We start from the raw sequence: 46,674 nt of genomic DNA, 5'->3' as shown, positions 1-46,674 counted from the left end.
AAGACGGAGAGCAAGCAGCAGGCGGAGCAGGAGAAGGCGCAGGCGAAGGCGGAGCAGGAGGCCGCCAAGCAGGAAACGCAGAAGGAGAAGACGGAGAGCAAGCAGCAGGCGGAGCAGGAGAAGGCGCAGGCGAAGGCGGAGCAGGAGGCCGCCAAGCAGGAGGCGCAGAAGGAGAAGACGGAGGCCAAGCAGCAGGCGGAGCAGGAGAAGGCGCACGCGAAGGAGCAGCAGGAGCAGGCCCGGCAGGAGGCTGTAAAGGAGAAGCAGCAGGCCCGGCTGGACGCCGAACATGCCAAGGCCGATGCGCAGGCGGACTACGAGCAGCAGAAGGCCGAGGCCAGGGACGAACGCGCCCATGCGGAGCAGCAAGCCGACAGCCATGAGGCGGCGGCGAAGCAGGAGTACGAGCACCAGAAGGCCGAGGCCCAGTCAGAACGGGACCAGGCTCAGCAGCATGCCGAGCAGGAGCGGGCGGAAGCAAAGCGGGACTACAACCGCGAGGTGGCCGGCGGTGCCAATGAGCAGACGGCTCGTGAGAAGTACGACCATCGGATCGCCGAGATCAACGGGGCCGAGCGGGACGCCGTTCGGGAGGCCGACGCCCATGAGGCCCAGGCCAAGCACGAATACCAGGAGCAGAAGGCTGCCGCCCAGGAGGAGCGACAGCACGCACGCACGGACGCGGAGCAGGCACGGCGGGACGCCAAGGCCGAGTACGACAAGCGGATGGGTGACATCCAGTCCAAGTACGACCGGATCGGGGCCGGCGACAAGGACATTGAGGACCAGATCCGCCAACGCATCGCCGATCTCCCACAGCCGCCCGACCTGACCTCTTACAACCCGTCGGGTGCTGGCTCGGAGCATTCCTCCGTGTTCAACGACAACCTCTACAACTCGGACGATCTGGCATCAGCGCTGGGTCGCCCGCAGGGCAACGATGCCCTTGTCGGCTCGTCCGCCGGTTCACCCGGGGGCCCCGGGGCGCCGATGATGCCGCAGATGATGCGCGGTGGCGGAGGTGAGGGGGGTTCGTCCGGCGAGCGGGTGCGCAATGTCATCGATCCCGGTACCGGCCGCTCCGGCAGAGTGGCCACCCCCGGATCGACCGTCGAGGACGAAGAGCACCGGGTGATCCCGAGTGCCACGCAGACAAGCAGCAGTTCGCAGCCCTTCATGCCACCGATGGGGGGCATGCCCGGGGCCGGCGGAGGGCCCGGCCAGCAGACGGAGAGCAGCGACCGGGAGCGGACCACGTGGCTGGCGGAGGACGAGGACGTCTGGGGCACCGATGAGGGCGGCGTCCCCCAGGCCCTGGGGCGATGAACTCATGCCGCCGGCAAGCAGTCTTGGTTGGGCGCGTAGTGGTTGGCAGCCCAAATACGCAGTGAGGAGACCAGATTGAGTGAGTCGATCAACGACCGCGTGGCCGAGGCGATGGCCCATCTCAAGGCCACGCAAGAAGCCGTGGCCAAGGCTCAGAGCGAGCTGAACGCCGCGTCGATGACCGCACACTCGGCGGACAGAGCGGTCCGGGTGACCGTCGGAGGGAAGGGCGAGCTGACGGGCCTGGAGTTCCTCGACGGCAAGTACCGCTCCATGGCCGCCTCGCAGCTCTCCGCGTCGGTGCTCGAAGCCGTGAACCAGGCTCGCGCCGCCATGGCGCGCCGGGTCGTCGACACGATCGACCCCCTCACCAGGCTGACCCCCCGAGGTATGACCCCGGAACGCATAGGGGTCGACTGGAGCTCGATTTTCGGATCGTTGCTCAGTGAGAACTCGGTGGAGAAGGGGTCGAGGGCGATGGACCGGCTCCGTGACGAGATTCATGAGGACGAAGAGGAACCCGCCACCGCGGCCGACCGTGGCACGGAGAACAAGCGACAGAGGAGTGAATAGCGATGGCAGAGTATTCGGGGGACCTGGAAGGAATCCTGAGGGGTTCGAAGGACATCGCCGCGGCCTTTGAGGGCTCCCAGGAGATGCTCCCCCGGTTCGAGGACAGCTGCCAAAATTCCGATGGTTGGTGGGGCGAGGAGGAGGAGGGTGACGACCTCGCCGACCAGCTCGGCTTGAAGTACCGGGGTAGAAGGGAATCGGTGGCTGAGACGGTCAAAGGTTTCACGGAAGCCATTCAGGGACTGGTCAAAGCGGTCGCCGAACAGGCCCCTCTGGTCGGGCGTCCGCAGGAGTATGCGATGGAAGACATCGACAACCTGAAATCGGAAAGCGAGGGCCGGCGGTAAAATGGCGATCGACTTCCCACCCGATTTTCGAGAGTTCCTCAAGTGGTACGTGGGTGGGAACGTCGCGTCCGGAAACGAGGACAGGGGCTACGACGCACGACTTGCCTACAGCCGGTTGGCGGACGATGTGGAGTCGCTCTCGAGGTCGTTGCAGGGAGCGGTGAGCACAGCCGGGAACGCAATGCCGCCGGCGATGGCCAAGGAATTTGTCGCCGCTGTGAAGCAATTCGTCGACGACTCCGGGACGGGCTACCTGACAAAGTTCTCCACCGAGCTCCGGAAAATATCCGAGGAGCATGTCCCCGACACGATGAAGCTCGTGGAATCAAAGATCCAGATGCTCCTCGAGTTCATTTCGATGACCATCGAAATCGCGTTGATTCTCGCACTCGCCGTCTTCACCGGCGGTACTTCGCTGTCCGAGATCGCCCTGGCGAAGGCGCGCACCGCGCTCTCCATCATCTTGCTTCTCCAGAGGTTTGCACGGGCTGTCCCGACTCCGATCTCGGCGGTGCTCGAAGCGATTCAGGAGGCCTTCATCACCTTCGCGGCGCAGATAATCACGATGACCGCGCCGGACGAGGATCGTCGGCGGAAGGGGTTCGATTGGTCGGAAATCGGACAGTCGGCCGTCGCGGGAGCGCTCGCGGGACTCTTCGGTGACGCTTTTGGCCACTTCGCCCAGCCGTTCATCAAAAAATTCCTCAAGGACAGTCCGCTGTGGAAGGAGGTGTCCGAACTCCCTCTTTCTTTCGTCAACGAGGGCCAGGCCGAACTGTTCGCGGAGGCATTTACAAAGCTCATCTTCACCGGTAGTTTCTCGCTCAACCCGCAGACGCTCCTGATGGCCGGGGTCAGCGGGGTAATTTTTGAGGCCTCTTCCGACGTTCTCGGGTCCGGTGGAAAATGGCTGCACAATAAATTCTCCCTGAATCTCAACTTCGGCAAGAATAAGGTCAATCAGCTCCCGCACGGCGGGGGCGGGGGCGGCGCGGGGGCGCCCGAAACGGATCACAGTCTCGACGAGTGGGAGCCGATGCCGAGCGGCGGTTCTCCGTACTCTCCTTCCCCTCTTGACGCCTCCGATGCAAAGGCTGTATTGGAAACTCCCGTCGGTGAGGACTACCTTCCTCCGTACAGCGAGAGTTATGTCCCTCCGTACGGCGTGAAGGATGTTCCTCCGTACGGCGTGAAGGATGCGCCTCCGTACGGCGTGAACGATTTGCCTCCGTACAGCGCGAGTTATGTGCCTCCGTACGGCGTGAACGATGTGCCTCCGTACAGCGAGGGCGAACTTCCAACGTCCAGCACGAACGATGTGTCTCCGTACAGCGGGAGCAATGTTCCTCCGTACGGCGCGAAGGATGTGCCTCCGTACAGCGAGGGCGATGTTCCTCCGTACGGCGAGAGCAATCTGCCGTACGAGGTTGCGCGCAGTGAGTCGGTCTTCTCCACGCTCAATCCCACGGACCACACGGACACCACGAACCTCGCGCCCGGGACCGTCCCCTCCCCCCAAGTGCTGACGAACCTCCCGGGCACCGTGGGCTCTGCCGCCCCCACGCCCTCCCACACTTCGGCCACCGGGCAGTCGGCCGTCAACTCCGCGTACGAGGACCCCGCCAACCTCCCCATCGACGAGGAACTCGTCGCTCCGGAGGAGGGGATGCCCGTTGCGGAGGGCGCTCCGCTCACCGCGGGACAGACTCCGCTGAGTTCGGACGTCGCCAACTCGAGCACCGGCCATGCAGTCGGTGCCGGTACCGGCACCGGGACTGGCACGGGCACCGGGACTGGCACCGGAACCGGCCAGGAGGTGTCCGTACGAGAGCGGACGGCGGACGACGACTCACGCGCACCGATCGCCGAAGACGCCGGAGATACGGTGCCGGACGAAGCGGACGCTGACGGGGTCAGCGAGAGCCCCGTCGTCGCGGAGGTCACCGCGGAAGCGAGCCCCGTCGTCGCGGAGGTCGCCGCGGACCCGGGAACGAGGGTGCCCGTATCCAACGCCGGTACTCCGGTCACCGAGAGCACGGATCTACCGTCGACGGTGGGGCTTGACAGCCTTCCTTCCGACGACGCCGATGCCGAGAACGCCAGCCTGGGCCCGGCGGCCCAGCAGTCCCCGGACCTCACCGCGTCCCCCCGGGGGCACCAGACCCCCGTCGGCACGGCCCCCGTCGCGGACAGCGCGGAGGACCAGGCCGGCGTGGCCGAGTCGGACCTGGTGTCGGATACGACGACCCCGGACGACACCGCCGTGGCGCAGCCGGCCCTCGTGGCGACACCGGACCTCCCGCCTCCCCCCGCGGCTTCCCGCCCCGAAGCGGGCACGCAGCAGCCGGGCCAGACTCAGGGCACCACACCCGAGGGCCTTCCCCTCCTGGACGAAGCCCTGCCGGCACCCCTGGACCAGGAACTGTCTGCCCCGGCGACACAGCTGCCGTCCGCGGTCGGTATACCCGTCGCCGGTGCGCGCCTCGGCGATGCGCAGGCGGCCACACCCGAGCAACGTACCCAGACCTCGTCCGACGCGACCGCCGGTCCCGCCGACTCCGTCGCGCCGCCGCTCTCGGACACCGCCGCCGACGCCGACATGGACGCGCTGCCGGAGCCCGCCGTACCGCCGGACTTCCTTCAGACGGCCGAGAACCTGACCGACAACGGCCCGGAGCTCTCCACCGACGATCCGGCCGCCGCGCCGTACCGGCCCGTCAATACGACGTCGAGTGCGTTGTTCGAGGACTTCGCACCTCCGCCGGCCGCCGGAGAGAAGGACACCGGGGTGGGTGCGCGACTGAGGCCGGGGCCGGGACATCCTGTCGAGGTGCGCCAGGCGCCGCGGGTGGAGGAGCACTCCGTCGACGTGCCCGAGGAATCGCTCACCTCGGGCTGGGGCGTGTCCCGCGACAACCACCTTCTGTTCCGGGCCCTCGCCGATCAGGGCGAGCTGGTCATCGACGTGCGGCCGCGCAACGTGGACTCCGTGAAGTGGTTGACGCTGGGCGCGCTTCCGAAGCCCGAGGAGATCAAGGCGAAGACGGTCAACGCCTTGGACGTGCGTCTCGGCGCGCCGGAGGACAAGCGCGGACTGGTCGGCTTCTTCGAGCCGCGGCTGCCCGAGGGCGTGTCCGCCGACGACCCGGTCCACACCCGTTACCAGCAGCGTCTGAAGGAGTACCAGTCGCTGCGGAACCAGATGGACGAGCTGGCGGAGGAGGGTCGGTACCGCACGGTCGACGGTGTGGTCCACGCGGTCCTCGAGGACGGCACACTGAGGCCGCTCACCGGGGATCTCGACATTTTCAGGATCACCAGGCTCGATGGTTCCCCCCTGCAGGCGGAGCAGTACGGGGAGCTCGTCGAGAACATGAAGAACTCCGCCATGGACGTCATGCACGGGGCGCATCTGCACTGGAATCCGCAGGACTCGTTCGGCCGGGACATCTACCGCGCCATCAACGAGGCGCACCGGCTGGACGGCGGTGCGGAGCCGTTGCTCAGGTTCGTGGCCCATCGTGGGTCTTCGACCGTCGCCTACACGGATTCGGCGTCCGACACGACGCCGGACGCGTCGCGCACGGGGTCGACGGACGAGAACCTCGCAACACCCCACGGAGACGAGCGGACGCTGGACGGCACATCCGGCAAGGGCAAGGCGCGGGCCCTGGACGGCGCGCTGAGCCGCGATCCGAGCAGCGATCCGAGCAGCGTTCCGGAGGCCGACATCGCGCTGGCGGGTGAGGACTGGGCGAACGCCCTGAGCGACTACACCGATGCCGTCCACCAGGTCACGACACCCGCGGCCGAAGGCGCCCCGATCGCGACACCCGGCGCCGAAGGCACGCCGACCGATGCGCCCGCGGTTCCGGTCGAGCCTGGGTCGTCCAGGCGCGTAAACCCGCTGCTCGCGGACGAGTTGACTCTCAAGCAACTCCACGACCTGCGGAACGAGGTCAACTCCGCACTGACGTCTTTGAAGTGGCCCGGCGTCGCCGATCTGAAGACGGTGCGGACTCTGCATCGCGAGTTGGACGCGGCGTGGAAGACGGGGACCAGGGCGACCGGCGAGGCGATCGCGCGGATCATCGCCTTCGGCAAGGTCGGCCCACTCGTCGGCGGGGCATCGGACGAGGGGCCCGGCAGCGACTCCGGGTACGGCTCTTCCGAGGAGTTGCTGGACGACTTGGTCAGTTCCGTGCGCGTTCCGGATGTCCGCGAGGTCAGTCCGGATCGCACTTTGGGTGTTGACGTATTCGGGCTGTTGGACCCGCCGGAAGTTCCTGACTTTCTGCGGGATCCGGCCACCGGGCAGCCCTACGACTACACCGGGCTCAGCGTCGACCACGGCATGCACTTCATGTACCTCATGGACATGCTGGAGACTCGGCCTGACCCCGGCATGATGGATCCGGCCACCTGGGACGTCGACGAGGGCGCCTACAGCCACCAGGGAACGCATCACCGGGTGCCGCTGGCGGTGCACGCCATCTGGCAGGGTGATCCGCTGAGTGACACCGGCCCGTCCGCCGGGTTCTGGCAACGGTTCTCCGCGGCGGCCAAGGAGTTCGATGGCCAAGTCCTCTTCGCCGTGTGGACCGATGTACCGCGCTCCGAGATGGAGGCGGTGCTTGCCCTGACCGACTGGTCCGACGATCCCCGTCTGCTGGAAGTGCAGCGGATGGCGGCCTGGGCGCAGGATGCGGGAATCAGGCTGATCAACATCGACGAGGTGGCCAATTCCGCCCGGCCGATGGGGCTGCAGGCGGAGTACCTCACTGAGATGGCCAAGCAGACGGGGCCCGGCTGGGCGGCTGCCAGTGACGCCCTGCGGTGGGAGATCGTGGACCGCTTCGGCGGCCTCTACAGCGATGGGGACAACACGATCACGAGTCTGGAGGACTTCCGGAGCGTCGCGGACAGTCCGGCGGGCTTCGCCGTCCATCGTGAGGGCGCGGGGGTCGCGAACTCGGCATTCCTGATGCCGCCAGGACATCCGGCGATCGATGAGATCCGCGCATTGATACATGGTCAATACGCCAGGACCCAGCAGGACTTGTACTCCTCCGCCGGCACGCTGCGCGATTTCTTCTGGCAGACCGAGGTGGGCAGGGCCCGGCGGAACTCCGTGCTCGAGCGGACCTTCCCCCCATCGGTGCTCGACGTGTTGATGCGGCACGGCGATTTCAGCCAGGCAACCGATCTGCCACGGCTTCAGGGAGTCGGGATAGGGACCGACGGGAGCTGGAAGACGCCTGCCGTGCAGTCGCCCTTGGTCGGGGGCCGGGCGCAGACCCTGACGTTCACCCAGCGTGTGGTGCACAGCCTGGTGCGGGACATCTACAACCGCAACGGAGACTTGCGGATGACGGCGGCGGCCCAGGCCATCGCCCGGCATACGCAGCCGCAGCTGGTGTGGGAGGCCGTGTTGCGGTTCCTCGCCTCCCGCGAGGACATGCGCGACCTCGTCCGTGGTGTGACGATGCGCCGCGTGCTGGGGGCGGACGACGAGTTCGTGGCCGAGGTGCCCGAAAGCGTGCGGGGTCTGGTGCGGCATCCGGTGGGCGAACGGTCGCCGCTGGACCCGTCGCAGGGGGACGAGGCCGGGGAATTCTGGTTCGGCCAGGAGCACGGCGGCGGTTGGTGGCTCGGCGAGCAGTCCGTGGCCGCCCGTCTGGAGCCGTACACCATCTCGTACGCTTCGGGCAGTCGCCCCGCGAACCCGCTGCTCGCGGACGAGTTGACGACGAAGCAGCTCAGCGACCTCCGGAACGAGGTCAACAGCGCACTGGCGTCTTTCAAGTGGCCCGGCGTCGCCGATCCGGAGACGGTGCGGACTCTGCATCGCAGGTTGGATGCGGCGTGGAAGTACGGGAACACGAAGGCGACCGGCGAGGCGATCGCGCGGATCATCGCCTTCGGCAAGATCGGCCCACTCGTCGGCGGGGCGCCGCAGATCCGCCACAACTCGCTCACCGGCAAGTGGACGCTCGGCATGGAGGTGAAGGTAGGCCCGCCGCGGACCCGCGATCTGATGAGGGTGCCGGCGGACCAGGCGCCCAAGCGCACGGGTGTGGGCGGGGCCGCGGGCACCGACGAGACCGCCGCGGTCACGGACGCTCCTGCGCCGGCCCCGGCGGCTCCGCCGAACGACCCGTCGATGTCCAGCGACGCGTACCCGCCCCCGCCGCCGCCCGGCGCTGAGCCGTCCGCACCACAGCAGGCCGACGACAGCCCCGAGTCCTCCCTCGTCGACCCTCCGCGAACCCTGGAAGGCCAACTGGCCCTCCGCCGCCCCGTCAGAGTGGACCGTGCCCTGGTGCACCCCGGTCCCCGGGCCCGCGACGTGCTCTTCTCCGACGGGACGCGTCGTCTGGCCCTCGGTCCTGTGGTACGTCGCCTGCTGGCACAGCGAGTCGGTGAGGCCCCCGTTCACGACAGCGGGCCCGGCCCGGTGGGCCAGGCGGACAGCCTCCTGGGTCTGGGGCTGCAGCTGAGCTCCATACGCGCCGTGCCCCTGCTCGTCAAAGAGATCCTGACGTTCGTGCAGTCGGACTCGTCGATGCGGCCCCGGGTCTCCAAGCGCAAGGGCGATGAAGCGGTCAGGCTGCGAGGTGCCTTGGAGCGCGTCCTCACTCAGGACACGGACGGCGTCCTGACCGAGGGCCGCGACGTCACATACATGGCGGAAGGCAAGGTGCCGCTGCGGCTGCGGCTGCGGCTGCGGCCGTACGGGCAGGGCGAGAAGTTCACCGGCCAGTCCAGCACGGTCGACCGGACCGCGGTCGCCTGGAAGGGCACCGAGACAGTCGGCTCGGTGGCGACCGTCAACACCGCACGGGCCGGCAACCTGCTGTTCCCGCTTGCTGCGCTGGCCCTGCCGGTCTGGATGTTCGCCCGGGTCGGCCTGCGGTTCGGCCAGGCCAGGGCCATGAGGTACCGGCTGACCAACCAGGTGGCCGGGATGTCGGAGAGCAAGACGCACCAGGAGCCTGCCGTACACCTCGACCACGCCTGGGTGGAGGTGCAGGTCCTGGACGCCTCCGGCGGCGAAGTAGGCGGGGACAACTTCGCCCTGCGCCACGGTCTGCTGACGCGGTTCGAAAACGACGCCAAGCCCGAGGAGACCCGGAGCCGGATCCCGAAGCAGCTGACGTTCACCTCACGTCCGCACACACGCCTCGCCGCCACCGAGGAGTTCGGCCCGCTGGCCGAGGTACGTGACTGGGCCATCGCCGACACGGGGGCCGCCGAGGGAACCGCGCTGCACGAGTACCTTGCCGCCTACTTCACCTCCGAGAACTTCGAGCGACTCGGTGACCGCCTGGGCGCGGGCCGCGTCATGACCGAGCCTCTTTTCGCCGGGAAGAAGAAGGACAAGCCCCTGGGTGTATTGACCGTGTCCGTGGTCTCGCAGCAGGGTCTGTTCCTGTCGGACTCGGTGGTTCACCGAATCAGGCAGGGCGCGGCACTGGCGGCCTCCGGCAGCTCCCGGCAGCTGACGAAAACCAACCTGCAGCAGCTTCAGCTCGCTCTCGGGCCCGCCTTCCAGTTCCTGGACCAGCTCTCGGGGTCCCTCGATTTCCGCTTGGTGCTCGCCGCCGTGCTGCGCGTCACCCACTCGAGCGCCCGCGCGACGTCCATGGGCGGCAGCGCCAGTGTGCAGACCATCGGTGACCACTACCCGCGCCAAGGGGGCGCAGCCCGGTATCTCATGCTGAAGAGCGTGACCGTCCAGCGCAGCGGACGGGACCGGTCGCGTCCGGTGGGACCGGACGGGCTGCACCCGCCGTACGAGCCGAAGACGTTCCTCACCTGGGCGGTGGACCGGCTGTCCCATGCCGAGGCCCGACGCCTGGCCGGCTGGGACGACGGGAGCAGGCTCAGGCTGCAGTCGGGTGCCGGGGAGCCGTTCGCCCCGCCGTACCTCACACCGGACCATCCGCCCACGCTGGGACTGTCCCGGGTGGAGAAGTTCTCCTTCGGCGACGGCGACTACAGCAAGCCGGCGCCCGACGGGACGGAGCGTACCTGGCTCGAGCAGCTGACCGACGAGGTGCTCGAAGCTGCGGCCAAGGTGTACCCGCAGCTGGTGGCGCCCCTGAGGGATCTGGATCCGAAGAGCAAGCGGTGGCGCAACAGGACGCACTTCGAGCTCGTCGTGGCGAACACGATGGAGGTCATGCGCTCCCTCAGCGAGGCGAGCATGGCCATGTCCCTTGAAACGACGATGTCCACAGGCCTGCGCATCGCGCTGCGTGAGCACGGCCGGGCCAAGCGCGGCTATCGCTACCTGTGGCTCGACGCCGAGCTGACGGGGCGGCGCTACGAGGGCACGCAGAACGAGTTCGCCGTCGAGACCAGCATCGACGGCGACGAACTGCTCGGCTCGGCGCACACGGTGACGCACACCGTCGAGGGCGGCCTGGAGGGCCAGGCCGCGCTTTCGGGCACCGCCGGGAAGACACCCTCGGGCCGTGCCCGTCAGGCCGGTGGCGCAACGGGTGGTCTGACGGGGGGCTCCGTGCGGCAGCGCCGCAACGTGATAGGGCCGGCGGCGACCTTCTCCCAACTGGCGGCGTCGGCAGGCCTGCCGCCGCACTTGCACAGCTACCAACTCAGGCTCACTGTCAGCCGTGGCGGCTACTGGCGGCTGCCGGCGCTGCTGCGCGGCATGCTCACCGGAGGCGTGCTCGGCACGCAGCCGTTCGTCTTCAAGGAAGCGCGCAGCGGGCTCGCGCTGCCGGAACCTGCCAGTGGGCCCTTGCAGGACGCCGCTGACGACGCGACCAGCACGGACGCTGCCGACCTGGACCAGGACGCGGACCTTGAAGCCGGATCCGGCTCTGCTGCCGTGTCGGGCTCCGTCGGGCGCGTACTGCTGAGCACGGCCGCCAGCAACGAATCGCTCACGAATCCCGATGGTCCCGACAACCCGTACGTGGACAGCGACAGCCAGGTCACCACCCGGCGGCTCGACGCGTCCGACCCCTTCCTGCAGTCCGCCGCGCGCCCCGGCCAGGCGCACAAGCGGCCTGCGGCAACGGACTTCAGCCGCCACTTCATCCCCACCATCACGGTGACGGCACACCAGGAGCTGACCGGCGCGGCCCAGCGGGCACTGTCGGAGGCCTCGCACGGCTCATGGCACCTCACGCTCGAGGGGGCACCCGGCCACGACTCGGCGCTCTCCCTGTTCAAGGCCCCCTACATCACGGCCAACCTCGACCAGACCATGAGCCCCGTCGGATACCGCACCGGAGTCCTGTGGGCGGCGGGCCCCTATCTGAACCGGTCCGGCGTCCTGGTGCATCGCATGACGCTGGCCGACATGCAGGTCATGTCGGCGGCGCACGGTTCGGAGGTGCTGCAGGGACACATCGCCTCGATGCAGTTCGGCGGACTGCGCGCCACCGGCTACCACGTCGTGACCGGCTTGCAGTTCTTCGGCTCGCCGGCGAACAGCGTGGGCACGGGCGGGACCGGGGCGTACGGCCTGGCCGCCGTTCCCTGGCAGTTCGCCAAGAGCAAGGCCCAGGTCACCTCGATGATGGCTGCCGCCGGAGTACTCCGCGTCCACATCGGCCGCGGGATGCTGGTTTCCGCGACCGCCCACCACGAACTGGCCGCGGCATCGTCGTTGCTGGGCACCATGTCCGCCGTGAACAAGCCCTACATCCCGGACACCTTCGCGGATGCCGCCGGCTACGGGGTGACGATCCCCGGCGGCTGGACGGGCGTCGTTCCGGAGAAATCCGCCTTCGAACTGGGCCTGCAGCGCGACGGGTTCGGCCCCGTGCCGCGCTACTCCCGGTTCGTGTGGATGCCGCAACCCTGGATGGAGGGACGCCGGTTCGGCACCTACGCGGTCAACACGCTGGACGCGGCGGGGGTCCTCGCCCGCTTCGAGGCGAAACTCGGCGGTCTGTTCACCCGCGAGTCGGACCGTGAGGCGATACGCAAGCTGGTGTCCGCGCGTGTTACGCGCACCCTGCGCGGTGAGATGACCGCGGGCGGCGGAGCCACGGTGCCGGCCAGGGTCGGACGCTGGGGCTGGGACGTCCTGCGCGTCGGCGGCCGCACGGTCCGGGTGAAGGCCGAACTCATCCCGGGCGAGAAGAAGTTCAACGGACTTGACCACAGCTCGTGGATCCTCGATGCCGTGACGGCGGGCGAGACCCGGGCCCACGGCACCATCACGACCTCTGGCAGCCAGCTGGGCACCACCGTGACCCAGCGCGGCCAGTTCGACGAGATGCGCACCAGCGACCTTGGCGCTTCCTACGCGACCACCGGAGTCAGCAGCACCCGACGCAGCGACGCCGAGGGCGAGACGGACCGGGACGAGTGGACGGTCGCCCTGACCGGTGCATACGCGGAACACACCACCGCGTACCGACTGAAGCTCTCCATGGAGATCGACAACGCGGACCCCGGCACCGGGCCCGAACTCGTCGACGAGGGTGTTCCGGCATCGGGGCACGATGAGCGGACACCGGCCTCGTTCACGGGTCCCCGTCCGTTCCATGTCGAGGGCGAGGTGGGCGAGTTGGTGACGCACACCAACCTGGGCCTGACCCTGCCGTCGCGGCCTTCTGCCGCAGTCGATCTGCCCGGCGTCGGACCGGTCCGGCCCGCCCCGCTGCCGTCCTTCACGTCCGGCAAGGACTGGCGCGAGGTCCGTCTCGGCGACGGAAGCCTCGGTACGTTCCAGGTACCGGACTCGGGATTCGTCATCATCGATGTGCTGGGCGCTCCGCAGGTGCAGGACAGTGCTCGCCGCGCGCTCGCGAAGGCGTACGACATCCGCTTCCGGGACGACGGTGGGTCCGGGGTGCCGAAGTGGGTCGACAAGAGCGGTCTCACCGCTGCCGCCTCGCCGAGCGACAACACCTTGCGATCGGCGACGGCGGACGTTTCGCTCGCCGCCTTCGCCCCACGGGCGCTGTCCCGCACGGGGTACCAACCGCCGAACCTGATCGAAGACAATGTCATCGGCGGCGCTCAAGGCGCCCTCACCCTCCATGCCCGGCCGCATCTGCAGCAGGCGGTGCTGCTCACCGTCGTGAACGAGGCCCATCAGACCGGACCCACGGTCAAGCGGCAGCAATGGGAGCACGCCGACATCGGGCATGCGCAGGGCACCAACACGAACGTCGGCGTCACCGGCGCCACCCCAACGGCGGCAGGCACGCCGGCCCCGGGGCTCCCCGTGACCGGCCCCAACGCCGGAGGGTTCGACACCCTGCCCTCCGGTGCGGACGTCCTTGGCTGGAACGGCACCGACATCACCGACGTACCCCCCGGACGCAACTTCCTGTTCGCCATTCCCACCGACTGGCTGGCGGTGGCACAGGTCCACCGCAGCTTCAAGGACAGCAAGTTCGGCCGTGCCCTGCTCTCGCCGCTGCAGGCACTGGGCTCCAAGCGCGTCGTCAACGCGGGGCAGAAGGCGTACGAGACCAATGCCCCGCTGCTGGTCTGGGTCACCGAGCCCGTGGCACGCGACCTCGGCCTCATCACGGAGGAGAACTACCCCGCGAACGTCGCGGCCGCCTGGGACGCGGTCAAGGACGCCGAGAAGGCCTGGGTCAAGGCCGACAAGGCGTACTGGGACGCGCGCCGGGGCTTCGGCACCGAACCCCTCGCCCGCTACGAAGCAGCCGTGGCCCGTGTCGAGGCGGCCGTAACGAACCGCGACCGGCTCGAACCGCAGGTGACCGAGCCGGCCCCCGACGCCGAACTGCCCATGGTGCAGTGGAACGCCGGGTTCGCGAAGGCGCAGCGGGAACTCGCCGCAGCTCAGGAGGAGTTGGAGCAGGCAACAGCCGTACTGGAGGGACACCGGCAGCCCCTGAAGCCGCTGCTCGATCTCGCCGAGCAGATCGCCGGGGAACACCAGCGGGTGCGCCTGGGCGCCGAGCGCCTGACGCGCTGGCACCGGCTGAACGCCACCCCCGAGGGGCGGGCCCGCCTCGTGGGGACCGAGGCGCCCGAGGACGTCAAGTTCACGGACCCGACGCCGCGCGCCGACATCCCGGTGTTCACCAAGCAGACCGCGCCGGACGGCCGGACGACGCTCAGCTCGCCCGAAGGCGTCGACTACACGGTCTTCGACGTGCCCGGCGACGGCAACGGCTTCTACCACTCCCTCCGGGCGGCTGTGGAGACCATCGCACCCTGGCTCGCGGACGCCCTCCCGCCCGCGGACCAGATGCGCTACCTGCTCGCCGACAGCCTCGCCGATCCCTCCAACGACGACCTGCTCGACTTCTTCACCCCGGACGCGAAAGACAGGTTCTCGCCGGACGAAATCATGGCGGCCGGCGTCGAGTTCGGCGACGACCCGCAGCACCAGCGTGAGCTCGACGCAATCGGCTCCGTGCCCCACTCGGCCGAACTCAGTCGTGCCCAGAGACTCGATCTCGCGCTCGAACAGCTCCTGCGTCCCGCGTCCGCCGAAGACGACGGCGGCTGGGACACCGCCGCGGCGGACCTGCGCGCAGTCCTCGCCGCACGCGTCCTCGGCATCCAGGTGACAGTCGTCGACAGCGACGGCCGCTTCCAGACCTTCGCGCCGACCGACGGGCCGGTGCCGCCGGACGCCTCTGTCGTCCTGTTCCTGGACCGTGAAGAGCGCCGCTTCCGCCCGGCGCTGCCGGGTGAGGCGGATGCCTTCGTAGCTGACTTGGGCAGTTGGCTGCCGCAGGAGGCGGCTGGGGAGAACAAGGGCAAGGGCAAGGCGCGTGCCGGTGACGAGGCAGCCCCCGCGGCGGGGCATGGTGCCGACGAGACGGCTCAGCCCGCGCCGGGGACGCTTCCCGCCCACTCCGCGCTTCCCTGGAAGGGCGACAAGGCCAAGGCGGCGGACCGGTACGACGCGTCGGGCGATCACCGGACACTGACTGGGCCGAATGGTGAGACGTACGACCTCATTGAGCTGCAAGGCGACGGCAACCGCTACTACGCGGCGCTGGTCGCTGCCCATGCTGCAGCGGAGAAGGCGAAGGCCGACGTACCCTCCACCGCCGACGCGTCCAGCGCGCAGGGCTTCGGCATCTTGGACACCTCGGGCTCGGACGCGTCCGGCGCCCAGGGCTCAGAGGTCGTGAACACTCCCGTTCCCGAGGCCCCCGGCACGCCGGGCGAGATAGCTCTGGAACTGCCCGCGGACGCCAAGCTCGACAGCGACGCACGGTTCCGCGCCGACGAGATCGAAGAACTCGGCCTGGAACTGGCCGACATGACGCCCGAGGAGCTCTCCGCGGAGTTGATCCGCTCCGGCGGACGTGTCCCGCCGTCGGTCTACGCCGACAACCGGTCCAACGAGGAAGCACTACTGCGCAAGCAACTCAGCACCGCCCGCCTGTGGAACCATGACACAGCCAAGATCGCGGCCCAACTCATCGCCACCGCAAGCGACATCAACATCGTGCTCGTCGCCGAGGACGGCACCTACACCGTCCACGCACCAAAGGCCACGAGTCCGCACCACACCGTTGTCCTCTACATGCGAGGCGGCGAGTTCCTGGCCGCGATCCCGCGACCCACCGATGACTCCACGGTGACGGTGCAGGCCGAACGGACCAGCGCCGCGCCTTCCCACGGCGCGGATACGCCGTTCGTCGAGTCCAGTGCGGATGCTGAGCCGGGTGAGGAGGCGGTTCCGCCGTCGCTTGATTCGTCCAAGGCGGAGTTGCCGCCCGCGCACGGTGCTGCCGATCAGCAGGCGGCGCACCCGGACGGGCCGGCCGTGAACCCGGAGGCGGTTGGCGATCCGTTGATGCATACGGTCCCCAGTTCGGTGGAGGGTGTGTGGATCCGGACCTCGTTCCCGGAGGGCGGGCAGCCCGGCGACTGGGCACAACGGAGCGCGGCTTACTCCCGGCTTCCTGAGCTCACCTCGTTCAAGCAGTTCGCGACGGATCCGGCCACCGGGCAGACGGTCAGCGCCTCGTTCCCGCTGCCGTGGATCTCCGAGCAGGCCGAGGGGGATACGGCCGGGGCACCGAAGGTGCACTTCTTCGGCTCGCACGCCGGCGTCAAGGGGATCGACCTGGCCGACTCCCGTGGCGGTACCCGCCGTGTCGGTGGCACCGAGGTCGGCGGTGTTCTCAAGCGGCGGGCCAGCTTTGCCGCGCTGCCGCCCACCGACACCCTGGCGCTGCTGTGGTGCGAGGACCCCGGCGACGCGCAGCGGGTGGCGGACGAGACCGGGCTGCGGGTCTTCGCCCCGCTGGGCTCGTTGTATGTGGTGCCCCCGGGCGAGGCCGGCGGGCTGCCCGAGTTGGTGCTGGCGCCTGATTCGCAGGGCCGGCCGGCCGGCTGGCGGGAGTTCTTCCCGCGACCGGTCACCGCTCCCCGCCGCGAGCAGGAGCAGACACCCGCCGAGTCCGCCCCGAAGACCGCGCTGCCGCCCGGTGAGTGGACTCCGGCATCGCAATCCGACCTCCCGGGGCTGGAGTACCGCCACGGCCCGGAGGCGGAGGATGCGGCTCGGGAGAACAAGGGCAAGGGCAAGGCGCGTGCCGGTGACGAGGCAGCCCCCGCGGCGGGGCATGGTGCCGACGAGACGGATCAGCCCGCGCCGGGGCTGGACGTCCCACTGCTGGCTCTCGAAGGTCCTGTCCCGGGTCTCAATGACTCGCTCCCGGATCTTGATGCCGAGCTCCCGGGCGTCGACAGTCCGCTTCCGGGTCTTGATGTCGTGTCGTCGGGGTCTGTCGGGGTGCCGGCTGTTGTGGTGACTTCTGCGGAGGGGCTGGAGTCCGCGGTGGATGGGGATCCGGATCCGGGTCCGGATCCCGGTGGGGATCCTGGTGGGGCGCCGGGCGGGGTTGCGTCGTCGGTTCCGGTTGCGGGGTCGGGTGATCCTTCTCCGTGGTATTTCGCTCATGGTGCGATGGGGCAGGCTGTTGTCGCTGATTCGGTGCAGTCCATCGAGTTCCGGCGGGAACAGGCGGATTTCTGGGCGGGGCAGATCAGTTCGCGTCTGGACTTGCCTGGTCCTGGTCCGCACACCGAGTTGCGTTCGGGTATCAGGTCCGCGGTCAGCGAGTTGCTGCTCACTTCGAAGCCGAAGGAGTGGGACGACATTCTCGCGGCGGGCCGCACGTTGGTCGTGGGTGGCCGGCTGGTGTGGCTGCGTCCGGTGATGCGGGATCTGACGCCTGTACCCCGGACGAAGGGGGAGGTCAGGGAGTATCTCGTCGGTTTCGGTTCCACCGCGACCGGTGGCCGGAGCGGGCATGAGGTCACGCAGGGGGTGGAGTCGACGCTGCTGACGCTTGTGAATCTGGGGACGGGCGTCGCCGCGTCCGCGGCTGCGGTGCCCGCTCCCCAGCTTCACGTGGGTTCTTCGAAGTCCAAGGACCGCGGCTGGGAGCGTACCGTTCTGTCGGGCCGTAAGCCTTTCATCAATGATCTGACGCGTTTCAGTGCCGGTCTGCAGATGAAGGTGTTCGTCGATGGGGAGGAGGCCACTCCCACGGTCTTCCACCAGGTCACGGTGAAGGACCGGATCCACGTCGACGTTCCCACACAGTACGTGGGCGCTGACGGGCTTCGCCCTGACTATCGTGCTCCTGAGGCTGAGCGCCCGGGGTATCAGCGTGCTTCGCGTCCTTCTCAGGCCCGGGAGTTGCTGCAGGCGGTTGATCTGACACCTGTGATTTCCGGGTTGCATCGCAATATGCGTGCTGCTGGGTTGCCTGCGCCGGCGGTGAAGAAGGCTCTGGAGCAGGCCAAGATGAACCGGGCTCAGGGCTTTTTGACGGAGCCGACGGCCCGTAGCCGGTATCTGTGGTGGCCCGGTGGTGATTCGTCCAACGGTATTGAGGTTTCCGGGTCGTTGTTCGGGAGGTTCCGGGGGCATCTGCGGATTCGCAGGGAGATCGACAGTCTGCAGTATCTGGGGGACAGCAAGGTCGGTACCCGTGATGACATCGGTGTGGGTGAGGGCAGCAGTGCCGACAGTCAGGGGGGCTCGGACGCGGGGTTCGGTTTCGGATACAACACGGCGGGAGTCGGCGCGGGCAGTGACGTCAGGGCGGATGCCGATAATGCAGCCTCTTCCCACTCCGACCATTCCGAGGGCAAGTCGTCGGTAAAGGTGACGGGTCTGGCTCCGGCGTTCGGTGCCAAGGTTGGTGTGAACCGTGGTGCGGGGTATTCGCTGGACTCCTCGCGTACGAGTCACACGGTGCTCAACGATTTTGCTGAGCAGTCGCGTTACCGGGCCGGGGTGCGTCTTGAAGTGACCATGGAGTCCAGTACGCACAGGATCGCTCCGGTGCAGGTCACGTCTGAGTGTGAGGTGAGTGTGCCGCGGCGGGAAGCGGCGCACTTCGTGCGGCATACGGTCGGTTCGGGCTGGACTGCTGATCTGCGGCCGGCGGCGGGTGGCCCGGATGCCGCGCGGCACCGTGTGTTTGCTCCTCCTCCGGCGAGGAGGGTGGCGAGGCTGCCGGAGACCACGCCGCGGTTCCGGTTCCGGATGGCGGTGGAGCGGGTCACGGGGTTGCTCACCCCGCATCCGCGGGAGCCTCTCGCGTTGGCGTCGCGTCGTGGCCTGGGCTTTGGTGTGCCGATCGCTTTGCCGGGTGTGGAGAGTCTCCAGCAGGATTTGCGTGATGCCATCGAGCGGCTTCACGTGATGGATGTCGGCGCCAAGAATGCGAAGAAGAGCGACTGGGCGCAGGCCGACCGGGATCTGGCGTCTTTCTACGGCCGTCCGGCTCTGGAAGGGGATGTGCCCGGGGCGCTTCTTGGTGTCTACCGCACGATCGAGGTCGGTGGACGGCGTTACAAGGTTGCCGCGCAGGCGGTTTGGCGTGGTCGGATCGAGGGGCCCAGTCCGCTGGGTGATGCGGTTACCGACGACAGCCCTCCGGTGGGTGACTTCTCCATGAAGGTCAACACCCGGGCTGTTACGGGGGCTACGACAGCCGGTGAGCGCGGTAGTGGGTGGCGGGCGGCTTTCACTTTCGGTGGCGGTGCCCGTCTGGCGATCCCCGAGTACGAGATCTCCCTGGGCAAGCTGCACTTGACGACTCCGCCGATACGCCTGCAGCTGGGTTCCGTGCGGGGGATCTTCAGCAGGTCCAAGCAGAAGAGCAGCAAGTACGGTGGTGCTGCCGGGGGTTACCGCCGGACGGAGACCGGTAAGCGGGTTGATGAGCATCGTTATCTGATGGCTGTGAACTGGACGGTGACGCCTGAGAAGGTGAGCCGGTCGAAGACGAGCTGGTTGAAGCGGCGCCGGTTCCTCAGTGGGCGCAATCCTTTCGTTGCTCGTGTGGTTGTCCCGCATGAGCATGTTCCCGCCGTCCCGGTCACAGCGGAGCAGGCGCAGGCGGCTGGTCATACCGTGGTGGGGACGGCTCCGACCAGCACCGGGCGGCGGCTGGACTTCTCCGGTGGTGCCCAGGGGATCTATCCCGCGTTTCATCTCATGCCGGAGCTGGCCCGGCTTGGTGCGCGGATGTATGCGGAGCAGTTGTATGCCGGGGAGGGGAACCAGGCCAAGCGGCAGGATCTGATCGATGCCTGGCTCGACAACCCTGCGCAGTGGCCGGAGAAGATCCGCGACCTTGCCCATCCCACGGTGCTGAGTTCTCACTTCGGTGAGGAGGTCGGGCAGGGCGGGTACGAGGAGGAACTGCCCAAGGACGGCAAGTACAAGCAGGCGCTGCGCTTGCGGGTCCTGGTGGACAACGTGAATGATCTCGGGGCCGATCCGGATACGGAGGTGGAGCAGTACCTCAAGGGCAACGCCGCGTATGAGTCGGAGGAGGAGGGCGAATGGGGTGCGGGAATCACCGGTACCGTCGGTCCTCAGCTGCGGTTCGGGTCCGAGGCGAAAAGCGGTGATCACCCCTCCGGTCCCGGCGGCCGGCTGGCCGTTCTTGCCAACGCCTCGGCCACCAGGAACTGGGGCAAGGGGGCGTCCCAGAGTGCCGGCCGGATCGATATCACCCGGGCCACCTACGGCGGGGACGTGCACACACTGCGTACCGACCCGGTCTTCGAACTGACCCTGGTCCGCTGGCATAACGACAAGCTCACCGAGACAACCCGGTATCTGCGCGCTACCGAGGCCCTCGATCTACTTGTCCCCGAGCGACGGATGTCCGACATCCTCCCACCGGCCACCGACACAGCCACCGACACGGCCACAGACACGGATCCGCAGCAGACTTCGGAGCAGAGGCAGACTCCGGCGGTGGAGCAGACTCCTGAGTCGGAGCAGACTCCGGCGGTGGAGCAGACTGCGGGGCCGGAGCAGACTGCGGAGCCGGATCAGGCTTCGGCGGTGGATCAGGCTTCGGCGGTGGATCAGGCTCCGGCGGCCGGGGTGACCCGGGCGTATCTCGGTACCGGCCTGCTGCCCGGGATCGCGCACCCTGAGGTGTTGCGTGTCGATGTCCTGAAGACGGTCAACGACCGGTTGCGTGCCAAGGGGATCATCCGCGCGGAGAGCGACGGGAGTACGGCGCCTCGTCCCAACCTCCTTCAGCGTTCTTTGAAGGCGGCGTACTCCTCGGAGGCGTTGCAGAGTGAGTGGCATGCCCTGACCACTGATGGTGTGCTGCGCTGGTTCCCGGTGCCCGGTCCGTGGGGTACTACCCGGTATCTGTGGGTGAATGTCACGGCGACCAAGCTCGACCGTCCTCAGGGGCAGCGGCCCCGCGACGAGATCAAGCTCACGCTGCGTGGCGAGGCGGTGGAGGAGGAGTCGCAGAGCAGGGATACCGGCTGGGAATACGACGCCGGTGTCGATGTCCGCGCCCGTGCCGGGAACGAGAAGGGGCACGGCGGGCTGGAGGCCGAAGCCGAGTACTCCGCGTCCAGGGGCACGAAGGATGAAGAGGCGCAGAAGAAGGTCGGAATCTACCGGGCCAACCCCCAGGACCCTTCCGAGGAGTTCGAACACGGCATCACCTTCCGCGTCGAGATGGGGACGACCACCGAACTGCCGGAGGTACTCTCCACACCCGCACGCGGCGCGCTGTCTGCGGCCCGCCTGTTCTCCCAGACCGGCGGCCCCAAGGTGGGCCCGTCGGTCTTCGCCTGGCACGATCCGGGGGACGGTGCGGACCAGCTCGTCGACGGCGAGGTGCGGCTGCTCGTCCCCCGCCACCTCACCGTGGAGACCGACCAGCCGCAGCAGTGGCCGCTCGATCTCACCGCACCACGCGAGACCGAGGTCACCTGGCTGGGGGACGGCTCGCAGAACCCGCCCGCCGCGCTGCCGGACGCGTTCGTGGACAACCTTCACCCGTGGTCGGTGCCCGCGGCCGCGTCGATCAGGCGCTGGGCCAAGCTGACCGCCGTACGCCACCGCACCGCGCCCACGCCCGAGGTGGGCGGGGCGCCGGAGATCTCCGGCCTGGACCTGGCCAGCACCGCGGGCGTGCGCTACCGCCACCGCACCAGCGCCAATGTGATGCGCCCCCGCATCATGGAGCTGCTGAAGCAGGCGTACGGGGTTCCGCTGGGTGACCGGTCGGCCCTGGTGGGCCTGGAGCTGAACAGTGCCGAGATCCTGGGCCCCCCCGAAGGCGTAGTGCTCAAGCAGCGCCGGTACCACCAGGCCGACGAGGAACCCACGCACGAGACGCATCGGGACAGCGGCTGGCGGATCGCGGCCGGTCCTGACGCCGGTGGTCCGGTGGGCGATCAGAAAATGCTCGAGCGCGCGCCGGTCGACATCAAGAACTGGGAGAACAGCGAGAGCCGGAGCGGCGCGCTGGGTGATACCGACGAACGCAACGCGGAAGGCAAGCGGCCCTACCGGGCCTACCGCTTCGACGTCACAGCGGTCGTCAACGGGCCGTACGGCACCGTACGGATCAAGGTGCCGGGCGGTCTGTACGGCGGGCTGCCGGTGGACAAGAACACCGGCAGACTCGTCGACGGCCTGGAAGACCACCCCACACTGGGCCCCCTCCTGCGCCCGGCAACACCTGCGCCCGGCACCGAGACGGCAGGTCAGGCGGGCGTGACCTCCCGTTCGGACACCGTGGGGCAGCAACCCGCCACCGCGAACGAGTCCCCGCAGCCGTCCCCGTCGGCAAGCAACGCCAGCCAGGCCCCCCAGTCGTCCGTGCTCGGCTTCGGCGTCACGCCGGCGCGTCCCGACGCCGGGGTCTACGACCTGCCCGCGATGCTCGCCGACCAGGACGCGGAGGATCTGCGGGACTGGACGCGCCACCCGGTCACCGACCTTCCGCAGGTGCTCGCGGACGGCATCGACGAACAGGACTCCTCGGCACAGCTGTGGGTGGCGCTCGGCGACGACCCCGGCGGGACCCGGCTGGCCCGCGCCCTCTTCACGGCCTCCCGTACTGCCACCCTGTCCGGGAAGCCGGTCGAACTGGTGGTGCGCACCGACGACGGGTTGCGCCACTGGCCGTTCTCCGCCGACGGCACGCTGACGGACGTCACCGAGGCCACCGCCGAGGCGTCGCGGGCGCTGCGCGCCGCGGCCGACGCGTACACGGCGGCGGTGACGGCCGAGCAGCAGGCCGTCACGGACGAGCAGGAACTCCTGGCGGACCGGCGCGAGGCCGAGCGGCCCCTGCGCTGGTCGGAGCAGGCGGTGGTGGACGCCACCGCCGAGCACACGGCGGCGGTGACGGCCCATGAGTCCGCCGTACGGGAGGCCGGGCTCGCACGGGAGACGGCCGACATCGCGGTGCGGGAGGCCGAAGCGGACCTGGCCCGTGCCGAGCAGGCCGTCCGGGACGCGGAGGCGCTGCCGACCGCGGAAGAGGTGCGGCAGGCGCAGGCCGAGGCGCAGAGCGTCGAGCGGATGGCCACGGAGAGCGGTCCCCAGCCGGGCCTGGGGGAGGCCCAGGAGCGTGCCGCGACCGCCCACCGGCAGTGGCTCGACCTCCAACGGCGGCATGAGGGCCGCGCGGCGGCCCTGAGCGATGCAGGGGCCGCGCTTCCCACGGCTCGTACGGCGGTGGACACCGCTCGGGCGGGCCAGGAGCAGGTGCGGCTGGAGACCGACCGTGCCGTGGCCGAGGCGCGGAGCCAGGAGCAGCGCGGGGCCAGGGCAGTGGCGCGCCGGACGCGGTTCCGCGACGACGACCTGATCCGGCTGAGCGACATCGAGCAGACGCTGCGGGACACCCGTCAGGACCGGCAGACCCAGGCCCGGGCCCAAGAGGAGGCGTGGCGCGGGCTGTCCGGCCTGGCGGGCACACTGGACGCCGCGCGCCGTGCGGCAGGCACCGGTCAGGGCGGGTCCATCCGCGGCTCCCTGTCCTCGACGCCCGCCCGCTGGCCGGGCGACGGCCGGCAACCGACCCCGGCTGTCCCGGCTACCCCGGGCGGCCCCGTCGGCCAGGACACGCGCCGGGCGACGGAGACGGCCGGTCAGGAGGAAGTGAGCCCGTGGCCGGACACCGCGGCGCAGCGGACAGCTCGCCGTGGGTCTCTCCCGGTGCGCACCCGTGCGGAGTTGCTGCGGCTGGTGCGCCTTCTGGCGGGCCGGGGGCCGGCGGAGGGAATGTCCGTCGACCGCTGCCTGACGCTGCTCGGGGCGCTGCGGGACGAGCTGTACCCGCAGGGGGTGCGGCCCGCGCCCCCGGAGGGGGGGCGGCACGCGCAGGCGCTGGACGACTCGCTGATCGACCTGACCTCGGCGGCGTCCTCTCTTGCGGCGGGCCCCGGGTGGCGCGGGGTGCGGTCGTGGGACGCGGTGGCCCGGGCCGTGGCCGATGCCGGGCCGGGCGCGGCGGCGTTCGTCCTGGCACGGCGTCAGGGCGACGCGCTGGGGCACGCCTGGGCGGCGTACCACCTCGGTGGGACGGACGGCGTGGTGTGGGTGGATGTGTCGGCCCGTGTGGGCCGCCGGATCTCGGCACTCCCGCCGGAGGTCGCGCCCTCCGAGGCACAGGCGGTGGTGGTCGACCCCGCGGGGCAGGTCGTGGAGCACGCCCTGCCGGCGTTCGTGCAGTCCTCCTCCACGGCGCATGCGGGGCTCGACGCGGCGACGGGGCGCCGTTACGGTGCCACCGGGCTGGAGGTCGAGAAGCGCCGGCCTCTCTTCCTGAGCGGGCTGGGTGCTGTCACCGAGACTCTGGAGCTGGCTTTCGGCCCTGGCCTCAAGATCGTTACGGACGGTCACCCGTTCTGGCGGACCGCCGATGGGCGGCTCCACATTCAGAAGCCGGAGGTGGCACCAGGGGAGCCGCAGCCCGTCAAGCAGACGATGACGATCGCCGAGATCGTCGTCGCACCGATGGCCACGATCCCAGGGGAACGGTGGCAGTCTCCCGAGGAAGCGATGGTCCAGTGGGAGCGGGCAGACGATGTGATGGCCATCGCGGACCAACTCCAGATCCCGATCCGGCTCGCCGAGCTGCTGGCGCCGCTTGGTGGCTGGGAGCTCACCGAGGTGGGCGAGAAGGCGGTGGTCCTGCCGGCCCCCGAGGGGTATGACGGCGCCGACTACGCCCAGCCCACCGTGGGTTCCGCCGCCCTCGGTCTTCGGGAGCTCCAGGACGTAGCCTTCGAGCGGTTGAGCGTGAAGCCGCTCCTCGGGCCCTTGATGGCCTTGGCGCGAAACTTCGGGTTTATGACCGCCACGGCGTTCGCTCGAGACTTCCTCGGTCATGACGGCACGGAGGATCAATTCGTTCCGTTCCTCGCGGCAATTCCGGACGTCGACGAGGTCTGGGGCTACGGGTGGATGGGGGCCCAGCACGTCGCGGCCGATCCCATCAGCACGGTCTTCGACCGGGCCACGCCCGACAATGAAAAACTGAGCCTCGTCAAGAACTTCGTCCCGGCGGCGTCAAGGCACTCCATGGACCGCATCCTGCGGGCACTGCGGCCGCGCACCAGGAAGTTCCTCAACAAGCGCCACGACGAGCTCACCGAGAAGTTCATCTCCCATCTTTCCAAGGCGGTGGAGTTCCATCGGCGGAGACTGACGCCGGACCAGTTGTTCGACCCGGGGTTCTTCGACGACACCGGCGACGGAGTGCGGACGCCCCCCCGCGAGCATTGGACGGCCGTACTCACCGGACGCACGTCCCAGGGGACGGTCGTCACTCAGCGCCAAACGATCGGTATGGACGACTACGCGTCCCTGGACACCGATGAGGGCCGGCTGGCGGTCCCGTTGGTCCTGGTGGAGCTGCGGCACTTCGGCTACACCGGCCAGCTCATGACACGCCAGGAGATACGGCGTGCCGTCGCCGAGCTGTCGGAGCTCGGCCGGAGAGCCTACCGGCGGGCGGCGCTGCTCCCCACCCCGCTCCCCGACGACGTGCTCCGTGAATCCATTCTGCGGATCGTGAACAACCCGGTGGTCCAGCAGGTCGCGGGTTTCCTCGTGGTGGCCTCGATGAGGGGTGTGCCGCAGGTCGGCGGCCCGACCAGGATGCTGATGACCGTACTGGACAGCAGGAACATCGCGCTCGCGCTGGGCGAGTACGCCCTGGGAAGGCTGTCCGCCGACGCCCCTCCCCTCCAGCGGCTGCGGGACGCCGTCGCCGAGGCTTTCGAACTGCTGCCCGGGGTGCCCTCATCGAGGCAGGAGAACGCCCGGAGCATCTTCGAGGCCGCGCGCAACGCCCTCGGTATCCTCGCCGATCCCGCGCAGGCGCCGCCCCTGATGCCCTGGGCCGCGGAGATCGTCGCGACGGACGGCACCCGCGTTCACCTGGACCGGATATCGGTGGTCAAGCACCGGGACCCGCAGGGTAGGCCGGTGGGAGTCTCCTCCCGCCCGGTCCAGGACTGGCAGGACGAACGCCAGAACACCTACGGCCTGCTGGCCGCCATCAAGCAGTTCACCCTGGTACGGCAGAGGCCGGTGCCGCTGGAGAGCCCCCCGCAGCCGCTGCCGTTCGAGAAGGCGCACCTCGTCGGCTTCCGCGGTGACGGAAGAGCCGCCGCACTGGCGCTGTCCGACGGCACCAGCGCGCTCTTCGACTACGACCGGCTCGTCGACTTCCTCTTCGCCGCCGACGCCTATCTGAACGGGCGGGCGCCGGACACGGCCGCGCTCGTCATGGGAGCCGACCTGGCGGGTCCGCCGGCGCACGACCCGCTGGAGCGCCCCCTGGCCGGTCAGTCGCTCGCCACCGGCCTGGACCGATGGGTGTGGACGACCGGCAGCGGGCGGGAGCCGGTCCTCGCCCCTGCCGCTCCCCGAGCGGGCCTCAGCCCGCGCTTCCAACTCGCCGAGGGCGACTGGTGGGCCGGTTTCCGTCCCGAGCCGTCGACCGCCGAACTCGGGCGTATGGCCGAGCAGGTGACCGGTGACCGGCGTCGTGCCCTGGATGTGCTGCGCTGGGTGCGGGCCATCCGCCTGGTCTACGGTCCGATGCTGGAGAACGACCGTGCGGCGTTCGAGGCGCTGCTGACGGGCTTTTGGGCCCTGGAGCAGACCCGGGCACGCAGCGGTGCCCGCTCTCCGCTGTCCTGGAACGAGCTGCGGGACTCGATCAGTTCGTACTTCGCCGCCAACGGTCGGCCCGAGCCTTCGCTGCCCAGGGCGCTGCCGTTCCTCCTGGTCGTGGCCGCGGGCTCGGTCGGCATGGACCTGGAGCTGTCCCGGGTCCCGTTCATCCCTCAGCACCACAGCCCGCGGGCCTGGGGCCAGAACGTCACGGGGGCCGCCGTCGGCGGCAGTTCGGCCGAGGCACAAGAGATTTCCCTGTTCGCGCCGCCCCCGGGACCCTCCGCGCCGCCGTCCACGGTGAACGCCCCCATGCCCCCGGCCGTGTCGGGCAGCTTCACCGGACCGAACGACCCCATCCTGTCGCCGCAGACGGTGATCACGGGACCGTCCGGCACGCCGCAGGGCCGTAACCTGACGGGGAGGCCCGTCAGCAGGGTGCTGCCCGGGGAGTTGCGGACCATCGAGATCCGGCCGGGCGTCCCGCCGAAGGTCGTCTCGAACGAGCCCGCGCCGTGGCCCGATTCGGCGTATGTGGTGGCGGCCGAGGGCGACGACGGGCAGGTGCGGCTCCCGGACGGCAGGGTGTTGAACGTCGAGGAACTGGCCGATGCCCTGGCGGTCGACCCGGAGCTCGCGAAGCTGCCCAAGGACGTGCCGGTGGTGCTGGCCGTGCCGTACGCAGGGCAGCAGTACCAGGAAGTGCTCCGCGCGGTGGCGAACCGGCTGGGTCGGACGGTGTGGGGCCCGAGCGGCATCGGGCGCCTGGCTCCCGACGGCTCGGGGGCACATGTCCTGGTGCTGATCGACCGCGCCCCGGACGCGCCGGTCGGTGCGTGGGTGCCGTTCACCCCGACGGCCACGACCCTGCCGTTCGAGGACCGTGAGTGGACGGCGCTGGACGGTACGAAGTTCCTCGACAGCGACGTGGACACCCGGCCGCTGGTCGACGAGAACCACGAACGGTACGGCCGGTTGGCCGTCTCGCTGTCGGATGGGCTGCGACGGCGGGAACAGTGGTTCCGGGCGTTCCGTCACATGCGCCGGCTGGTGCACTGGACACCCGCCGGTACCGGTTATCAGGAGGCGGGTTCGGAGACGATCTCCCCCGATCCGGCGGTTTACGTTTACGCCGGCCATGGGCAGCCCGGCGGGTTGGAACTTCCCCTCCGTAACGGCCGGACGGTGTGGTTGGGCAAGCGGGATGCCGCGGAGTACATCGCCGGGCTGCGTGAGGTGCGGGAGCTGCCACCGGGGCACCGGATTGGCCTGGAGGTGTGCTCGAGCGCGTCGGACGGCGACCCACGGCAAATGCACCCTTCGTACAGCCCGGCGCCCCATGTCGATGATCCGCTGGAAGACGTTCCGCTCGCTCAGTACGTCGCCAACCGGAGTCGGCGGGACACGGAGGGGGGCACCAGGCAGACCGGTCTGGACAGCACCCAGCGTGCGTCTGTCGGGGCCGCGAACGGCGAGCGCGGCCGCCGGGTCTGGCACCGGCCCGAGCCGCTGGACACCGAGCTGGACCGGCTGGCGCGGGTCGCGGGTGTAGACACCATCCCCGGTGCCACTCCGGCGGAGGCCCGTGCGACCACGCTGCGGCTGGTGCGGGCGTTGCGGGCGGTCTTCGGCAACGAGATCGAGGACGACCGTGATGTGCCGGGTGGTCGGTACGAGCAGGTGCTGCGGGGCATCGGTGCGCTGGAACGGATGCGGGCGAACGATCCGGCGATCAACCAGTTCACGCCGTTCCGGATGGACATGTGGGCCTTCTTCGTCCGCGAGCACAGTGGGAGGGCCCCGGACCAGGCCGGGTATCTGTCCCTGCTCGACTTCGCCCGGGACCGGGTGGCGGCCGACCCCGGGGCCCGGCTCAGTGAGGCGGTGCCGGCACCGGTCCTGCAACTCACCCTCAGCGAACTTTCCTCCAAGGGCGAGGCGGTAACGCGACACGTCCAGTCGCTGCCCGCCCCCGCGACGGTCACCCCACGGCACGTGGCGTCCACCCTCTGGGCCACGGCCCGCGCCGCCCAGATGCTCAGCGCGATGACGCGGACGGACCGGGAGGCGCTGGGCCGCGACGTTCTGCATCTGGACTCCGCTGTCACTTGGGACCGGTCGCAGCAGGAGACCCTCTGGGCATTGACGGCCAAGGCCATCGCGGAGGGACTGGACGCCACCGACCACCATCTGTTGGCCGCCTATCACCTGAAGGAGAGCGGCGCCTTCGGCCCGGCCGCTCTGCTGAGGCACGGGCAGAACGTCCAAGGTGTCAACTGGAGCGGAACTCCCGCGCCTGCCGGGGTCAACTGGGGCAGCGTGCGCCAGATGACATATGGGCCCGGCGGGACCGCCACCCAGTCCGTCCAGCCGCTCTGGGTCGGCCCGGGACAGCCCATACCGATGCTGAACGTGGTCCACGTGGACCACGCCGGAAACCTGGTGCCGCACCTGCCGGGCCGACGGCCGGTTCCGGTCACCGAGGACGAATTCCTGGCCCTGCTGGACCTCGACCCCGCGCTGCGTACACTCCCCCTCGGCATTCCGGTGGTGTTCCTGACCACCGGTCCCGGGGCCCTGCGCCCGCAGTTCGTGAAGCGGTTCTCCCAGCGCACCGGACGCCCCGCCTTCGGCTACAGCGCGCCCATGATGCTGACCACCGGCGATCCTTCCAGCCCGCTCAACGTCCTTGCCCTCCCGGATCCGGCCACGCGGATACCGGGGCAGTGGACCGCGGCCACTCGGCAGCAGAGCACCTCCGGGACCTCCACCGCCGAGGGAGACTTGATCCTCTTCGCCCCGTCGGGCGCGGCCGCGTCGGCACAGATGCCGGACATCGGGGCGCTGCAGATCGGTGCGGAGGGGGAGTCCTCGTCCGGTCCGCTGTTGTCGCCCGGGACGTTGATGACGAATGCGTCGGGGGCGCCGCGTGGGCGCAACGTGACGGGCGAAACGGTGCGTCAGCTGCGGCTCGGGCGGGTGCGGGTGTTCGAGGAGCGGCCGGGTGCGCCGTTGAAGGAGGTGCCGGACTCCGCCGCCCCCGCGCCGTGGGGTGATGCGGCGTACGTGGTGTGGGGCGGGAACGACCCGGCGGGTGTGCGCCTGCGTGACGGTCAGGTGCTCGGTGCCGAGGAGTTGGCGGAGGCACTGGCGGCGGATCCGGAGTTGGCGAAGCTGCCGCTGGATGTGCCGGTGGTGCTGGTGGTGCCCTATCTGGCGAACGAGCGGTACCTGGAGTACATGCGTGCGGTCGCGAATCGGCTGGGGCGGACAGTGTGGGCGCCCAGTGGTGATGGGCGTCTGGTGCGGAACAAGAAGCGTGAGCATGTTCCGGCGTTGATTGATCATGGGTCCGATCAGCCGGTTGGTGCGTGGGTGCCGTTCCATCCGACGGCGAAGACAGCGGTGTTCGTGGACCGTGAGTGGACCGCGCTGGACGGGACGACGTTCTGGGACAGTGATGTGGACTCCCGGCCTCTCGTGTCGGACCGTCATGAGCGGTTCGGCCGGATGTCGCAGGCGGATGACGTACGCGACCGGGAACGAAAGCTGCGGTCGTACCTTCACGCGAAGAAGCTGATGCATCGCGTGCCGTCCGGTGGCGAGACGGTGCTGGTCAGTGAGGAGGAGCGGCCGTCGTCGGACCCGGCCGTGTATTCGTTCGTCGCTCACGGGCTGCCAGGGGGGCTGCAGCTCACTCTGCATGGCGGCAAGACGGTGTGGCTGAGTGCCGAGGACGGCGGGCGGTACATCGGCGGGCTGCCCGAGGTGACTGAGCTGCCCGAGGGGCACCGGATAGGTCTGGAGGTGTGCTGGGCGGATTCGCCGGGGAATCCGCGGCTGCCGCAGCTGGACAACCGGCCGGCGCCCCCGGTGGACGATCCGCTGGCGGAAGTGTCCCTCAGCCAGCACACGGCCAACGCGAGCCGACGTGAGACCGACGCGTCGGCAATGAGCAGCGGAATCGGCTACGACGCACGCGTACTGCTGGACACCCCCGGTGGTGTCGCCGGGCGTCGTGCGAAGTCGGTGCCCGAGCCGCTGCCGCACGAGCTGGACGAGATGGCTGTGAAGGCGGGCCTGCATTCCGGTGAGGGCGAGGCGTCGCCTGAGGTCCGGGAGGTCACCTTCCGGTTGGTGCGGGCGCTGCGCGAGGTGTTCGGCCCGGAGGTGGAGGCGGACCGTGACCTGCACCAGCAGTTGCTCAAGGGCATCGGCGCCATGGAGATCCAGCGTGCCAACGATCCCGCACTGAGCCGGTTCACACCGTTCCGGATGGAGCTGTGGACCTTCATCGCGCAGCGTGTGGGCGGTAAGACGCCGGATCGGGACGCCTACCGGAAGGTTCTGGACCTCGCCGCGAAGCGGCTCGAGCAGAAGCCGGACGCCCGGTTGAGTGAGGACATCGCGAATCCATACATCCAACACGCCCTGAACCAGGTGACGAAGTTTGGTGCGGTTCTGGTGCGGACCGTGCTGAGGAAGCCCGGCGACGGGCCGGTGACCCAGCGGGAGGTGACGCGGGTCTTCTGGGCGGTGGCCGGTGCCGCGCAGCGGATGGGCGGCATGGACGCGGCGTACACGGAGCGGCTTGGGCGCAAGGTGCTGCACATGCTTCCGGCTGAGCAGTGGACCCCGGCGAGGAAGCAGGAGTTGTGGATCCTGACGGCGCAGGCCATCGCGGCACGGCTGGACCCGTCGGACTACTTCACGCTGGCCGCTTTCCACCTTGCGTCCAAGGGGGCGTTCGGGCCGGCGCAGCTGCTCAGGGAAGGCGGGACGGTCCGGGGCTACAACTGGAGCGGCAGGCCGGCGCCCGATGGTATGGACCTGCGTATCGTCGGCAGGCAGGACCAGGAGGACGGTGGGACGTCCGTCCAATATCTCGGTGCGGCGTGGACGGCGCCTGGGGAGACCGGGAACGTCATGGCGGTGTGGACGGATACCGACGCCGACGGTTTCGTGGTTCTGCACCTGCCCGGGATGCCCGCGCTGCGGCTGCATGACAAGGAGTTCCTGGCGCTGCTGGACCTGGCCCCGCTGCTGCGTGCGACGCCCCTCGATGTGCCGCTGGTGTTCGTGGTGTCCGGTGCGGGCGGCACGGGTGGTGCGGGTAGCGCGGGGCGTGCGGTGTCGTTGTCGCAGGTGTTCTCCGACCGTACGGGCCGCAACGGCTTGGCCTACGACGGGCCGCTGTCGGTGGTACCCACCACCCCGCCTGCGGGCGCCGCGTCCGCCCCGCTGCGTATCGTCGTCCTGCCCGAGGCGGACACCGGGAAGCCGGGCGGGTGGATCAAGACATGGCTGGACCGTCCCCACCCCAGCACCATCACGTCGCCAGCCACGCAGGGCCCCGCTCTGATGTCCTCCCCGCCCGCGTCCTCCGCACCTCCCGGAACCACGTCGTCCTCGCCTTCCAGCGCGACCGCGGCCGCGGCTCCGGACGGGGTGTCCGCCGTACCTGGGCATCCGCAGGTGTACGCGTCACCGGCCGGGGCACCCACCGGACCCGACCCCGTTGTCCTGGACGAGGCTCTGCCGGGCGAGGACCTGGTCGACGAGACGGTGGCCCTCGGCACCCTGGACGCGCTGCGCCGCAGGGATCCCGCGCTGGGGGGCAGGCCGCTGGACGTGGACAGCCTCGCCCGCCGGATCCTGCATCTGGCTCCGGCGGCCCCGGTCGACGACGCGGTGCGTGCTGAACTGTTCGCGCTGGTGCGGGATGCCGTCGCGCTGGGGCGGGCGACGAGTCTGGCCGCGCTGGGCGCGCATCACTTCCGTACGGCCGGAGGGGCCGCGGTGGCGCGGCCGGTCTCTCTGAACGGCATCGTGGGGCCGGGCCGCAACTGGTCCCCGCTGGCCTTCGCCGACATTGATACCACCCGCGTCGTGCAGCTACCGCTAATAGGGCCCGGCACGCTGGGCCCGGCTCCGTGGACGGGCACGCCGCTGCTCATGCTGGCGGACGGCGGAGGGCCGGAGGGGCCGTACGGTGTCCGCGTGCCGTGGCCGGACGGCGGTAACCGCTGGATGCGGGTCGAGGAGGTCGCCGAGTACCTCGCCGTGGAGGCGGAGGGGCTCCCCGCCGACGTGCCGATCGTGCTGGCCTGGCCCGGCTCCGGAAGCCAGGGACTCGACCTGCCCCGGCGGGTGGCACAGCGCACGGGCCGCACTGTCTGGTCGTACAGCGGCATCCTGGTGGCGAAACGCCTGCCGGGCGGACCGGGCACCACCGCGCCGCCGAACTCACCGGTGAACCGCCTCACCCTGATCGGCAGGGGAAAACCCGCCGTGATCGGCAAGGGGAAACCTGGCTTGATCGACAAGGGGAAACCCGCCATCCCGGTCGGTGACTGGATCCCCAGTTACCCCGACGACCTGCCGGCTGCCGACCCGGACGACACTCCCGAGCCCTGGGAGGCGCGGTGGGCGACGCGCACCATCGTCACCCCCGACCACCAGCACCTCGGCCGGTCCTCCTTCTCGCTCTGGGAAACAGAGCTGGAGGGCAGGTACTCGCACCATCGCAACCTCCGCTCTTTCCAGGGCAAGACCGACGTCAACCCCGCGACGGGGAAGCAGGTCGGTGCGGAGGCCCCCGTACCGCAGGCCGACTACTTCTACTACAGTCACGGCGGCCCGGGCGTGGTCGCGGTGGCGCTGACCAACGGCGACGAACTCACGGTGCCGAGCCCGTCGTTCGCGCGGGCCCTGGCCCGACGGCCCAGCGTGCGCAGACTGACCGAGGCCAGCAAGGCCGCCGTCCGCAAGGGCGGCCGTCCACTGCGGATGTTCTTCGGTCCCTGCTTTAGCGACGCGGCCACCGACCGGCCCGCCAATGCGGTGTGGAACCAGCCGGGCTCCCCCGACCCGTTCGTCCTGGACCCGCTGGAGAACGTCCCCGCGAGCCAGCACCTGGCCAACGCCACCGGAATGCTCGTGGAACCCGTCGGCGACCGGATCGGCCTGACGCGCAGTTTCGCCAACAACGCCGGGTACGTGCACGGCCTGTACACCGATGTGCGGGGCCGTCCGGGGCGGGCCCGGGTCCGCTGGCCGGAGCCGGCGGGCGAGGAACTGGACGAGCGCGCCCGCACGGCCGGCCTGCACAGCGGGCCGGGACCGGCCTCGGCACGCAACCGGGAGGCGGCGCTGCGCCTGGTGCGGGCGCTGCGCACGGTCTTCGGCGACGACGTGGACACCCGCCCCGAATACCCGGATCTGCTGCGGGACATCGGCGCTGTGGAGTCCATGCGCCGCAGCGACCAGGTCCTGAGCCAGGCCGCGCCGCACTTCACGATGGACCTGCTGGAACACGTCGTACGTGCCGAGCGCAAGGCGCGGCTCGGGGCCGTCGAGCGCGACCTGGCGCCGGAGGCGTACCGGGAGACCCTGGAGCGGGCAGCACAGACGTGGCGGACGAAGCCGGTCTCCCTGTCCGGGTTCGTGACCCTGCCGCTCCTGACATGGGTCGCGCAGCAGATGGGGGGCACGCCCCCGGACAGCGACGTCCGCACGGTCCTGAACCTGGACCCGGCGGCCGTCGTGGACAGCACTCACCGCTCGAAGTTCTTCTGGACCATGGTCAGGACCGAGGAGGTCTACGCCCGCCAGTCCGACATCGGCGCCTTCGAGGCACGCGTCCTGCACCTGGCCCAGCCCGGCCCGAGCCAGTCCGCGCTCGCCGTGGTGGCGCTGGCGCTGGCCACCGGCGCCGACCCGCACAGCGTCGATGAATTGGCCGCGGCCCATCTCGAGATGCAGGGCCTGCTGAGCAGGCCCACCGGGCTCTCCGGCACGGGCACGGCGGGCGGACGGAACTTCCTGGGACCGGTCCTGTCCGCAGGGGTGGACCTGACCAAGATCCGGCTGTCGCCCACGACGACCGTTCCCGCGCCCCAGAAGCCGCCGCTGCTGATCGCCGCTGTGCCCCTGGGCAACGGCACGGTCTGGCTGAACCCGCCGACCGGGCAGGCCTACACGATCTCCGAGGACGAGTTCGTCGAACTGGTGGCGCGTGACCCCGGCGTGTTCAGCAAGGACCTGCGCGTCCCGCTGGTGCTGGGCATGTCGAACGTCGGCCGGCTCAACCCCGCCCTGCCGGGCAAGCTGATGAACCGGCTCGGCCGCCCCGTGTGGTACACCGACGGCACGCTGGCCTGGCACCGCGCCGACCCCTCCGACCCGTCGTCCCTGGCCGTCCTCGACGACTCCGCCCCCACCAGCCTCCCCTGGCGCCTGCTGGACCCCCGCAGTGCCCAGACCCCGCAGACCCCGCAGAACCCGTCCCCGACCGGTCCGACCTACCACGCGGCAGCCGGGGAACCGCTCCCGGAAAGCCCCGCCACCTACAGCTCACCAGGTCCGGCCGGCCCGGACGCGCCGGCGCAGAACCTGGGCAGTGCGGCCGGGGGACCGGAGGACCACACCTACGCCACCTTCACCGCAGGAGCGCCGCTTCCCGGCCCCCAGGCCATGTCCGACGGCGACAGCCCCATGCCGGACGCGCCGGGCCCCGGGACGGACGACGCGCCCGCGCGGCGTGTGCACACGGCGCCGGTCGGCACCCGTGGCAACGGCTCGCCGACCGCAGACCCCGAGGACCTGCTGCGGGAGCTGGCCCGCACCGACCGCGCCCTGGGCGGCAACGCCTCGACGAAGGCATTGGCCCGGCAGGTGCTGCACCTGGCCGACAGCGCCGCCGTGGACGACACGGTCCTGGCCGAGCTGCGCGACCTGGCCCGGGACGCCGCCGCCGACGGCCGGGCGGGCAGCGTGGCGGCGCTGGCGGCCTACCACGCCCAGCGGCAGGGAGTGCTGGACGTCGGCCGCTCCCGGCGGTTCACCTCCGGCGGCAGGCCCGTCCCCGGGCTGAACTGGCGTCCCCAGGCGGTCGAGCTGGACCCCGACATCGTGGTGCGGGAACACCACGACCTCGGCGTCCTGCCCTCGACCACGGAAGGCGCGGCCCGCTGGCAGAAGCAGGGGGCGTACCTGGTCGCGGGCGAGGGCGGACCCGACGGGATGAGCCTGCCCTGGCCGGACGGCACCACCCGGGACCTGGACGTCGACGAACTCGTCGAGCTGATCGCCCACGACCCCGAACTCGCGGCGCTGCCCCCGGGCGTCCCGGTAGTGCTGGCGGTGACGTTCGCCGGCGGGCAGTACGCCGAACTGCCGCGGAAGCTGGCGAACCGCCTGGGCCGGACGGTGTGGGCCGCCACCGGGGCGGTGCGCATTGCACGGACGAAGAACGGGCAGTGGCGGATCTTCCACACCGCCGGCGAGCACAAGTCGTCGGGCGACTGGTTCCCCAGCGAGCCCGGCACGGCCGTCGCTGACGACGATCCCGGCTGGTACCACGACGTGCTGACGCAGGCGATCGTCAGCGTGACGACCGGCCGGCAGATCGGCCGGATCTCGGTCAGCCGGGCCGACCTGGTCACCCGGATCGAGGGCTTCAGCCGCTTCGACGAGGTATCCGAATTCGTCCACCGGAGCCCGGCCACCGCCGGCCCGGTCGTCCTGGAGGATCTGCCGGGTGCGAACGACCCGGCGTACTACATGGCCGTGCACGGCTTCCCGGGCGGGGTCATCTTCGCGATGCGGGACGGCACCGCCCGCCCGGTGTCCGGCTCCGAGGGCGCGCGCTGGCTGGGGAGGCGCCCGAGCCTGACGGCACTGCCCCGGAACCACTGGCTCGACCTGGTGGTCTGTTTCGGCGCCACTTCACCGGACGGCGCCGTTCCGCCGCGCCCGTGGAACCACGACCTCTTCCACGGCTCATTCGTCGCGGACCCGCTGCGCGACCCGCCGTTCGGCCAGTTCGCTGCCAACGAGGCGCGGCGCAGGACCCGTGCCTGGTACACCACGAACGGTCCGTTCGGGAAGGGCGACATGGGGGGCCGGTTCGCGGACACCGATGTCCAGGGACGTCCACTGCGGGCCGCGGAGTTCTTCCCCGAGCCGCTCCCGGAGGAACTGGACCGCCGGGCCCGCGCCGCAGGGCTGTACGACGGCCCGGGGCCGGTGCCGGAGGACGTCCGGGAGCGGACGCTGGTGCTGGTGCGGGCCCTGAAGATGACCCTGGGCAACGAGATCGACGACGACGTCCGCGTCGACCAGAACCCGCGCTACGCCGAACTGCTGCGCGGGGCCGCTGCCCTGGAACGGATGTGGCTGGCCGACCCGGCACATCGGGGTCTGGGCCTGTTCACGCTGGACCTGCTGCCCCGGCTGGTCGCCGCACGGTTGCCGCAGGGCGTGACGGAGCCCGACCGGGCGGCGTACGAGGCGCTGTACGACGCCGCGCGAAACGCACGGCCGGGCATCCCGCTCAGCCAGTTCCAGAACCTGCCCGGTGTGGCGTTCGCCGGCTTGTTCCTCGGTGGGGCCGACCCCGCCGACACCGCCAAGGCGGACCGGCAGGCCGTCGACATGCTGGCACTTTCCGGGCCGGACCAGGTGGGGGCCGCCGAGCGGTCACGGGTGTTCTGGGCGTGGGTGAAGGCCTACGAGGCCTACGCCACCAAGATCTTCGCCGGGGCCCCCGAACTGCCCGCGCTGACCGCCCAGGTCCTGCACGTGCCGCCTACCGCGGTCAACGCCGGGGCCCATCAGCGCATGCTTCGGCTGGCCGCCACCGCCTTCGCCCGCGGCCGTGACGCGGCTGACCCCCAGGTGCTGGCCGCCTTCGGGCTGGAGCATTCCGGCGCCTACCGGACCGCCACCGAACTGACGAACGCCCACGCCCATCGCCCGGTCGGCCGCGACTACGCGCCCGGACAGCGGCCCGACCGTCTGGCGACCACGCACATCGGTCTGCCCGGCAACAGGCGGGCCGAGGCCCCCTGGGTGGGCAAGGACAAGCTGGGCAAGGACAAGCCGTCCCCCTATGTGGTGCGGGCGACCCTCGCGGCCGGGCAGCCCGGGATGCTGTCGGTGACCCTGGGCGGCAGGACCCACACGGTCGGCCCCCAGGAGTTCATGGAACTCCTGGCCCACGACCCCGAGCTTATGGACCGCGACCTGACCACGGACGTCGTACTGGCCGTCCCCCGCCTGGGCCGAGGCTTCCCCGCCCAGGCGGTGCAGCTCGTCGCCCAGCGGCTGGGTCGCACCGTCTGGTTCACCGCGGCCGACGTGGACACGTCCGGACGGGACCTGTTGGGCAGGCCGATCCTCACCCTGCGCCCCACCCCCCAGCTGCCGCATCCCTCGGCGGCGCACTGGCAGTCCGCCAGGCCCGTGAACCCGGCGGCACCTGAGTACGCCCGGCCGCCGATCCCCGTGGCTCCCGCCATGAGCGCCGTCGCCGGTGCGGACCGGTCGGCGGCGACCGATCCGGCGCTGGTGCTGGAGCGGGCGGTGCGCGCCCACTCCGGCGGCCTGGGCGAGAACGCGTCCGCGGAGGCCGTGGCCCGGCGGGTGCTGCACCTGCCGGACGCGGTCCCGGTCGACGACTCCGTCCTTGCGGAGCTGAGTGAACTGGTACGGGACGCCGACGCGGCCGACCGGGCGGGCAGCGTGGTCGCGCTGGCCGCGTTCCACGCCCTACGCGAGAGCCTGCTAGACGCGGAACGCCCCGAGACGTTCACGGCCGAGGGCGAGGACGGCCGCATCCGCGTGTCCTGGGCGGACGGCACCTTCCGGGACCTCGATGTCGAAGAGGTCGTCGAGCTGATGTCGTACGACCCGCGATTCGCGGCGCCGCCTTCGGACCTCTCGCCTTCAGACGTCCCGTCCTCGGACGTCCCGGCCCCCGCCCCGCCGTCGGTGCCCGTGCGGCCCGTCGCGTCCGTGGACGGCGACGCCGAGCCGGCCGCCGCGCTTCCGCCGCTGAGCCGGGTGGGCTTCGAGCGCGGCAGCAAGACCCTGTCGCACGAGGCCGAACTCGCCGTCGGGCTGCTGGCCCGGCAGGTGGCCGAGGCGGGCCTGCGCCGGTCCCCCCGTCAGGCGCCGCCCCCGATCGTGGTGACCGGCTACGGCAACGGCTCGCGACGTGATCCGGCCCGCGCCCGGGAGACCGGTGAGCAGCGGGCGGCAGCGGTGGCCGCGATGTTCCGCCGCTATCTGACCCTGACGCTGGGCGTGCTGCAGGAGGACCTGCCGGCCGGGGCGGACCGGTTGACGGCCGACGACTTCGTCATCGAGTCCCGCAGCGGGGGGCGGGACATCGGCGCGACGGGAGCGGCTGCGGTCGGCGACCATGACGCGCTGCGCAGGCAGGCCACGATCGAGATCGGGTCCCCGGCCGCGCCCACGGCACTCGAGACCGTCCGGGCGCGCGCCCGCCGAGCCGTGGCCCGGCTCACCGACGCCGGCCCCCACCGGAAGCCTTCGGCCGCGGCGCGCCGCAAGCTGCTGCGCGACGCCGGGCCGGGAGACGGCGACCCGGCGGCGACCGGTCCGCCGACCGGGACAGCGAGTGGTTCGACAGCGGGTCCGGCGACCGGTCCGGCCGCCGGGGTGTCACTGACCCGGATCGGGTGCGAGTCGGGGACATCGACTCCGGCGGCCGGCGCGGAGGACGTACTCCTCGACATGGTCCGGCAGTTGGCGCAGACGGGGCTGGTGCGCCGGAGGGCCGTTTCCGGGTCCGTGCTGCCGGGGCTCGTGGTGACCGGCCGGGGCGACACCGCCGACGGGGACGCGGCGCTCGCCCTGGGCGAGGAGCGGGCCGCACTGACCCGCCAGGCGCTGGTCCAGTACCTGGAGCGGGCTCTGGACGAGTTGCAGAGGACGCTCCCGGAGGGCGTGCCGCGGCTGGCAGCGGCCGACTTCGACATCGTCCACCGCGGTCAGGCCGGTCCAGCTGAGGCGGGCGGTCGGGTGACGGTCGCGGTCGTCTCGCCCACGCAGGTGCTGGAGGAGCTGGCCCGCACCGACCGCAGCCTCGGTGGTGGCGCGCTGGAGGAGGACGTCGTGGCCCGCCGGGTGCTCGACTTGGCCCCGGGCGCCCGCGTGGACGAGGGCGCCCGGCGGCAGCTGTACCGGCTGGTCCGCGACGCGGCCGCGGTGGGCCGGGCGGGCAGCGTGGCGGCGCTGGTCGCGTTCCACATCCAGGAGCAGGGAGCGCTCGACACGAACCGTGCCCGGCGCATCACCTCAGGCGGGCGGCCCGTCCCGGGCCTGAACTGGAGCGGTGCCACCACCCTCGAGCTGGACGCCCGGCGGATCACCGAGGACACGCACGAGGACGGCAAGGCCCAGATCCGCCGCACAGTCCCGGCCCCGTGGCCCCACACGGCCGGTGTCTACGTGGTGGTGGCCGAGGGCGGCCACGACCGGATCCGGGTGCCATGGCCGGACGGCACCACCCGGGACCTGGGCATCGACGAGTTCGTGGAGCTGTTGGCGCACGATCCGGAGCTGGCCGCGCTGCCACAGGACGTGCCGGTCGTACTGGCCGTGCCGTACGCCGGTGGCCAGTACCTGAAGTTGCCGCGGAAGCTGGCGGACCGGCTCGGCCGCACCGTGTGGTCATCCACCGGGAGCGTGTACGTCCCTGCGGGCGGCGTCGGACCGGCCAGGATCCTCCGGATCGACGGCAAGCACGAGGCGGCCGGCGACTTCGTGCCGAGCGAGCCCGGCCTGACGCCCGACCCCGACGACGACGTCCCCGACTGGTTCGCGTCCGTGCTGACCAAGGCCGTTGTCAGCGCCACCACAGGCCGGCAGATCGGCCGGATCAGCCACAACAAGGCCGACCAGGCACGCCGGTTCCAGCCGTACCGGCACCTCGACCTCAAAAAACGGTTCCAGCACTTGCACCCCGGCACGTGGGAGGTGCTGGGGGAGGAGGATCTGCCCGAGCCGGACGCGGAGGCGTACTACCTGGGCATGCACGGCTTCGCCGGTTCGGTCGTCTTCGCGCTCCGCGACGGCGGCAGCAAGGTGGTGAAGGCAGCCAAGGCGGCCCGTTGGGTACGGCGGCTGAAGAGCCTGACCGGGCGGCCCCGGCACGTCTGGCTCGACCTGCAGATCTGCGTGGCGGGCTCCACGCCGGACGGCGCCGTGCCCCCGCGCCCCGGTCACGGGACTTCGTTCGCCGGTCCCCACGTCGCCGATCCGCTGCGGGACGTCCCCGTCGGGCAGCACTTCGCCAACGCGGCAGGGCGCAAGACGCGCGCCTCCCTGCTGACCTCCGGCACCTGGCCCGAGGACGACGGCAGCTGGACCAGGCTCGCGTTCACCGATCCCCAGGGGCGCCTGATGGGGTTTGCGGTGTTCTTCCCCGAGCCAGGGACGGACGAGCTGGACCGGCGGGCGCGCGCGGCCGGGCTGTACGACGGTCCGGGCCCGGTGCCGGAAGAGGTGCTAGAGCGGACACTGGTCCTGGTACGCGCGCTCAGACTGACCCTCGGCAACGAGGTAGACGACGACGTCCGGGTGGACAGCAGCCCCCGCTACCGGGAACTGCTGCGGGGTGTCGCCGCGGTGGAGCGGACGTGGAGGGCGGCGCAGGCCGAGGGGATGGGCCACTTCATGCTGGACCTCCTCCAGCGGCTGGCGGCGGCGCGGCTGCCCGCGGGGACGACGGAGCCGGACCGGGCGGCGTACGAGGCCCTGTACCGGGCGGCGCTCGCCGCGGGCCCGCAGGCCTCGCTGGGCGACCTGGCGTCCCTGCGCGGGGTCGACTTCGCCCTGAGAATCCTGAGAACCGAAGTCGGCTCCGCCGGCGACTCCGCCAGTGGTTCCGACCAGGATGTCGACCGCGTGGCCGAGCGAGCCGTCGAGTATCTGGACCTGGACGACGCGGACGAGGTGGGCGAGGCCGAGCGGGCCCGGATCTTCTGGGCGTACGTCAAGACGTTCGAAACCGGCATGAAGGCGGACATCGACGTCCTGCACGCCCGCATCACGCATCAGGCGCCGAACACGGTCGGCCGGTCGGAGCACAACAAGGCGCTGCAGCTGATGATCAAGGCATTCGCCCGCGGCCGGGGCAGCGACGACCCGGATGTGCTCGCCGCCTACGCGTTGGAGCAGGACGGGGGTCACGGCACCGCAGCCACGCTCGAATCCGGCCACAACGCCCGCCCGGCGGGTCGCCACTGGTCGCCCGAACCGCGGCCGGGGCGGCTGAACCTGAAGAGCGTGGGACTGCCCGGACAGGAGCAGCCGGCGCCGTGGGCGGACACGACGGACGCCGAGGACGCGGCGGCGCCGTCGGCCGCCGACCGGGACGAGCCGTACGTGGTGCGGGCCCAGGTGCTGCCGGGAATGCCGGGCCAGGTGTCGGTGACCGTGGACGGCAAGGAACGCGTGGTGCCCGCCCCGGAGTTCATGGAGCTGATCGCCAACGACCCGGAGCTGCTGTGGCGCGACCTCAAGGTGGATGTCGTGCTCGCCGTCCCGGAACTGGGGGAGATCGATCCCGACCTGGCTCAGGAACTCGCCGACCGGCTGGGCCGAACGGTGTGGTTCACCGCGGCCGACGTGGACTTCTCCGCCAAGGACCAGCGGGGGCGGTCCTTGCTGACGATGAAGCCCACGGCGTCGCTGCCGCACCCGGGCGTGGCCGACTGGAACGCCGCGGTCCCGGCCAAGCCCCCAGCCCCGGCCCGTGCCCCCCACCCGGTCTCCCTGCCGATCACCCAGACCGGCCGCCGCAGCTCCGCCGAGCCGTTGATCGACTCCGTCGGCGACGACGGTACGCGCAAGCGGACCGGAAGCGGAGAAGGGTTCGCCGAAGCGCTGGCGGACGCGCTGCGCCGGCGGGATCTCCCCCCGGTCGGCGAGATCCCGGAGCCGGGCGCGCCGAGCGACGGGGTGTCCCCGGGCCCGGAGGCCGTACGGCGCTGGTTGAAGGGACTGCTCACCGAGGACGACGTGCCCGAGGACGCCTCGCTGCCTCAGGATCGGGTGACCGCCCAGGAACTGGCCTCGATCGGTGCGTCGGCCGGCCGTGTCGCCGAGGCCGAACTGCTCGGTGGCTCGCTCGGGGTCGCGGACGCCCAGCTCACCCGGCTCCAGTTGTTCCGGCTGCTGCTCGACCAGGCCGAAGCGTTGGGCGAGGATGCCCACCCCGGCGTCTACGCAGCCGTAGCGGCGCGGGCGCTCGGCCTACACCTGGTACTGCACTACCCGGATGGACGCGTCGCGCACCACGGTGCCGGGAGCCAGCCGACCGTCTGGCTGACGATCGGCGCCGACAGCCGGACCACGGGAGTGGGGCGATGACGTATCCCTGCCCGTGCGGCATATCCAGCACATCGAAGAGACGGGGCGGCGAGCCAGCCGGACCCGGCAAGCATCCCCCAGCCCAGTGAGTGAGGACATATGAGTGAGCCCAGCGGCGAGACCGACGTCACCACGGCTCCCACCGGGGACGCCCCGGCCACCGTGGACCCCGCTCCGCCCGAGGAGTTCGTTAAGGCCGCCAAACTGCTCCCGGACCACTGGCTCTACTTCACCGACCCGACGTGGCAGGAGGAGGGACCGCCTCCCGAATGGGCCGTGGTGGGGCAGTGGCGCTCCAACCTGGACGGCGAGATCGTGGAATGGCAGGACAACGACAACTACCGGCCGTCCCCCCAGGCGCATGGCTGGCCCGAGCCGGTGGACGCAGTGGACGCCGCCATCCAGCTCGCCTCCACCGGTTACGGGCCGGGCGAGGACGTCCCCCGCGCCCTGGCCGGCGCGGAGCTGGCGGTGCTCGTCACGGCCGAGGGCGAGCCCGTGCGCGCTTCGGCACCCGACGGCACCGCTGTGATCCCGGTCTTCAGCGCGCCCGCGTTCCTCCACCGCTACGGGAACCTGGCGTACGAACTCGTGAAGACCGCCGACATCATCCATCGTCTTCCCGAGGACCACAGCTTCTACGTCAACCCTTCGGCGCAGGTGAGCATGGTCGTGGACACGCAGGCGGTGCTCGATGCCATCGCCGAGACGGAGAAACCGGCCACCGAGCCCACCCGGGAAGCATCCGTGGCGGAGGAACCGCCGCCGGCGGCCGCGCGGGGCGACAGCGCGGGCGAGAACGGGCCACGTGAGGCGGAGGAGCCCGAGCCCCCGGCCCCCGTGCGCCCCTCGACGGTCGGCGGTACGGACGTGCCCACCACGCCTGCCGCCACGGCCCCCACCGAGGACGAGACCGCCGGGGGATCGGCCCTCAGTCTGGACTCCACCATCTGATCCGCGGAATTCCGCGCCCACCGCACGTAACACACACCCCGCACATCGATGGAGTTTCATCCCATGACGAGTTCTTCCCGCACACCGGACGACGAGCCACAGAACACCGCGGAGGCGGACCCCGCGGGCGATCCTGCAGACGGGGGCTCGGGCACCGCCGGGACCCAGGGCGGTCCTGGCGCGGTGCTCAAGGGCCAGGAGCGCTTCCGGGAGCCGCCCGAGGACTACGTCAGGGCCGCCAAGGTGGCCCCCAACCACTGGCTGTCCGTCATCGACCGGCACTGGAACGGCGACGAGGGCGAACCACCGCCGTCCTGGGCCACCCTCGGGCGCTGGCGCAGCGACCAGCAGGGGGAGATCGTGGAGTGGGAGGAGAACGCCGAGTACCGCCCCTCACCCGACGCGTACGGCTGGGCCCCGCCGGTCAGCCCCGTGGACGCCGCCGTGCAACTGGTCGCCACCGGATACGCCTCGGAGGAGCTGTTCGCCCTGATGCTCGCCGACGCCGAGGTGGCCGTGTGTGTCGATGAGAAGGGCGGCCTGGCGGTGACCGACGCACCGGACGGTACGGAGGCCGTGCCTGTCTTCTCGACATCACCGGAGCTGGAGGAGGACCGACTGCCCCCGCACGTGGTGATGTCGGTGCCCGATCTGCTGGAGAGGCTGCCGGAGGGGAAAGAGGTGCTGTTCCTCAGCTCCTCTGCCCCGGTGGGGCAACTCGTCACGGTGAGCGCGCTGCGGGAGAGCAAGGCCGACCTGGAACGGTACGAGGCGGAGGGCGGGGACCGCGGGCCGTTGGACGAGTGGCCCGAGCCCGGCAGGGCCGACTACCGGCCGGACGCCATCACGGATCTGCCGGACCTCGTGACGCTCGAGGACTGGCCCGATTTCCTGACGGATGATCATCGGACGGCGGACGACGGCCCGGGGACGGGGCCGGGGACCGGGGCGGAGACCCGGACGGAACGGAAGCCGGCCGAGCCCGGAGAGGCGGACGAGGCCTGACATGTGTGGCCCTGGCGGAGACCGCCGGGGCCACACATGGCGCAGCAATCATCGCCTCAGACTGCCGCAAGATCACGCCAACTGAAATGGCGTCTAAGTGGGCATTTAGAGAAGCTCTGTGCCAGTAAGTAACTTTCGTGGCCGTCGCGCTTGAGGTGTTTGCCTCATACGCACACCCTCGAGTCCATCGAGCTACGGACTTGGCCGCCCGTTTGCTCCGGTTCTCGTACACGAAGTTCATCTGGTTTGAAGATCGGGCAGAAACGCCCAACAGCAGCGGAAAGGCACCGTCCGCCCCATCCATGATCACCCTACGGCGTGAGCCAGCGGAAGCCCTACCCCAGCGACCTGTCCGACGCCCGATGGGCCTTAATCGAGCCGACGTTAACGGCCTGGAGAAAAGCCCGGCTCGACCGCAGGCCCACCGGGCAGCCGGCCAGGGTCGACCTGTGCGACGTATTCAACGCACTCCTCTACATCAACCGCACCGGAATCCCCTGGAAATACCTCCCGCACGACTTCCCCAACCACGGCAGCGTCTACGCCTACTACGCAGCCTGGCGCGACGAGGGAATCCTCGCCCAGCTCAACTACGACCTGACCGGCCTGGCCCGCGTGAAGGAAGGAGGCAAGCCCGAACCGACCGCTTCCGTGATCGACACCCAGAGCGTGAAAACCTCCACCAACGTGCCCCTGACCAGCCAGGGAACCGACGCCGCCAAGAAGATCGTCGGCAGGAAACGGGGCATCCTCACCGACACGATCGGACTCATCCTTGCCGTGACCGTCACCGCCGCGAGCCTGTCCGAGAACGCCGTCGGAATCCAGCTCCTCGACCAGGCCAAGAAGACCTACCCGACCATCTTTAAGAGCTGGGTCGACACCGGCTTCAAGAATGCCGTCATCGAGCACGGCGCCAGCCTCGGAATCGACGTCGAAGTCGTCAACAGGAACCCAGGAGTTCGCGGCTTCCACGTTGTCAAAAGGCGCTGGGTTGTCGAACGAAGTATTGGTTGGATCATGCTGCACCGGCACCTCGCCCGAGACTACGAGACCCTGCCCGCCAGCTCCGAGGCCATGATCTACGTCGCCTCGATCGACAACCTCACCAAGCGCATAACGGACGAGACGACATCCACCTGGCGAGGAACTTACTAGTAGATAAAGGGCAATCCACCTAGATCAAATGCCCTCTAAGGGCCTGCAGGGAATCAAGGCATTGTTCCGGTCCTCGGACTCGTTGGTGTGGTGTGCGCATTCCGGACGAGACTCGCGGTGAAGTTCGCGGTGTTGCTTTCACATCTGGACGAGCGGCAGCGGCGGTTGCCGATGGCTGCGGGAGCCGGGCGCGCTGGGGCTCGGCGGTGTCCGGGCCGTGGCACAGGCCGCTGCGGTCAGCGAGATAACGGTCCGCAAGGGCGTGTTCGGACTCGAGGCGGGCGGGGAACCTCTGGGAAGGGTGCGGCCGTCCGAGCGCAGGTCGCAAACGAGTCGCGGAGCTGAATCCGCGGCTGCGCCCGGCGCTGTTGGTCCCGGTTGGGCCAAATGTTCGAGGCGATCCGATGTCGCCGCTGCGCTGGACGGTGGAGTCCACCCGCACGCTGGCGCAGGAGCTGACCCGGGCCCGGCACCGTGCCGGTGCCGACACCGTCGCCGATCTGCTGCGTGGGCCAGGGCGATCAGTCCCAGATCGAGGCCGCCGGGTTCCCGTGGCGTCCAGCGCAGGGATGTGATGATCCCGTCGTGATCCGGCCCGTACAGCGGGCCCCAGGCTGTCCCGAGCGCGGCGATCCGTTCGGCCCTTCGGTGTCAGGGGAGAGTCCGGCCGGGTGTGTGCCCGTAGCGGTGTGTGCGTTC

The 46,674-nt window shown here is 70.3% G+C and carries 7 protein-coding genes and 2 pseudogenes; 8 read left to right on the top strand and 1 reads right to left on the bottom strand.

The window, feature by feature from the left end; all coding sequences use genetic code 11:
- From ACZ7M3_RS49185 to ACZ7M3_RS49175, 3 genes and pseudogenes are all read left to right on the top strand, one after another.
- Nucleotides 1–1,326, top strand: a pseudogene (locus ACZ7M3_RS49185) (hypothetical protein); the annotation flags it as partial.
- Between the two features lie 75 nt (nucleotides 1,327–1,401).
- Nucleotides 1,402–1,899, top strand: a complete 498-nt coding sequence (locus tag ACZ7M3_RS49180) for a YbaB/EbfC family nucleoid-associated protein (RefSeq protein WP_472072859.1) — start codon at nucleotides 1,402–1,404, stop codon at nucleotides 1,897–1,899.
- A gap of 2 nt (nucleotides 1,900–1,901) precedes the next feature.
- Nucleotides 1,902–2,246 (top strand): hypothetical protein, encoded by a 345-nt coding sequence (locus ACZ7M3_RS49175; RefSeq protein ID WP_472072857.1) that lies wholly within the window; start codon nucleotides 1,902–1,904, stop codon nucleotides 2,244–2,246.
- Nucleotides 2,247–2,571: 325 nt separating this feature from the next.
- Here ACZ7M3_RS49175 and ACZ7M3_RS49170 read toward each other — a convergent pair whose 3' ends face one another.
- Nucleotides 2,572–3,219, bottom strand: a complete 648-nt coding sequence (locus ACZ7M3_RS49170) for a hypothetical protein (protein ID WP_472072855.1) — start codon at nucleotides 3,217–3,219, stop codon at nucleotides 2,572–2,574.
- A 393-nt stretch (nucleotides 3,220–3,612) separates the two neighbouring features.
- On the opposite strand from ACZ7M3_RS49170, the gene ACZ7M3_RS49165 reads away from it, so the two are divergent.
- The 5 genes and pseudogenes from ACZ7M3_RS49165 to ACZ7M3_RS49145 all read left to right on the top strand — a co-directional run.
- Nucleotides 3,613–42,858 carry a lonely Cys domain-containing protein gene (locus tag ACZ7M3_RS49165; protein ID WP_472072853.1) on the top strand — a complete coding sequence of 13,082 codons (39,246 nt, stop codon included), beginning with the start codon at nucleotides 3,613–3,615 and terminating at the stop codon, nucleotides 42,856–42,858.
- Nucleotides 42,859–42,957: 99 nt separating this feature from the next.
- The gene (locus ACZ7M3_RS49160) at nucleotides 42,958–43,812 is read left to right on the top strand and encodes a type VII secretion system-associated protein (protein ID WP_472072851.1); all 855 of its coding nucleotides are present in this window, start codon (nucleotides 42,958–42,960) and stop codon (nucleotides 43,810–43,812) included.
- Between the two features lie 63 nt (nucleotides 43,813–43,875).
- Nucleotides 43,876–44,817, top strand: a complete 942-nt coding sequence (locus ACZ7M3_RS49155) for a type VII secretion system-associated protein (protein WP_472072849.1) — start codon at nucleotides 43,876–43,878, stop codon at nucleotides 44,815–44,817.
- 318 nt (nucleotides 44,818–45,135) lie between these two features.
- Nucleotides 45,136–45,975: an IS5 family transposase gene (locus ACZ7M3_RS49150; protein ID WP_472072847.1), complete on the top strand. Its 840-nt coding sequence runs from the start codon at nucleotides 45,136–45,138 to the stop codon at nucleotides 45,973–45,975.
- Nucleotides 45,976–46,065: 90 nt separating this feature from the next.
- A pseudogene (locus ACZ7M3_RS49145) lies at nucleotides 46,066–46,502 on the top strand (ISAzo13-like element transposase-related protein); the annotation flags it as partial.
- Nucleotides 46,503–46,674: the final 172 nt, after the last annotated feature.

The sequence above is a fragment of the Streptomyces sp. NPDC111656 genome, assembly GCF_055656965.1.
The sequence above is the reverse complement of the archived record's forward strand: the minus strand, read 5'-3'. Positions and strand labels throughout refer to the sequence as shown.

Bases quoted from the DNA above. Each gene is read 5' to 3' on its own strand.
- ACZ7M3_RS49175 (WP_472072857.1), top strand. From the start codon at position 1,902: ATGGCAGAGTATTCGGGGGACCTGGAAGGAATCCTGAGGGGTTCGAAG.
- ACZ7M3_RS49160 (WP_472072851.1), top strand. From the start codon at position 42,958: ATGAGTGAGCCCAGCGGCGAGACCGACGTCACCACGGCTCCCACCGGG.
- ACZ7M3_RS49155 (WP_472072849.1), top strand. From the start codon at position 43,876: ATGACGAGTTCTTCCCGCACACCGGACGACGAGCCACAGAACACCGCG.